This window comes from Novipirellula aureliae, from assembly GCF_007860185.1.
GTDB lineage: Bacteria > Planctomycetota > Planctomycetia > Pirellulales > Pirellulaceae > Novipirellula_A > Novipirellula_A aureliae.
The window spans coordinates 865,146-922,816 of sequence record NZ_SJPY01000002.1; the positions used below are offsets into that span (position 1 = coordinate 865,146).

Genomic DNA, 57,671 nt, shown 5'->3' on the forward strand with positions numbered 1-57,671 from the left:
ACGACGAAACGCTGATTCGAAAGCAAATCAAAACCATTCAGGATGGCAATCTACCGAAGCTCTCTAAGTTGTTGCTTGCCAGTGATGGCTTGATCGCAATCGCAGATTTTGAACTGGCCTTGCCGCTGCTCGAACAGGCTGAAAAGCTCGACCCGTCAGCCCAGACCCAGCTCAAACTGGCCCGGCATTACAAGCGAATGCAGCGCAGCAGCGATGAAATATCGGTACTGAGGCGTGCACAACGTAGTGACCCAAACAACGCGAGGTTGCGAAACCAATTGGCACACGCCCTTGCCACTCGAGATGGAAAGCATCTCGATTGGCAAGAACTGGGGCAACTACTGGAGTTATCCGATAACGTTACCAGTCTCAATCGTTTCTATTACGCAATACTGTTAAGCACGCATGGCGAAGCGGCACAACAAAACCATGCGATAGAGATTCTACAAGAACTCGTTGCCGAACGCAGTTCAAGAAGCAATGATGCTGCTCGTGTCCTAGCCGCTGTATGGCGCCGCCAACTCGAAGCCCTTCCCCTTTCATCACAAAATGAGACGAAGGAAGCAAAGCAGTTGGACAGTGAGATTCGATCCGTTTATGAATCCCTCGTTCGAATCGTTCCCGTGCAGGTAGTCGATCTGTATCGCTATGCCGACTACTTGCTGTCTCGCGGTAAGGTCGATGACTTGCCGAGTGTTCGGAAATTAATTGATCAACAAAGGGGACTGGACCCCGGTTCGACTGCAGCTTTGGATATCGAAATACGCTACATCGACCAACTCGGTGACCCTGAGAAGGTACCGATGATTGTGCAAAACTGGGTCGAAGACGCCGCAGGTGACGAGCAGAATTCCGCTCAGTATTACTCCATTGCAGGGACTTCGCTACTGAAAAGAGGATTTGTCAATCAAGGGCTCGGGTGGTTCGAAAAGGCGTATGAACAAGATCCGTCCTTGCTATCAACCTATGTCTCTGCCCTTTCACAGTCCGACCAAAAGGCAAAAGCTCAGCAACTTTGCATCGACCACTTTAACGAGTATCAGGATACCCGATCGGTGACGTTAATGATTGAAGTGATTCTGGGCAAACGGGTTCCCGAGGTCGGCCCTGCAGCGGAAACGATCATTGAGCAGGCGCTTGTGAAGTACAACCGCGATGCTGGGTTACTTGAAGCGGTAGCCACGCTGCGAATGCAAACCAAGCAGTTCGAAGAGGCGATCGAACTGTATCAACTGGCGCGGCAAATCGATCCGTTTCAAGTTCGCACGCTCAACAATTTGGCCATGGCATTCTCCGAAATCCCCGGGCGTGAAGCAGAAGGAATCAAGGTCGTCGAACAAGCCATTAAACTGGCCGGTGAGATCCCTGAACTACTCGATACCAAAGGCGTCGTCTTAATGAAGGCGGGGCGACTCGAGGATGCCGAGCAAACTTTCCGAGAGGCTTTCCGAGACTCAAACGAACCGCGATACCAATTTCATCTAGTCCTCGCCTTGCTAGCGCAAGGGAACGATGCAGAGGCGCATCAAGAGTGGAAAAAGGTGAACTTGAAGAATTTGGACCCCATGGCGCTGACGGCAATGGAGAAAGTCAAACTGGAGGAGCTGAAGGAAACTCTGGAAACATAAAATCAAGGCGGGTTCGCCGCAACGTGGCCTAGGCTTCCAGCCTGGGACCTGAGCAATCAAGGCTGGCAATCAAGGCCACGGTCAAGTCATCGCATGAAAACTCAAACGCATGAAAACTCAAGCGGAGCGATAACTGATAGAGGGCAGCTTCGTCGTAATCTCCTAGTTCCGTGATTAATCGCTCAACATTTTAGAATAGACCCAGCAAATGAAATCAGCAAAAACAGAATCGAAATCATCGGTCTTCAAAACCTATCGGATGATCCCTTTTGTGGTCGTCATCACCTTTGTCTTGCTGTCCGGCGTTGCCCATGGTGTCCTTGATGGACGTTGGTCGGAACCGAAAGACCTTATTCAACAAGGGGACAGACTCAATCAATTGCCAGACCATTGCGGGGATTGGACATTGCTACACCGCGACGAACTAGACGACGGCGCAAAAAAACTACTACGTTGTTATGGTTCAAGCCTTGCCGTCTACCAGCATGATCGGACGAAATCGACCGTCACCGTTGCGGTGCTGTTCGGGCCGCGAGGTCCGATCGCGGTGCACACGCCAGAGATTTGTTACAGCTCGGTTGGAACAAAACAAGTTGGTGAAACGAAGAAACAGATTATTCAAACACCAAGTGGCCAGCAAGAATTTTTTTCGGTTCAATTTGCGATCGCACCGTCAACGGAACCAAGCTTGGACGTTTGGTACGCATGGAGCGAAGGTGATGCTTGGATTGCCGCCGAATACCCCCGTTTATGGATGGCTCATTCACTTTACAAGATTCAGGTTGCAGGTAGCGTTGAAGTAAGCGAAAACGATTGTAACAATTTTCTCACTTCCTTCTTGCCTGAAATCGACGCCCTGTTAGAGTAGGGATGCCAAACGACCCAATAGGGTTAGCGGGACGATTCGTCTGACAACCTTTCTTATCTGAACTTACTGTTTACTGATTCCAACAAGAGATTTTCACATGACTTCCTTGCCAAGTATTATCCTGGATTCGGAAAGCGTCGGTGGGTCGGATGCGTTTTTGGAATTACCGGCCAGTCGCCAACCGTTCTTCGCGCGGAAGTATGCGCTGGAACGAATTGTCGGTGCGATAGCCCTCGTGCTCTTTTCTCCACTGATCTTGATCTTGTGGGCTGTCGTCAAATTGACCTCTCCTGGGCCTGGTTTTTACAAGCAATCCCGCATGGGGTTAAATGGGCAGACGTTTGAAATGGTCAAGCTTCGCTCGATGGTTTTTGATGCCGAGAAGCCCGGCAAAGCGGTATGGTGCGTTCGCGGCGACAGTCGGATCACGCCACTTGGACGTTGGCTTCGCAAGCTTCATCTCGATGAATTGCCGCAGCTATTCAATGTTGCACGAGGTGAAATGTCGTTGGTTGGGCCGCGTCCTGAGCGGCCGTCGATCTGTGATACATTGGCTGACGAAATTGATAATTACTATCGACGACTCACGGTGAAGCCAGGGGTGACAGGTTTGGCGCAAATCAATTTGCCGCCGGATGAAACGATCGAAGATGTGAAGCGGAAACAGGTTTTGGATCTGCTTTATATTTGTGAAACGAATACTTGGATGGAGTTGCGGATCTTAGCTGCAACCGGGTTGAGGATGGTTGGCATCAAAGGTGAGACGGTGATGAGATGGATGCGGCTATGCCGCCGAGATGTCTTGGTCGATCATGGTTTGATTTCCGCCTCACCGCTACCGCGTTGGCGTCCACGCCCGTTTGCTAAACGGCGGAGGAGGCGTGCGGATTTGGTTGCCGTTTCAACAGTGGGATCCGATGCCAGCGAAAGCGAGTCGTATATTGACGATTCGACTCCGGTTCGGCGTGCCCCCGGTCGACGACCGCGCTGATGCATACGCCCCCCGAAGGTCGTCGATGATCTCTCCATCGATCTATCACCTTGGGTATGAAACAAACTCCAATCGCACAGTCGCTTCTGAGAAAGTGACGTGATAGCCGGCAATGCAATCAGCGATAAGCGTCTGAATGATATTATTTACTAGCTTTACAACTTCTGTTAACGAACCTTCCATACCATGGATCTAATCCCCAACGCGATGACAGTCGATGTCGAAGACTACTTCCACGTTAGCGCGTTTGCCGACCGAGTTACTCGGCACGATTGGGATCGCTATGAAAGTCGCGTGCAGGGAAACACCGATCGATTGTTGTCGTTGTTCGATGAGGTCCAGGTTCGCGGTACGTTCTTCGTATTAGGCTGGGTTGCCGAGCGTTTTCCGCGATTGGTTCAGCGGATCGTTAAAGCCGGGCATGAGATTGCCTCGCATGGCTATTGGCACCAGCTCGTTTATGACCTGACACCCGAGCAGTTTGTGAAGGACATTCAAGCAAGCCGAGATGCGATCGCTAGCGCCTGTGGCGTTGAGGTCAACGCGTACCGTGCCCCGAGCTTTTCGATTACCGACAAATCGTTCTGGGCACTCGATTTACTGCGTGAGCATGGCTTCACGACCGACTCAAGTATTTTTCCGATTAGCGGTCATGATCGCTACGGCGTAAAGGATGCGAACAAAGAGATTCATCAACGGGAGACCGCGCACGGTGAGATTAGCGAATTCCCTCCGTCGGCATGGTCGCGTGGGCGATTTCATGTACCCATAGGAGGTGGCTATTTTCGCCTGTTTCCGTTGCCGGTAACGAGTAAGGCGATCCGTGTGGTCCGTCGTGAGGGGCGTCCCGCGATGTTTTATACGCATCCATGGGAAATCGATTCCGAGCAACCGAGAATGCAAAATTTGACCAAGCGAACGAGATTCCGTCACTACGTCAACCTGAAACACACCGCCGACCGGCTTCGACGACTCTGTCAGTCGCATCGTTTTGATCGAATGTCAACCGTCATGGATGCGGTACGGCAGAGTGCCGTTTGTTAACCGTAGCAGCGTCTCTCTGAGACGATGAGATTTCCGAGTCTCAGAGAGCCTCTCACATAAGCCTCGCACACAAGAAAAATGCCCGCAAGAAAACATCAAACGGGTCGATAACGGGCGTTCGATCGGCATTCCGTATGTCGCTAAACTGACACGCTACAAGCCGATTGCACTTTTCCCGACTGATGCGTAGGGTGACGAAGTATCATCCTCTATTCAATAATTTTATTAGACAGAACCTTCCGCATGCGGATATTTCGATTAGGGTGTCACCCAAGTGGACGAAGTCCGCGCTGACCGAAGCATTGGCTCTCTCGCATGCACCCTATCGGCTCGCAGAGCCGATTAACACTTATCGCCAAAACAACATCAAACGCAGCGACAACGCACGTACCCCTGAATCCCCCACTTCATCCCCTTTGTCACTTCCTCGTCTTCTCTTCCTAACGCATCGCTTCGTTTACCCGCCTAACCGCGGCGACCGAATCCGTTCGTACAACCTGCTGCGGGTCTTGAGCGAAAATCACCGGGTCACGTTAGCTTGTACAAATGATGAAGAGGTCAGTAAAAACGATCACGAGCATGTCCAAGAATTCTGTGAATCCGTCATCATTGCTCCGCTAAATCGCATCATCCGACTTGCGGGTGCAGCAGCCGCGGTCGCCCGTGGGCGCAGCCTAACCGAAGGCATGTTTCATTCCCGGTCATTATCAAAATCGATCGCGCAGCAACAACGATCCAACCCGTTCGACGCGGTATTAGTATTTTGCTCTAGCATGTTTCCCTACGTCGACACGCCGTTATTCAGTGACACGCGGATGATCGTCGATTTGGTCGACGTCGACAGCGCCAAGTGGTCCCAAATGGGACAAGAATCGACTTGGAGCAAACGTCCAATTTATCGCTTCGAAGCAAACCGAGTCCGCAAATTGGAACAAAGAATTGCAGACCGAGCGGACGCCGTCGCATTGGTCAGCGAAAAAGAAGCCGATCTATTCCGCAATTCTATCCGCACCGACACCCCCATCATCGGCATCAGTAACGGAGTCGACACCGACTTTTTTTTCCCGCTCGCGCGGCAAGCGGGAAATAAAAGAAGTCTGAAAGGTGAACAGAGAAGCCTAAAGTATGAAGCACCCCCCAACTCCCAACACCTAGCTCCCCACTCCCAACTCCCAACTCTCTCTCTGATTTTCACCGGCGTCCTCGATTACAAACCAAACGTCGAAGGCATCGATTGGTTCTGCCGCCAAATCCTCCCTACCTTAAACGCATCTCCCCGTCTTTCCCATTCCCCCACTCCCTCACTCCTTCCCCCCCCACTCCCCATCTCTCTCACCATCGTAGGTCGGCGTCCGAACGCAAAAGTGAGAGATTTGGCTAAGTTGCCTGGCGTGAACCTCGTCGGAGAGGTCCCCGACGTTCGTCCCTATTTGCACGGAGCCGACATCGCGATTTCGCCATTGAAACTAGCGAGAGGCATTCAAAACAAAGTCCTTGAAGCGATGGCAAGCGGATTGCCTGTCATCGCGACCACTCAATCAGCCGAGGGCATTGATGCGCAGCCAGGAGAAGAGCTCATCATTGCTGACACTCCTGAGCAATGGGTTCACGCGATTAGAGAACTCGGGCACCTCCGATCTCAGCGAAAAGTGATCGGTCGACAAGCTCGCGATTACGTTGTTAGCCAATTTTCTTGGCAGGCCCGGCTCCGGCACTTTGACACATTGCTCGAGCAACCCATCTGCCGTTCGTTATCGTCCTAAATACCGATTGTTTCCAACATTGTTTGATTCCAATCATCGCATTCGGGTCGGCTTCGTCATGCACAAAATGCAAGTCGCTGGCGCTGAAGTTTTGGTTAAACAGATTATCGAGCGACTTGCCGGACAGATTCACTCGACGATTTTTTGCCTCGATGGCCTTGGTGAACTTGGTCAACAACTTCTCGATGACGGAACCCCCGTTGTCGTTTTGAATCGAGAACCTGGCATGGATCTTAAGATGGCGAAGCGGCTTGACGGTGAAGTACGCTCACGAGGTATCGATGTCCTGCATGCACACCAATACACTCCGTTTTTTTACTCCGCCATTGCCAGATTGCGTTATCGTACTCCGGTGAAAGTATTGTTCACTGAACATGGCCGTCACTATCCAGATATCGTGTCTGCGAAACGACGGTGGGCCAATCGACTTCTGCTTCACCGTTATGCTGATACAGCCACCGCATGCTGTGATTTTAGTACACGAGCGTTGCAGAACATCGAGGGGTTTCCTTTGGCAATGACGCTCCAGAACGGTGTGGATTTGGATCAACTACCACCTCGTGGCGATGCGGCGACTCAAGCACAGCTTCGTGAATCGCTCGGGCTCGTAAACGGTCGAAAGTATGTTGCCTGTGTAGGGCGATTTCATTCGGTAAAGGATCATGCGACGTTAATTCGCGCATGGGAACGTGTTCATAACCATTTACCCGATGCAAAGCTGCTTCTCGTCGGGGATGGTCCAGAACGCGCCAACATCGAAGCACAAATCCAGCAAAGCGATGCATCGTTTCGAGCGGAGACGCCCTCAACGAACTTTGCAAACTCAATCGAACTACTCGGCATCCGCCACGATGTCGCCGCGATCCTCAGAGCCGTCGATCTGTTCACACTAACGAGTATTAGTGAAGCCGCATCACTCACTCTGCTTGAAGCGATGGCCAGTGAATGTGCATCGGTGCTAACGGATGTCGGTGGCAATGCCGAACACATGCGCAGCGGCGTTGACGGATACTTGGCACCTCGCGGTGATGATGCGAAGCTTGCCGAAGCCATTGTCGATTTGCTGTCGGATCCAGCGAAATGTCAACGGTTTGGTAAATCCGCTCGGCAGCGGGTTCAAGAGCATTTTGATCTCGATAAAGTCATCCAACAGTATGGTGAGCATTACCGTCAACTGAGCCGTGCTTAGTCGGTACATCGATCCGAAAGAAACCGTCTTCTGCAGCCGCCAACCAACTAGACTGTCAACCAACGATTCCACAACCTTTTCGATTCCATCACCATTATATCCCTATTGCAAAGCATCGCCCGAACGGTGGCGGTCCTCCTCGTCTCGCCACTGCTACTGACTCACGCGATCCTATCGCGATTAGGGAGTTCTGACCAATCCCTGGAAACGCATTCGCAAATATTGTCCATGCTGCCAGGAACGCTCGGCAGTTACCTTCGGGTCGGTTTTTATCGTCATACACTTGATCATTGTCATCCCACCGCAACGATTTCCTTCGGCGCATTGCTTTCCAAAACGAATACACGGTTGGGCCAACATGTGTATGTCGGTCCGCGATGCATGCTCGGTTGCGTCACGCTCGAAGACGACGTCCTACTCGGCCCAGCGGTCCAAATTCCGAGTGGTCCGCACATGCATGGAACCAGTCGCTTGGACGTCCCGATTCGCAAGCAACCCGGTATTCCAAGGCGAGTCACCGTCGGTCGAGATAGCTGGATTGGTGCCAGTGCAATCATAATGAATAATGTAGGTGAACAAACAATTGTCGGCGCCGGAGCGGTCGTCACCAAACCGTTGCCTCCGCGCGTGGTCGCTGCTGGATCACCTGCAAAACAAATCCGATCCCGAGTTGAATAACTATCAATCCCGTAGTCCCATGCACAATTCACCGAAACTCTCTATGAGTTCCGCTACGCATTTTTCCGTTACTGAATACCATGCCTAACATACTCGACACCACTCCGCCAGTCACTGCCGGCGCAACGCCACTACCAGCCAGCGTTGACGAGATGTTCGCACCCGAACACATCACGATCATCGAAGCTCGCAAAGGGCTACAGTTCTTTGATTGGAAAGAGCTCGTCGCTTACCGAGACCTATTTCGCTTCTTAATCTGGCGGCAGATCAAAGTCCGTTACGCCCAGTCTGCGATCGGCATCGGCTGGGCCGTGATCCAGCCGCTGTTTTCGATGGTCCTGTTCACGATCATCTTTGGCAGGCTTGCGAACATCGACTCCGACGGAGCACCGTACGCCCTGTTCAGTCTAGCGGCCTTATTGCCGTGGACCTACTTTTCTAACGCGATCACCGATGGAGTTTCTAGTCTAGTCAGCGAAGCCAACATGCTACGCAAGATCTATTTCCCACGATTATTGTTGCCATTATCCGCTGTCGTCGCCAAGCTCGTCGACTTCGGAATTGCCGCAGTCATGATGGTGCTGCTGATGAGCTACTATCAACATCTACCCGGGCCTGAAATCCTAGTCACCCCGTTGTTGATTGCGTTAATGGTCGTCACCGCCAGCGGGATCAGCATTTGGTTAACCACATTAGCGGTCCAGTATCGTGACGTTAAGCACGCCATGACGTTTTTGGTCCAATTGGGTATGTACGCATCGCCCGTCGTTTACCCCACCAGCATGATCCCGGAACAGTACCGGCTATACTACGCACTCAACCCGATGGTTGGCGTGATTGAAGGCTTCCGCAGTGCCATACTAGGCAGCCAGCCCATCCCCTGGGACTTATTAGCCGTAGGAACCGTATCCGCGACCGCAGTGCTTTTAACCGGCTTAGTCTTCTTCCGCAGCAAAGAAAAGATCTTCGCCGACGTAGCTTGAGAGAAACTAGTGGCTAGTGGCTAGTGGCTAAAAAAAATGAGCTATGAAGACTTGGATGTTTGGAAACGTTCGGCGAGATTGTCGGTGACGTTGTATCAAGAAACGAAGGAATTGCGAGACTTCGGTTTTCGCGACCAGTTGACACGAAGCGGACTTTCGATTCCATCGAATATCGCTGAAGGTTACGAAAGAGACAGCGATGCCGAGATCGCTCGGTTCTTAACGATTGCCAAAGGCTCTGCAGGCGAGTTACGAACCCAGATATTGATTGGCATCGAAGCCGGTTTCCTCCACCGACCCGATGCAAGACAATGGGCCGATGAAGCGCACCAAATCAGTAAAATGCTAGCCGCCCTAATCCGACATCACCGAAAAAAACTAGCCACTAGCCACTAGCCACTAGCCACTAGCCACTAGCCACTAGCCACTAGCCACTAGCCACTAGCCACTAGCCACTAGCCACTAGCCACTAGCCACTAGCTCCTTGCCACTAGCCCCTAAATACCATGCCCTCTGTCATCTCCGTCGAAAATCTCTCGAAAGCCTACCGAATCGGCCACAAAGAAGAGGTTCCCGACACGATCGTCGGTGCTGCCAAGAACGTGCTTGCAGCCCCATGGCGTAACTTCCGGAACCTCCGCACCCTCAACACAAACACTCGCAACTCGCCGCTAGGCACTAGCGACTCCGACGACACACTGTGGGCGTTAAAAGACGTTTCCTTTGAGATTGAGCAAGGCGATGTGGTCGGCATTATCGGTCGCAACGGAGCGGGCAAAAGCACGCTGTTGAAAGTCCTCAGCCGGATTACTGAACCGACTAGCGGTCGTGCGGTGATTCGTGGCCGAGTTAGTAGTTTGCTAGAAGTCGGCACCGGCTTCCATCCCGAATTAAGCGGGCGCGACAACATCTATATGAATGGCACAATTCTGGGGATGACCAAAAAAGAGATAGACAAAAAGTTCGATGAAATCGTCGATTTTTCGGGAGTTGAGAAGTTTCTCGACACACCGACTAAACGATATTCATCCGGGATGCAGGTTCGCCTTGCCTTCGCTGTAGCTGCCCACTTGGACCCGGAGATTCTCGTAATCGATGAAGTGCTGGCGGTAGGAGATTCGGAATTTCAATCCCGATGCCTCGGGAAAATGCGAGAGGTAGCCGGCAGTGGGAGAACCGTAATCTTTGTGAGTCATAACTTGGGGATAGTGAAAAGCCTCTGTACGAAGGGTGTGATTATGAACACGGGTAAAAATACGCCTTTGCAGTCGGCTGACGACGCGGTAGTTGAATATCTTAGCCTTACTAGCAATCGTGATTTGAAATATCGGGGCTCAGAAATTAAGCGACCGGGGAAAATTATTAGTAAAGTCGCCATGCTTGGCGATGCGCGATCGGAAAATCAGATTGAAACGGATTCGAAACTTTGCTTCAAAATAACCCTTGGTGATGCGGGTGTAGGCCGATTCGATTGCACGATCGTTTTGAATAACTCTTTTGGTCAGAGAGTCGTTTTGTTTCATACCATCTATCACGGCGGGATGACACTTGAAAACAAAGAGGGGCAGACTATCTCTTGTGTGATTCCTCATCTGCCATTAGTGCCAGACAAGTATTCAGTCGATATTAAAATCACCGATGGTGGGGTTACGCTCGATGAAGCATTGGATTGTTTGTGGCTCGACGTGGTGTTCAAGGATCACTTTGGAACCGGACACCTGCCGAACCGTCACCAAGGATCCGTATTGTTGCCTTGTGCCTGGGAAGTCTCACCGTAAACTGTGATGGTATGAAAATTGCGACAATAATCCCTTGTTATAACGCAGCTGCCTATTTAGGAGAGGCGTTGGAGTCTGTTTTTCGTCAGACCCTCCAGCCTGACCAGGTTATTGTTGCTGATGACGGTTCAACTGATGGTTCCCCAACGATCGCACAGGATTTTGGCGTTCAGCTGGTCCGCACTTCCCGGAATCAAGGACATGCGGCAGCACGGAACTTGGCGATGCAAGCTGCTCAGGCAGACATGATCGCGTGGCTCGATGCGGACGTGTCCTGTACTTTTCTGACTTGGATCCGAATTCATACCCTCGCCCTGATCGATGAGATCGTACCCGAGTATCCCGAGTTTAGTGACGTTACTTTTCGTTTCAGTAAAGCCCTCAGCATGGGATGGCATGCTAGTCCACCGGACTGGAAATTGTCTGTCCCCGTGTCACAGTTGTGGAAAGAGCGTTTCGTTGACGCGACATGGTTCTTGCGTCCGACAGTGTCATTCGTCAGGTTCAAGATCGCTCGTGTTGCCCGGAAATTGCGTTCCATGCTCGGCAGTTCGACGAGTTACCAGTGAAGCCTACTATTAGCGTAATCATGGCTGTGCACAACGGCTTTCCGTTCCTTGCCGGCGCCGTTCAGAGTGTCCTCGATCAGGCTCATCGAGATTTCGAGTTCATTATAATAGAAGACGCTTCATCCGACGGTACCGGCGATTGGTTGGAATCTCAGGCATCGGCGGATGACCGGATTAAGCTTATCCGGCATTATCAAAACAAAGGTCTCACTAAATCGCTCAATCGTGGGATTTCTGTCGCGTCGGGTGAATACATTGCCCGAATGGATGGTGATGATGTCGCCATGCCAGAGCGATTTAGCCGTCAGCTTGACTTTCTTCGAGCGAATCCTTCCGTGGTGCTGCTCGGAAGCGAGGTCGAGCTGATCAACGAATTGGGTTTTTCACTTGGCAATCGAGGCCATTCGACAGATCATGATTTGATTCGCCGCGATTTGCTCTCCGGAAACGGCGGTGCTTTGACGCATCCCGCCGTCATGATCAAGGCGTCTGCACTGCATCAAGTCGGTGGCTATGACGAATGTTTCGCGGTTGCTCAGGATCTCGATCTGTTTCTTAAATTATCCGAACTGGGTCGGGTAGCCAATTTGTCAGACGTGCTGCTGAAATGGAGACAACATCCTGCGAGTATCAATCGGACCCGAGCTTGCGAGTGGCAGCAGGTCAAGCAGATAGCGATTCGTAACTGCATCGAGCGGTGTGGAGCTGACCAGATAGCAAGAGAGATGTTCCCTGTCCCGCAGAGCTTCAATTTTCCGGCGACTTTACTGGGCCAGGCAACATTTTGCCAGTCGCGGGGGGAACGTCGGGCCTCGTTGAAGTTGGCGCTCCGAAGTATTCAGTCCGGAGAAAGTTTTGTTAAGGCGAGTCTGTTCATCATTAAGCAGTTGGCAAATGTTTGCGTGGAGCGACTTTTTAAAGTTTGATGTGTCGATTTGTTGTGGAACTTATTGGCGATAGTTTGGTTTTACTCGTGCGGCGTTGCCGCAGTGGTTTTTGAAAATGCATGTAACAGTCGCTATCTGCACGTGGAATCGAGCGAGGCTTCTCGATAAAACGCTGGCCCGAATGTGTCAGCTATCCGTTCCCGCCGATGTTTCTTGGGAATTGCTCGTCGTTGATAATAATTCAACGGATAATACACAGGGGGTCCTGAAAGCGTTCCAGCATCAACTCCCTTTGCGAGTCTTAGTCGAGCGACAGCAGGGGCTCAGCAAGGCGCGAAACTGCGCAATTTCTGCGACAAGGGGCGACCTGCTTGTCTGGACAGATGATGACGTTCTCGTCGATCCTGGATGGCTCGCTGCTTATGTGAAAGCCGCGGTCGCGTTTCCCGAAGCATCAATTTTCGGCGGCGAAATCGAACCGTGGTTTGAAGAAGATCCGCCCGCCTGGCTGAAAAACCACGCGTACCAGGTTGGAGGCGTGTACGCAATCCGTCACGCGTCAGACTACGGCACTCTAATAACCAGCAACAACTACCCCTTTGGCGCAAATATGGCGTTCCGGGCCGGTGCGCAAAAAGAATTTTTGTACAATCCAAATCTCGGCCGCTGCGGACTGGGCATGAAAAGTGGCGATGAAACCGATGTGATCAGACGTATGCTCCGCCGCGGGCATTCCGGCGTTTGGGTCCCGGATGCCTGTGTAAAACATTACATTATACCGGAGCGGATGCGACCGAAATACGTCTATGGTTTTGCGAGGGGCTTGTCTGAGGGAAATGCGGTCGCTATTGAACAGGGTGACGGTACTTACCCGTTCCCCCGATGGGCTGTGAGACGCTGGCTTGAATCGACCGCTATTCGGCTACTCCACAGCCCTGTGAAGAACCAAGCATGGATTCGAGCTTTGCAGAATGCTGCCGCCGCACATGGCGTTTTGTCTGCGTGGCACCTATCTCGCCGGTCGGGTGGTAAAGCTTCGCGATTAACTGAATGATACGTGGAGCAATCTTCCGTCCGAGAGCCTAGGCGTGACCGGGTTAACATAAACGGGCGTATTCAATTCGTGGCGGAAAGTTGACAAATTTGAATTCTGTGCAGAATGTCGGAATGATGCTCCTGGAAGTTCCTGGCTGCCGGTTAGCCGCTGTAGGCGGTGCGTCTAGCCGTTCCGTAAATTGATTCAATCAGTCTCTTGCTTCTTACTCGACTTTGCGTTTGCATGCTCCCTTCAGCAAACTTTGAGTTGTTCGGGTAAAATCGACCGTTCTCGGTATCGCATTTCGAAGGCGTAGCGTTGGATATATCAGTTATCATCTGCACATGGAATCGTTGTGATCTCCTGCGTCAAACATTGCAGGCATTTGGTGGGTTGTGCGTGTCCGCTGATGTCGAGTGGGAGTTGCTTGTGGTCGATAATGCGAGCACAGACAACACTCATGAGGTGGTCACGGAGTTTCAGGACCTGTTGCCAGTTCGCTATGTCTTTGAAACGCGACAAGGAAAGTCAAATGCAGCGAATCGCGCGGTGCGAGAATCCTCCGGTAAGATTTTGGCCTGGACCGATGATGATGCCTTGGTTTCCAGCGATTGGCTGACTCAAGTATTGACGGTTTTCGAGGCAACTCAGGCGGATATCATTTACGGACGCGTCGAACCGTGGTGGGAAACACAATCGCCGGCTTGGTTTACTGAACAGATGTCAGGCCGTTTTGCCTTACTGGACCACGGCGACGAATGTCGCGTCATGTCGCCAGAAGAAGGTTACGGCTATGGTGTCAATTACGCGTTTCGCCGTAGTGTCTTTAAACTGATTGGGCCTTTCGCGCCGGATCTGGGACCCAACGGTGGCCTAGGATTTGGTGGTGAAGACACACTGCTGTTCCGAAAGGCTCATGAGCATCAGCTTCGTGTTGTCTATTCCCCTGACGTTTTGATAAAACACTTTATCCCCCGTGAGCGGTGTAATCGATCCTATTTTCGACGCCGCCAGTGGAGGGGCAGTCGAGACGAACTACGGATGATGCGGTTGCGGCATGGGGCCCCCAAGGGAATGCTCGGCCTGCCGAGGTATCGTTACCGCCAGGCGTTTTCAGACCTGATTAAGTTATCAAAGGAAACCCTCGTCGGAAAATACGACAAGGTTTTTCATCTCGAATTGCGGGTTATTGGTTTCGCCGGCCTGTTTTGGAATGCTGTTAAGTCCTCGTGCCGCGGATTTTTCTTTTTTCGTAAGCCTGTTCAGGATCAATCTAGTCAGGGGCCATCTGGGCTAGACGAACGCGAACATTGAGTGGGCACTCGCCGCCTTTAATCGGCCAGGAAGCCTGTTGGCGATCTATGAGAAATGTCTTAGCATGTCTCTGCTAACGAAATGGCCGACAGGTCTGCGTTAGTCGATGAGTCGGTTGGAAATGCGTTTTGGAGATGGCGATGGCAGTTTTACCAAACGTCTTGATTCTTGGGTCGGCCAAATGTGCGACGACGTTGTTGCATTTTTATATGAGCCAGCACCCTGATGTTTTTATGGCGGCAAAGAAAGAGTGCCATCACGATGTTCCGCCGGAACTCTACGAAGAGAAGTATCGCCCCGTTGACTCACTGGATGATTACAAGGCGATGTTCGCGGGAACCGAGGGCTTCAAGGTCCGTGGCGAATCGTCGCCAATGTACTTGTTTTACGAGTCGACCGCAGAAAGAGTTGCGAGTCTAATTCCCGACGCGAAACTGATCGCCGTGCTACGTAACCCGGCCGACCGCACGTATTCGGCCTATCTGCACGCGGTTCGAGACGGAATTGAGGATTTGGACTTTTAACAGGCGATTTCGATTTCGAGTATATCATTGTCGATGACGCTTCCACGGATTCCACGAAAGAGGTGGTTCTCGATTTCTCCAGGAGATGTTCCTGGCGCGTAAGCTATTATTTCTGAGGGCACGTTGGGCCACTCGAGAGCCTCAACACGGGTTGTAAGAATGCGAACGGGTCGCATATGTTTTTTACTGATGATGACGCTTTTCCTGCTAAAGATTGGTTACGTGAGATCGACGCTTGCTTTCGAAACGATAATGCCGATTGAGTTTTCGGTCCTGTTTCCCCTTTATTTCGTGATTCTTCTCCACTGCCCTGGTTCGGTCCTCAGACTGCCGGGCTGTTTGCTTGTTTCAACTTCGGAGATCAGCCGTTCGTGAGTAGCGATCCGAAGCGATCATTCGCGGGAGTCAATCACGCATGTAAAGCTGACGTCATTCGATCTCTCCGGTTGTATGATGAACAACTCGGCCTCCGCGGGGACGATACCATCGCAGGAAATGATGATGATCTCTATCGAAAGGCATTGACCGCAGGGTTCCGTGTTCATTACCGGCCAGCCGCCTACGTTAACCACTTAATCGCAGAACATCGTTTGGTGAAAGCACCACACCTGAAAATAGCTCGAGTCGTTGGCAAGTATCAAGCACCCCGGTTCCGTGGTTCGGTGCGAGACCCAAAATACTGGTTCGGAAGTCCACGCTATTTATATCGCCAAATGCTTCTTAGTCTCGCGCAATGCATTTGCTATCGAGTGGCGGGTAAGCCTACTGCGTCATTCGCAAGCCACTTGCGTTTTGAGCGATATTTCGCGATAATTAAAGCAAATTTCCCCAGCTTTTTGCATAGGCGGTGATTGGCCTTGAATTCGGTATTTGCTGTGCCGGCGGCTGAAGTCTGAACTATGGCGATCCTTTGGACAATCGTGCTTCCGACATACCGTCGACCGGAGACGTTGCGTTTGGCACTCGAACACATTGCCGAATCGATCGACGATCCGACCAGTTATGAAGTGCTCATTTATGATAACGGAATTCCGGAATCGTCGCAGTTTGTCGCGGCGGCATTCGATGAAAGCCTACCGTTTCGGTACACAATCAATCGATCTGGCCACGGTCTGGGGTATTCACTTTGCCGAGGCGCGTCCGAAGCTCGCGGAGTGTGGGTTCTGGAGGTGAACGACGACGCTTTAGTGCCGCCAAATATTTTTGTACGCCTCGAGAGCATTTTGACGTCCGATGCGAGAATCGGCGTCGTTGGCCTTCGAGCGGTCGAGGATGATTACGTTGATGATGAAAGAGAAATCGGTGTGATCTCGAAGGATGGCACTGTCCACGGCAACTTCATTCGCGATACCGACGGCCCCATCGACGTCGAGCATGTTTACGGGTTTTGTTACGCGTATCGGCGCGAACTTCTGGAGCGTGGCGGTGGGCATGATGCGATTCTGCTCGCCCAGGACTATAGCAGCGGTAACCGGATCGAGACCGATCATTGCCTTACGGCCAAGAAATTGGGCTACCGTGTCGTCTATGATGGTAGCATCGCGGTGAAACATCTGGCTAAGCCGCGTGGCGATATGAATGAACGGTCGCTGAAGTGGAAGTTGAATCACACCCGCAATACACTCTACCTGTTTCTTAAACATTTCGGCTGGTTCGGCCGTGATGGCATCGCTTTTCGGTTCTGCTTCTTGAAAGATCTCGGTTTGCGTTCCGCACTGCTGCATCCCAGTCGTGACAATTGGGCCTATTTTCTGACCGGAATGCGGGCTCGCGGTAGCGCCGTTTTCCATTGGTTGCGATACCTCCTATTCGGTCCACGGCTTCACCCCCTCTCCTCTCACGATACAAAAACCAAGGAGTGATCTTTTGAAAGTCGTTATCCTCGCCGGCGGCTACGGGTCGCGGTTCGGTAAAGTCACCGATTTTTTGCCAAAACCAATGATCCCGGTCGGACCGTTCCCGATCCTCTGGCACATCATGCGTTATTACGCGCACTTCGGACATGAAGAGTTTATTCTCTGCACTGGCTATAAGTCCGACGTCGTCAAAGAGTTTTTCTTGAACCTCGAAGCCTACTCGCATGACTTCACCGTCGACTTTTCCTCCACGGCGAATGGAGAAGTCCGCTTTCATGACGAAGGCGAACGGTTCTGTCCCAAAGTGACGATCGCCTACACCGGTCAAGATTTGATGACCGGCGCGCGAATCAAACGGATTGAGCGTTACTTGGGCGATGACTCCGAGTTTCTGATGACGTACGGCGATGGTGTGACCGATTTGAATGTTAACGAATTGATCGATTTCCACCGCGCCCATGGCAAGCTTGCGACCCTGACCGCGGTGTACCCGCCGGCCAAGTTCGGCGACTTACACTTTGATGGCGATCGGATCACCCGGTTTTCTGAAAAGGTCGGTAACCAAGGGGCGATGGTCAATGGCGGGTTTTACGTTTTCGACCGACGCTTGTTCAATTATCTCAACAACGACGCCGGCTGCGTGCTTGAGAAGGATCCTCTAAAGCGGATCTCCGAAGCGGGCGAATTGATGGCCTATCGTCACCAGGGCTATTGGCAGTGCATGGACACGACCCGGGACTTGGAAAGTTTGCAAGAAACTTGGGCCAGCGGCACCGCCCCCTGGAAAGTTTGGCAAGGCGGGTATCAAGATTAAATCGCCTATTTCCATAAGCCGCTCACATGATGACAACGGGATGACGAATGATTGATATTGAAAAACACCTGTCGCTTTTCGGTGGTTGTTACCGCAGTCGACGGGTCATGGTGACCGGTCACACGGGATTCAAAGGCTCTTGGCTGACACTTTGGCTAAGCCGCCTCGGCGCCCAAGTGATCGGTTACGCCATGCCACCCGAAACCGAGCCGAACCATTGGGATTTGCTGCGACTGAATGATTGCGAATCGATCTTTGCCGATATCCGCGATGTCGATCGGCTGAAACAGGTTTTTACCGAGCATCGGCCGGAAATTGTCTTTCATCTTGCGGCTCAACCGTTGGTTCGCCGCTCGTATCGTGAACCGCAAGAAACATTTTCATCCAATGTGATTGGCACGTTGAATGTCATGGATGCGGCCAAGGCTTCCGAATCGGTGCGCGCAATTGTCTGTGTGACTAGCGACAAGGTTTACGAGAACTGTGAGTCGGAGGCCGGGTACATCGAAAGCGACCGACTCGGCGGCAGCGATCCCTACAGCGCGTCGAAGGCGTGCGCAGAAATCCTCGTGAATTGTTATCGCAAATCTTATTTCAACGCGTCGCAAACCGAACCGCAGCCATTCTTGGCGACGGTGCGTGCTGGCAACGTCATCGGCGGTGGGGATTGGTCAGAGGATCGGCTGATCCCCGATGCGGTGCGAGCGGCCAGTTCCGGCACAACGCTTGGGATTCGCAATCCCGCCTCGATACGGCCTTGGCAACATGTGCTCGAACCACTCGCAGGCTACCTGGCCGTGGGCCAGCGATTATTGTTGGCTGATCCGACGGCGGCAACGGCATGGAACTTTGGCCCCGATGAAGAAGGGAGTGTGCCGGTGAGCGAAGTGGTCCCCCATTTCCAGAAAACATGGCCTGCGTTAGTTGCGGAGTTTGCACCCGAAGCGGGCGCCCCAGCCGAAACCAACGTTTTAAGACTCGATAGCTCGAAGGCGATTGATCGTCTTGGTTGGCGTCCGTTATGGGATTGGCAGACCGCGGTCGCCCGCACCGCATCGTGGTACCAACGGTTCTATGAAAGCGAGGAAATCGCGACGTTGTCAGATCTGCTGGATTACGAGCAGCAGGCGATCAAAGCGAAAGTGAGCTGGGCTGCGTCATGAAGTTTCACAGCACTCATCTTGAGGGTGTGGTTCGACTTGAGTTGAGAGCCATTGAGGACGAACGTGGTTGGTTTACTCGCACCTTTTGCGCCGAGACCTTTGCCGCAGAGGGTCTTGAAACGACGTTCCCTCAGACGAACCATTCGTATTGTAGCAGTCGAGGTATTTTGCGAGGGCTGCATTATCAGCAGGCACCCCGCGCCGAAGCAAAACTGGTACGATGCGTTCGTGGCGTGATTTTTGACGTGGCCGTTGATGTCCGCCGAGATTCCACAACCTTCCTGCAGTGGTTCGGTACCGAATTGTCGGCTGATCGACCGGAGGCTCTCTACGTCGGCCCCGGTTTCGCGCACGGATATCAATCGTTGACGGATAATGCAGCGATTCTGTATCAAGCGAGCGAACCCTATTCGCCAGAACGAGAGGGCTGCCTGCGGTATGATGATCCTGCCATCGGAATCCGTTGGCCGATGGAATCGCCAAACTTATCGGCTAAGGATCAACGTACGCCCTGGATTGATTCGACATTTACAGGAATTGTCCTTTGAAATCGAAAACGTACCTGATCACTGGGGCGACGGGTTTCATCGGTCGTCATTTACTAAAAAGTCTGGTAGAGAGCGGAAACCGCGTGGTTGCGACTCGCCGTCGCGGTTCGGATTTGTCTAGCCTTGGGGCTTTGGCCAACCAAGTGCAATGGGTCAATGTCGATTCCGATCAATCCTTTCCGGAATCGCTTTGTGAACTACCATCTGTATCCGTAATCTTGCATTTAGCGACCGCGTACGGTCGTAACAGTCAAGCCGTGTCGGACGTCGTGCAAACCAATGTGCAATTTCCGTTGCGTCTGCTTGAATGGGGCATCCAAAACCGAGTCGGGTTATTTCTTAATACGGACACCTGTTTTACAACCGATTACCCTTACCTCAGACCTTATACGCTTTCCAAGCAACAATTTATCGAGTGGGGAAAGCAGTTATCGGCGGACAGTGAGACACGTTTTTTGACAATCGAATTGCAACATCCTTATGGCCCAGGGGATAGTGAAGGCAAATTTGTGCCATGGTTGATTGACCAGTGTTTGCATGCCGAGCGGCCAGTCGGACTGACGTCGGGAGAGCAGGAAAAAGACTTTATTTATGTTGATGACGTGGTTGCTGCGTACCGCGTGATCTGTGATTCGGCAGAGGCGATTCCGGTCGATACGAACGTCATTCCATGTGGGACGGGCCAATCGGTTCGTGTTCGTGATTTCGTTGAATTCGTCGGGCGTGCTTGTGGAAATCGCGTGCCACTCGATTTCGGTGCCATCGACCAGCGACCGGGTGAAGTCATGCGATCGGTTGCCGATCCAGCCATTCTTAATGCCTTAGATTGGCTGCCTGGCGTATCGCTGGAACAGGGAATCGAGCGTACCGTCCAGGCTCACCATCATCGGGCAGACTGCGGCGATAGGGGACGCCGATAACGATGGGAGCCATTGCAGTCACACTGTTAGCTGTTGTCTTTTGTGTCGGGGGGCTTTTTCGGCCTTGGATTGGTTTCGTTGGGTATGCAAGCTTTGCTGTCTTGTGCCCCCAATGGAATTGGCGATGGAGCCTGCCGGATCTCGATTTTCAAAAGTTTCTAGCGGTGTCGACGTTGCTCGGTTTTCTGATGAGCGGAATGGCCCGGAACCGATTGGCACGCAACGAGATGATGGCGGTCGCGGCATTAGCGGCGTACTTGGGTATCTGTTTTCTAAGCAGTTTCCAAACCATCAATGCGGATAGCACGGCGTTCTTCATGGACATTACTTGGAAAATCGTGCTGATGATGATTGTGGGAATTTTTGTCTTGCGTGAACCGGTTCATTTGATTTGGTTGTTGGGGACCCTGGTGGTGGCGCAAGGTTGGAATGCTTGGAACATCAACCAGCTTTACTTCAATCGCGGGTTCATCAACGTCAACGATTTCAGTTGGAACTTTCTGGACAATAACACGTACTCCGTTTCGAGCGTGCCGGTACTAGCGATCAGTCTTGCTGCTTTGCTTATTTCTGATAAGGTTTGGGTCCGGGCGTCATGCGGATTGGTTTTTGTATTGCAAATGCACCAAATCATGCTGCTGGAGTCTCGGGGCACGATGATCGGCGCTTTATTGGTATGCGCGTGTGCCATCGTTTGGATGCCGAAGACTCGTTTCAATTGGACGACCGTCACGGTTGCAACCGTGATTGGGGTTATTCTTGCCGGCCCGCCAGTAATCAAAGAGTTTTCCTCCGTCTTCAAACCCAAGGATGAACTCGATAGTTCGGCGGAGTCCCGATTTCAACTTTGGAAAGCCGGAGCGGCGATTACCGCCGATTACCCGCTGTTGGGCGTCGGGCCTTGGGGTGGCCAGTATTTGGTACCACAGTACTACGAAGGGTATTCGGAGAACCGGGGCCGTAAGGCTCTGCACAACCTGTTCTTCGAAATTTCGACCGGGATGGGACTTCCTGGGGTCACCTGTTTCCTAGCTTTTTTCTGGGTACCCTGGTGGCTGCATTTGAAACAGCGTCGTCGTAGGGTCGATCAGCCGTCTTGGTTTTTGTGGATCAACTTGGCGATGTTGTGCGGCATTCCCGGGTTTTGGCTCGCCAGTATGTTCTCTAGCGGTGCATTGATCGAAGCGCCCTATGTGTTAACAGCGGCCGGGATTTGTTCGCTCGCCGTCCTGCGTCAGCAGGAGTCACTGACCGCCACTGAGACCTGGGATACGGATGATAATCAAACTTTTCCGTCTTAGGCAACTTGCTTACCCACACATTTTGGACTAACTGGTCAATGCATTTTTTGTTTATGAAGTCCAATTTGCAGTTTCCCCGCCGTAGCGGACATGACGTGCATTGCTACTCGATGATGCGGGAACTCGCCTCGCTGGGGCATTCGATCAGTTTGATCAGCGATGCGCCGGTATCGGATCAAGCGATTGCTGGGGTCGAATGCATACATCGCCAAACGTTTGACGAATACGGGCCAGTCGATGGCGTCGTTACGCTGTCAAAATTGCAGCAGCGGTTTCGCTCCTACTGGGGGGTCCCCGGACGGAATATCGCGGTTTTGGCCGACGCGTCGCGGCGGTGGGAGGCCGACGTGGTCGTCGTTGTCGGGCTAGACGTATTACCCTATTTGTCTGGCGTCGAGTCGGCAATTCGCGTCTGGTACGCCGCCGATGAGTGGTTCCTGCATCACATGTCGCAGGTCTTCCCCACCAAGCCGGCGACTTGGGGCGAGGGCAAGGCCGCACTGGTGAAGGGACTTTACGAACGTGTCTACGCATCTTGCGTCGATCGTGTTTGGGTCGTCTCCGATCGTGACGCTCGCGCCGTCCGCTGGGTGATGGGGACGGCGGTCGATGTCGCCCCCAACGGCGTTGATTTCGATCATTACCGCCGCGTTGAGAATGTTGCCATCGATCAACAACCAAAGAGCTGTGTGTTTTGGGGGCGGCTCGATTTCGGTCCCAATATCGACGCGATCGAGTGGTTTTGCGAACATGTTTGGCGCGACGTTGCCGCCCAGACCCCTGGCGCCGTGTTCAATGTGTTTGGCTTCGCCCCGTCGGAAAAGGTGCGGGCGCTGGCCGATCAGTATGGCTTTATCTTGACCCCCGATTTACCCGATATCCGGGCGGAGATCACGAAAAACCAAGTCGTCGTATTGCCATTTGTCAGCGGCGCCGGGATTAAGAATAAACTGTTGGAGGCGGCGGCGTTGTCGATGCCGATCGTTGCCTCGCCCCGGGTCGTCGACGGGCTACGACTGGGCGATCACAACCCGTTGATCGTCGCTAAGCGGACGTCACAGTGGGGCGAAACGCTGCGGTCCTTGTGGAGCGAGGATGCGTCCCGACAACAATTGGGCCAGCGTGCCCGCGAGTGGGTCGCCAGCGAGTATTCGTGGCGGCAGGCGGCGGAAAAGGTGTTACGGCCGCTGCAGGGAGAAGTGAAGTCGCGGTAGTGGTTTTGGCGATCTAGTGAGGATCACCGAACGCCGAAATCTTGCCAATGACGCAGTTTCGCTATGATCTCTGAGCGGATGATGAGTGGTCTCAAAGGTCAAACATTTAGCCACCCTATGCCTCCGGTCGGCAGGTTTTTGACAATCCAAACAGAATTACCAAACGGTCTATCATGCAAATAAATTCGGCGAATGTAAGAATCAAGTTGCCCACATTAGGTGATTTAAAGATGTTCTTTCGCCAGAATTACGGTGACCCGGCCTTAGTCGGGTGGGCGCCTTGGCGGCGGTATCGCTTCGATGACGATTGACCTGCGGACACTTACGAGTGCCTGGTTGGGAAGCTGGTGTTGCCCGGCAGTTACTGGCTGGACGTTGGCGGTGGGCACGCGATTTTCCCAAACAACCCAGACTCGGCATCCGAACTGGTCTCTCGCTGCAAGGTTGTTGTTGCTGTTGACCCAAGCGAATATGTCCGGGAAAACCAGTTTGTCCACGAATCCGTTTGTTCGCCACTCGAGGAATACTCTTCGGCCATCCAGTTTGACCTCGCGACGATGCGTATGGTCGTGGAACATGTGGAGGACCCGGTTCAATTCGTTGCCAGCTTGGGAAGGCTCGTGAAACCCGGCGGCTATGTCGTCGTCTTTACCGTGAATCGAAACACTCCAATCGCGACTTTGTCTACAGTCATACCGTTTGGCCTGCACCATCCGATCAAAAGGCTTTTTTGGGGAGGGGATGAGAAAGACACGTTTCCTGTTTGTTATCGAATGAACAGCCGCGATGTGCTGCGAGAGTTGTTTTCTAACGCAGGTTTCGATGAGCGTGCGTTTGAAAAACTAGATGACTTGTCGACTTTTGGACGCTTTAAGGTGTGCAATTATTTGGAATTGCTCGGTTGGTCAGGATTCCGATGGGTTGGCAAGTCCTATCCTGAAAACTGTTTGTTGGGAATTTATCAACGCCGAGAAGAATAAGTCGGCGATGCGTAGCTTTCCGAGAATCTGCTGCGGCCGCTGTGGGATGACGACTCGGCTTGACAGCAACTTGGCCGGCGTGCCCATGAGTGGGTTGCGAGCGAATATTCGTGGCGTCAGGCGGCGAAAAAAGTACTGCGGCCGCTGGCAGCGGCCAGCTGCGAGTAAGCCGCAATTAGGACATTTGTAACGAAAAAAGGGATTGCGTTTGCTGCGTGTTCTGGTACGGTTTCGAGCGATGCTCGGCTCGCGACAATGACGCGGATGATCGCTAGCGACCTTATCAAGACCTTTTCTACGATGCTTCTGGCCAGAGCGAATCGTCCCTGACGCTAAAACACAGTGCGATACCCATGCCAATTAGATCCATCAATCGACCCCGTCGCCGACTCCGCTTCGAATCTTTGGAAAAGCGAGCCTTGTTAGCCGCGACGCTCGAGCCGGTGGTGTCCGAATCGACCGACAATGAGATCGCGGCGATCATCGCCCCGATGATGGATGATGCCGAGATGCATCACGAATCGCTTTCTAGTCGGTACGTGGCGAATCACCACGACCCCTTCTTGCCCGATTTTTCGCAGCTCCCGGCCATCAACGGTCGCCACGTTTGGCATTCGACCGCCGCAGGTGATTGGCAAACCGCCTTTGCCGCTGCGGGGCCCGAGGATGTCGTCGTCATTGAGCATGCGATCGATTTCGATGGTGCCGCGGATGTGCATTCTATCGTCATCCGTGATGGTGGCATGCTAAGGTTCGATATTGCTGGCGACCAGTCGTTGCGGGTGGTCAATTTGCAGGTGTTGTCGGGCGGCGCGTTACAGATCGGAACCGAGGCGGCGCCGCACCAGGGCACGGCTGAGGTCGTGTTCAAGGATGTGCCGTTCGACTTGGCGGTCGACCCCGGTCAGTATGGCCACGGTCTGATCGCCTTGGGCACCGTGACGATGCACGGCAGGACGTTGGCTCAGACCTTCGCCACGCTCGATGGCGAGATCATCGCGGGTGAGGACTCCTTGGCCGTCGACGGCAAGGTGACCGATTGGTCTCCGGGCGATCGATTGCTGATCCCCGACAGTCGGCAGCTTTTTTACACGGCGAATGTCGCGACGGGTTTAGATCGTTACGAGTCACTCACCGTCGCGGCGATCGAAGCGGGCCAAGTGCGGTTACAGCAAGGGGCTCAGTTCGACCATTTAGGGGCTCGTAACGCTTCCGGCGAACTGGTCTTTTCGCCGCATGTCGCCAACCTGTCACGGAACGTCGTCTTGCGGTCGGAAAACCCAACCGGAGTCCGCGGTCACACGATGTTGATCGGCCGGGCAGAGATCGATATCCGCTACGTTGAGTTCCGTGATTTGGGTCGGACGACGAACGATCCGCTGAACAACACGTTGTTTGATGACGACGGTCATGCCTACCAGATCGGTACGAACCAGGAATCGCGATATCCGATCCACATGCACCATCTGGTCGGCCCGATTGCGACGCCGGAGAGCGGGCATCAGTACACGATTCTAGGCAACGCCGTCCATTCGAGCGTTGCAAATTCGAAGTGGGGGATCACGATCCACGGTTCGCACTACGGATTGATCGACCAGAATGTCGTTTACAACTTCGCGGGGGCGGGAATCGTCACCGAGGACGGCAGCGAGAGCTTTAATACGATTTCGAACAACTTCATTAGCCGAATTTCAGGAACCCGAGGGCGAGGCAAGTTTACCGATGGTCGCGAAGGCTCGGGAATTTGGCTGATGCGGCCGAACAATGAGTTGTACGGTAATGTGGTTAGCGGAGCCACGAAAGCAGCCTACGCAATTTACGGTGGTAATAATACTCCCGCGCCATCCGTTCGGGTCCCGGCCTATCAAGGTGCCGATCCGCATCACGATTTTAACCTTGTCGCGCCACAGGCGATGCACCTTTTGAAGTTCGATGAAAACGTCGGGTACGCCAGTCACATGGGCATCGAGTTGTGGTATCTGGGATACGAGAGTTACTATAATCCGACCCAGTTGACAATCGCCGATTCGGTTATCAGTGACTCATCGCTGTGGCATATCAACCATACGGGTATCTTTGGCCAGCAAGCCAATCAGTTAAAGGTCAGGTCGACCGTGATATTGGGTGATCGGTCGATGATGTCTGGTTATAACTACCCGACCGGGTTCCAGGTCGCCCGGGTGAATAAGTCCGAACTGAAAGACATCGTAATCGAAAACTATCGCGTTGGTATCGTTGCCCCGACCCGAACCGGTCCGCTGGGGACGAGCACTCCGATACAGCAGGTAACACCTTTTTTAGTAGACAGAGCTATTCTGGCAAATCGAACCAATGTGTCTGTAAAGACGCCCAGCGAGGATACTTCAGCAAGTCTGCCACCTCGGTACGTACTGTTAAGGGACATCGAGTTTAACTCCACCGATTCGGGTTTAACTGACTCTCAGAATATTGCGATGGCTTATCGAGACGGTCGCTTTACCAATGTGGTTCAGTTGGATGTCATCGAAGTTGAAAATTACGGCGGTGTCCCCGGAAACAATTATCGTGTCTTTTACGAGCAGCAGTCGCCCGACTTCCTTGTTCCGGAAACGGGTGCGAATTCGCATTTGGGTCCTAATTCTCCGATCGGTGCTCCGATCGGTGGATTAACGAATGCTCAAGCATGGGAACAGTTGGGGATCGCCGTGGCGGGGGCCATCGCTCCGGGCGGCGTCAATAGTGAGGCGAGAGTTCCGGTGCCGGGAATTCGTGGCCTTGCGTTCCCGCTCGAGGATCACCTGTTGCCGCCTCTGGTAGCGGGCGTTGATTCTGGAAGGCGAGATGAAAGCGAATGGGTCACGGAGGAACACCGATTGCAGCTTTACGGACGGGCTCGCCCCGGAGCGGAGGTCTCAGTTGCCATCGGTGGTGAGACGCTCGGTATCACCGTTGCCAATAACTTAGGGGAATGGCGATTCGATTACAGCGATGTAGAATTGCCTCGCGGCAGTTACGTATTCACCGCCCAATCACATTCCGGGAACGCATCCTCGGCCGCTTCCGATCCGCTAACGGTCCATGTTTTTAATCGTCCGCCCCTGTTTGCCGATGTTGAATTGGAGATCGTCGAGAATGCGGCGGTCGGCACGGTCGTGGGAAGCGTCGGTGTCAGCGATCCTGACATCGGTGATCGTGTCAGCTTGCGGATTATTGGCGGCGATCCGAATGGGCGATTTGCCTTCGATCAGGTCACGGGTGACATGACCGTTGCCGCTAGTCTTGACGGCGGTACTTATCGCGGCGAGCATCGGCTTCAAATCGTTGCCACGGATCGAGCTGGCTTGACGGCAGCGCGTGAAGTATTGGTTACCGTGACTCCTCGTGTATCCGGCGACTGGATCGAGGTGCTGTCCTATCCGGCGTTCCCTAGCTTGTCAGCAGAAGAGATTCAATACCTGACGCCGGCCCAAATTGCATCGATATCGACTCGGGACGCTTTCTTGAGTATACCTGCTTCCTCACGAGTGGCGTTGACGCCATCGCAGGTTCAGGCATTGAATATGTCTCCGAGCGGGATGGTGGACGGCTTGACATTCGAGCAAAGGAGCATGCTGACAGATTCGCAAGTCGCGTCCCTGGGTGGAGGTAGATATGGGCATCTTGAATTTGCCAAGTTACCAGCCGATCGAATTGTCGCGTTAACGCAGATGCAATTATCGTCAATTCCTGATGCCTACGGGTTTTCAAAGATTCCCGCCATGGTACGGGCGGCGTTGCTGCCAGAGCAGGTTCGCGGCTTAAATATCGCATATCACGGGATGATTCGTGCGTTGACGCCGGATCAGGTTTTACAGCTTACTGATGAGCAGTTGCAGTCGATAGCCACGGGGGGTTACGGACTCATGGACTTGGCGCGCGTGCCCGCCTCGAGGATAACAGCCATTTTGCCTAGCCAGATTTCGGCATTGACGTCCGCCTATGCACTAATCCAGATTCCTGCGGAGACGCGAGCGGCGTTAACCCCTGAGCAGGTCCGTGCGCTGGACATCGCCCCCAGCGGGATGATTCGTGCGTTGACGCCGAATCAGGTTTTGGAACTCACTGATGAGCAGTTGCAGTCGATCGTCACAGGTGGTTACGGATTCATGGATTTGGCGAGCGTGCCCGCCTCGAGGATAACAGCCATTTTGCCTAGCCAGATTTCGGCATTGACGTCCGCCTATGCACTAATCCAGATTCCTGCGGAGGCGCGAGCGGCGTTAACCCCTGAGCAGGTCCGTGCGCTGGACATCGCCCCCAGCGGGATGATTCGTGCGTTGACGCCGAATCAGGTTTTGGAACTCAATGATGAGCAACTGCGGTCGATCAGATCGGGGGGGTATGGATTCATGGATTTGGCGCATGTGCCCGCCTCGAGGATAAGCGTTATTTTACCTAGTCAGATTTCGGCATTGGACTCGACGTATGCGTTTATGCAGTTGCCCTCCGCAGCGCGGCGAGCAATGACAACCGAGCAAGTATCCGCATTGAATACGTCGTATGCTGGAATGCTGCAGGGATTGACGTCTGAGCAGATCGGGATGCTTACCGACGGTCAGATTACGTCGCTTCACTTCCAGGATTTTCGGCGATTGTTGCCGACGCAGATTTTGAATTTGACTGAGGGCCAGTTATTGTCGATCCCGTCGCGTTGGGATTTCGACCGATTGCCGCTGGAGTCGCGACTGACACTCGCGGATGCCGGAATTGTCTGGGTAGATGATATCGGTATTCAATTCGGTGTGTTTTAAACAACCCTCGACCGCTATGCACAGCTGAAGGATCTTTCAGCATAACCAAATTAGCCAAAACCGCAGTCACGTTCGGTTCGTAAAGGTAGGAGCATGATTTTGAAATTCGTATTGTTTTTTTGGGTATTGCTTGCCTGTATCAATCCGACTGACGTTGCGGCGCAAACAACAGTCGCGGAAAAAGAGGCGGAGAAGTTCGCTAGTTCGGATACGAAGAAGGCAACCGAGTCAGCTGAGCGTGAGTCCTTCGTTTTGAAGTTGCGTCTTGCGAGACTGCGTGCGGAAACATTCGGACGCAACCATCCCCAATACGAGCAAGCTCAAAAATATGTTCGTGACCTCGAGAGCCAATTGCAGATCGCTTCGGAGCCTCCGGTCCAATCAGCGGAGCCGATCGATGCCTCGACTAACCGTGTGACTTCGAAATTTGCCGCGACAAAGCCAAAACAAGATGTAAAGATCGCCAAGTCGGTGGTGACTTCGGATTCTTTTCAAATAGTGGGCGGCTGGCAATTGCCGTCTCAAGGAGCGGGCGGAAAAGGGCTGGGGTATTCCCGCGGCGGTTTGTACGTAGAACATGGTGTAGGTAGCGAAAGATCGCTGTTCACTTTCGGGCATCAACAAAGTAGCGAATGTCACGTACTGGAGGTGTCACTGAAGGAGATTGGGACTGACACGAATGACAGGCTGGCTTGGCCGGTGGCGAAACCAATTAAACTGTTAAAGGGGTCGCACACAATCGCAGACAATAATCCCTACAGTCTTTGCAGACCAAATCCAGGGGGCGCGTTTTTGACGACTGGCCGCGTCTATTATGCGACCGATCCTGGAAATTGGATCGGGCCGTGGATGAATTGGTTTGACGAAACAAATAATATGACCACTCCGATGGCTGTTGAATCTCACGTCAATAGGCGTCAAGTCTTTGGCGGGGGATTCTGTGAAATTCCTTCTTGGTACGCAAAGCAATTTCTTGAAGGCCGAAAGTTTGGTGTCGGATTTGGGGGGTATCGATCAGGGCAGGGAAGTTCGCCAGGGCCGACTTTTTTTGCCGCAGATTGGCCGACCGATCAGGCCAAAAAACTCAATAATTGTGTTGAACTACTCAGTTTTCAGTGGGGCGGTGGGAAGGACCGACGTGAAGAGCGACCAGCCGACTACACCAAGCCGCTATGGGGACCGGCTGTTGAGAATGGGATCGGCTGGTGGCAGGGAGATGAAGTCATCGCCGGTCCCGTTTGGGTCGATACCCCAGACGTGACTGGGCTCTGCTACTGGTCCGTTCAGGGACTTGGAGCTCTCAATTATAACCTGCAAACCACAGTAGCCAGTCGCGAACGCCGGGTACGGCTTTACGTGTATGATCCCGCTGATTTAGCGCAGGTGGCTCGTGGAGAGGTTCGCCCATATCAAGTCCGAGGCAGCTATTTTGAGTGGGATTTGCCATTTGATGACGGTCCGAATGCGTCTCGCTGGCCGATCGGTGCCTATTGGGACGCCGACGATCAACTGCTGTATATCTCCTACCAAAACAGTGGCGGTGGTCAATTTGAGATTCCGCCTGCGGTAGTCGTCTATCGGATCGGTTCTCAATAGTAGAATGGTTCAAAGTATTAAGTGTCTGACGACATACTACTTAAACTTCATCGTATTATTCATGCGTCAAAAAACGATGATTTCAAGGGTGGGAGCAATGGCAGGGTGAGCGCATTTAAATTTTTTACATTCGATCGCTTCGGCGAATCTGCCATTAAGACCGTGTTGACATTGAGTATCAAGCTATAACGTCCTGCTGTGGCCATAGGGGGTGGCGTCGCCGATCTGGGACTCATATGGTCGAATACGCGGAGCGAAGCGAATTTTGGCGCGCAGGGATCAGCATTACGGGGGCAACTATTTGGCGATAAGATCCAACGCCGTTTTTTGATGCATGTCGGAAAAATAGGGATGGTGCACCGGCTTCATTTAAATTACTTTATCGGACGTCGGATCGTAGTCTGGGGCGTCTCCATTTTGCGCGCCGAAATTTGGTGCCGATTCATTGGGCTGCAGGGAATGAAGCTCAGAAAACGCCACCGATGCATTCCGGAAAAAAATTGTCAATTGCCTGATGCATGAATCAACAGTAAATCAAAAAAGATTCGAAAAAGACCCTCTTATCCGTGTTGGCGTTTCGACACGTCACGGGATGGCGGATGAGATTGCGGCCTGTCCTCCCGACGGCGTTGAGTACTGCTTTCCCACTCCCACGCGAACACGTCACCGGTTCATTCGCAGTCCGATCAAAAGTTACTTGATGGAGTTTGCTGACACTCGCGAATTTGATGTGCTGGAAGCTGTCCTTAGTCCGGTGATCACATCGGCACCTTGGGTTTGTTCTCTTGATTGTTTCGAGGCCGCACTCGCATTCGGCTTTTTGACCTTTCCGCTACCACGCGTCACGAGAGTTGGGTATGTAAATCGCTTGTTTCGTAGAAACAATTGCAAAAAACTATTGTTTTGGAGTCAGGCGGCACGCGAAACCCTTTATGGCTACGGAGGCGTAACTGACCCCGTGGTGATCGACAAAGCAACAGTCGTCTATCCAGCAATCCGACAAGTTTCGGAAGATTTCATCCGATATACTGACGACCAAGTGAAACTGCTTTTCAGTGGCGACTTCTTTCGCAAAGGTGGGGCGAACGTTGTCGATGTGTTCGAGTCGCTTCAGCAGGAGTATCCAGGCATCACGCTCCGTATTTGCTGCGATGAGAAGATTGATTTTCGATCCAGAAATCGCGAACTGAAGGAAGAGTATCTGACTCGAATTCGCAAGAATCAGTCCATTCAATTTGGACGGGTCTCACGCCAACGGATGCTCGGTGAAGTTTTGCCGGAGACGGATGTCTACCTCTTGCCGACTTATAACGAAGCCTTTGGATTCGCAATCCTCGAAGCGATGGCTTATGGAATCCCCGTCGTCGCCACCAATCATTTTGCCATTCCTGAAATTATCGATTCCGAAAGCGACAGCTTCTTGATCGATATCAGCGATTTCGACACAAAAAATATGTTTCGCGGCTACGCGGTTGATGCAATTCCCCTGCCATTTCGCAACCACGTTAACGATCAGCTGAAGGCTTACTTAAGAAGGCTGATCGAATCCTCGGCGCTGCGGCGGACGGTTGGCGCTGCCGCTCTCGAGAAAGTTCGATCGAAGTTCGGTTTTGGATCCCGGAACGAGACGATGTCCGTTATCTACCGTGAAGCAGTTTGTTGAATAGGAGACTCATTTCATGTTACCGCTATGGCGTCTGACTACCGCGCGAAGGAAGGTTTTTGAAGCACTTGGAAGTGACCGATTTTCGTGTCCCGCATACGGAGGAATACATGAATTGCTCATGCAGCATCTAAAATCGCCTGGTTTTAATGTTGAGGCCGGGGGAGTCGATGGTTTCTTCGAAAGTAGCAGTTATTATCTGGAACGGTTTCAGGGCTAGAAGGGAATTCTTATTGAACCTGTTCCAGAAATGTTCAGGCGTATCCGCACAAACAGAAGGAACGCGATTTCAATCAACTGTGCGTTGGTGTCCGAGGACTACGGTGAGAAGACAGTCGCGATAACACCAGCCCACGCGATGTCACGCATCTGCTCTGCGGAATCGGATCCGGACGAGGTGACAATTGATGTTCCCGCGCGGACTCTCACGTCCATTTTGGATGAAGTCAATCCGCCTCAAGTGGACCTGCTTTCTCTTGACGTCGACGGCTTTGAGTATGAAGTGTTACGAGGTCTTGACCTTGACCGGTGGAAGCCTGGACTCATTATCGTCGAATGCTTGACCGAAGAGTCTCGTGCGGTCATTCATGGAATCTTGAGCTGTGCCTATGACATGATTGCACAACCAACGTTTCGGGATTATGTTTATCGCGCCCGATCCATAGCATGACCGCTGTTCAACGTTGACTTAGACACGGACAATCGACACAAAATTTAATGGCACTCTGAACCCAACACGATAACCCTTGTTTTCTTACCCAATCCATTTGACTCACCATCATGCCGCAAATCAATCGCGTCACGCGTTGGTACGAGTAAGTGTTCCCTTTCCGCTTGCTAGCGTCTGCGATCGGTCGGAAGTCGGGGTCCGTAGCGAAGAAGGGGCGATCCAAAGTTCGAAAGTTCAAGTTCTAAGCTGTTGGCCTGATGATTCCATCCGTTGGTGTCTCGTCGAGTTTGAATGGCATTTCGACGCAAGCTATGCTATCATCGCGGATGATGATGCAACTCAGCAGGAAACTACGTCGAATCCGCCGGTGCATTGCGAAGCGGATTCCATTGGTGATTTGAAGATCGCGGATCAAGTCGCGTTGGCGGGTGTGAATTGTGAATTTCAACTTCGGCACGACGGCGTTGATTATCGTGGCGTTGTCTCCTCGCCTTCCCAGGTCGTCGGCGGGCCGATCCGCTGGACCCAGCAGTGGCAAGTCAATTTTCGAGCCGACAGCGAAGTATCACGTCTGGCGGGGCAGCTTACTGCGAGCGTCTACGCCTCGTTTCCGGTCTTAAAATTCGAGTTCCAAGTTCGAAATCCACAGCCGATGGATCACCCCGGCGGCAACTGGGATCTGGGGGCAAACGGCTCAATCCTGATCGATGATCTTTCCGTCAATTTTGTTCCAGAGTGTGAATCCGCGATCCATCGACTATCGGCAGAATTCGAAGATACGGGCCGGATCGTTGACGCGCAGCAGAAGGTGACGGTCTTCCAAGCATCCAGCGGAGGTGACAACTGGAATAGTGCAAACCATCTCGATCGAGGCGGCCGAGTGCCGCTCGAATTCTGCGGCTATAAGGTGTTTGCCGATGCCGATACTCACTCAGGCTTACGTGCCCAGCCGATTGTTCGCATGAGTGGTGATGCGGTGGAATACTCGATTGCCTATCGTGACTTCTGGCAGAACTTTCCTTCTGCGCTTTCCACCGATAGAAATGAATTGCGTATCGGACTGCTTCCGGCTGAGGCAACAGGTGGCCATGAGCTACAAGGAGGCGAGCAGAAGACGTTCGAGTTTGGCTTTGAGATGAAACCGGTTGATGCAGTGTCATCAATTTCGGCAGTCTTGAATCCGCCCATGGTTCGTCTCGCTCCTGACGTTCACGCCGAGGCCAACGCCGTGCCCTACTTGTTGGCTCGCAGCGAACAGAGCGACTCGCGATATGAGGCCCTGGTCGATTTGGCGATCGAGGGTGACGATTCGTTTTTTGCCAAACGCGAGAAAATCGACCAGTACGGCTGGCGGAATTTTGGTGACATCTACGGTGACCACGAAGCGGTCTACCACAAAGGCGAATCGCTAATGATCTCGCACTACAATAACCAATATGACTGCACGCTTGGCTTTGCGATTCAATTCTTGCGTTCTGGCGACTCTCGCTGGTTCGATCTGATGACGGCGATGGCCGACCACGCCTGGGACATTGACACCTATCATACGGAGCAGGATAAATTGCTCTACAATGGTGGCCTGTTCTGGCACACCTATCATTACGCCGATGCTCATACTGCAACGCATCGAAGTTATCCGAAGCGACTTCGGGTTAGCCAATCGTTTGACGATGGTCAGGACTTAGAGGAGCTGGGAGAGACTGGCGAGCAACTCAGTAAGAACTACGCGATCGGTGGCGGGCCTGCGGCGTCGCATAACTACAACACCGGCTGGATGCTGGCCTACTGGTTGACTGGCAAGCAGCGTTACAGGGAAGCCGCGATCAATGCCGCTGATTACGTGCTGCGGATCGAAGATGGTAATCAGACACCGTTTAAGTGGCTTTGCCGGAGTGACACAGGCTATTCGACTTGTAGCAGTGATGGTTACTACGGCCCAGGCCGAGCTTCCGGGAATTCAACTCATGCACTGTTGACAGGACACGAATTGACGGCTGACCGAAAGTATCTTGATCGCGCCGCTCTGCTAATGCGGCGCACTGTGCATCCAAAACAAGACCTCAAATCACTCGATTTGCTCAACGCCGAGCTGCGCTGGTTCTATACGATGTACCTGCAAGCACTCGGCCGCTACGTTGATTACAAAATGACGCTTGGTGAATTGGATGCTGATTTTCGATACGGCGTCGCGACGCTGCGTCACTATGCACGATGGATGGCCAGAAACGAACGACCGATATTGTCCGATTCAGAGAAACTGCAGTACCCGACGGAAACATGGGCTGCGCAAGATATGCGAAAATGGCACGTTCTGGAACATGCCGCTCGCTATGAATCCGATGATGATGAACGCAAACGCATGTGGGAAAAAGCCGACTATTTTTTCAATTATGTGGTCGACTATTTGACTGATTCGCCGACTAAGTCGCTATGTCGACCCGTTGTGTTGTTGCTAAATTTTGGTTGGCAACGAGAGTGGTTGTTGGAACATCGTGACGAACCGGCGTTCATCGAAAAAATTGATGACGAGTTTGGCGAACCACAATCCTTTGTGCCGCAGCGGACAATCGCTTTGCATCGATTCAAGCGACTGGTTGTACTGGGAGCCGCAGCGGTGGTCAGTATGGTTGTACTGTTGATCATGTTTTTCATTCTTTAATCCGCCCTCCGTAGCGGAACTCGCAGAGAGTTTCGACGGAATTTGTAGCGGAAGTCGCTGGGACTTTCGTGTCAAGCAGAACCACGTAGCGGAAGTCGCAGAGACTTTCGAACCGAGCAATCGAAGCTCAACCGATAATGAAGACCATTCAGTGAGCCATCCATTCTAATCGTCGATGACGAAACTCTCTGCGACTTCCGCTACTTATGAATAATCGTTTACTTGTTTTCTCGGACGATTGGGGTCGGCACCCATCGAGTTGCCAGCACCTGATTGGGCAGCTGTTGCCAAATGCTCAGACGACTTGGGTCAATACGATCGGAATGCGGCCTCCACGCTTTGATACCGTCACCCTTCGACGTGGATTTGAAAAGTTATCCGGTTGGGTCAAGCCAGCAAGCAAAAGGTCCGAAGCGATTCCACGACCGCTGCCAGATGGCCTGACAGTGATCGATGCCAAGATGTGGCCTTGGATGTCGCATCGTTGGGACCGCTGGCTTAACGCTCGTCTACTGATTTCACAATTGCACGACATAGCGGAGGGTGCGATTGCGGTCACAACGATTCCCATTGTTGCCGACTTGGTGGGCAAGCTACCGGTCGATCGCTGGATTTATTATTGTGTCGACGATTTTTCTGTTTGGCCGGGACTGGACGGACAAGCCATGGGTAAAATGGAATCCGAAATGCTGCCGCAGATCGACCGGATTATTGCAGCGAGTGATACATTAGCCGCCGGGATCGCCGATCGTGGGCATCACGCCGAGGTATTGACTCACGGCGTGGATCTCGATTTTTGGCAATCCGATTCTGGTTGTAAGCTAGAAATCCTTGATGGTTTGCCGCGACCGATCGCTCTGTTTTGGGGGGTGATCGATCGACGGATGAATGCGGACTGGCTGCTAGCTTTGGCCAACCGGATCGATCATGGGAAAATCGTGCTAGTGGGCCCTCTGCAGGATCCTGATCCTCGACTCGCCAACCACCCGAACATTTTGATGACTGGCCCCATGCCATTCGAAAGCTTGCCAAGCGTCGCTCGACAAGCGGCGGCGTTGATCATGCCCTATGCTGATTTGCCAGTCACTCGTGCGATGCAGCCACTCAAATTCAAAGAATACTTGGCCACGATGCGGCCGGTCGTGGCGTCGTCTCTACCCGCTGTCCATAACTACAGTGACTGCATCGAGATGGTCAGCACGAACGACGAGTTCGTTGCCAAGACGATGGCGTTCATGCAAGGCGACGTGGATGCCAAGTCGCCATTCGCAGATAGAATTCAAAAACGTCTGGCGACGGAGAGTTGGAAAGCGAAGGCAGCGACGTTTCAAGAAATGTTGTCATCATCACGGTTCATAAAATGACATCCCATCGATTGGACATCCCATTCCACCCTCCGGCCTCGAAAGACGTGGTGCTACACACGCGCGTCGTTTCGGATACCGGCGGCGGTCCCGAGAAGACAATCTTGCTATCGAGTCCGTTTCTGGCGGATTCAAATTACGCGTTGGCTGCAGCTTACATGCATCCGCCGGACGATCCCGGCTTTGAAGTCATTCGCCAGCGAGCTGTGAATTGGAATAGCCCACTCATCAGCATTCCCGATCGCGGTGCCACCGATGTCCGAGTCCTTCGTGACCTACTTCGGCTATGTAAGCAATTCAATGTCAAGATTTGGCATGCCCACGACTACAAGTCAAACCTCTTCGGATTACTACTCCGTCCGTTTCACCGGATGAAGTTGGTCACAACCGTTCATGGTTGGGTGGTGCAAACCTCGAAAACTCCCTTGTATTACAAAGTAGATAAACTCTGTCTTCCGCGGTATCAGCATGTTATTTGTGTTTCAGATGATTTGTTGGACGAAGTGGCGAAGTTAAAGATTCGTTCCGATCGGTTGACGTACATTCCCAATGCGATTGATGAGCTGTCGTTTAGTCGGCAAGGACCATCGTCAGCCGCAGCGATGCGTCGGCAGCGGGCGGTTCCCAACGACCGTGTCTTGGTCGGAGCGAGTGGTCGATTGATGCCAGAGAAATCGTTTGATCTGCTGATTCGTGCGACCAAAACCCTGCTAAACGAGGGGCATCCAGTCGAACTATGGATCGCAGGCGAAGGATCGGCAAGGCAAGACTTAGAACGATTGATCGTTGAGTTGGATTTAGCCGACCATGTTAAACTGCTTGGATTCTGGTCGGACACCAAAGCGTTCTATGAATCGCTTGACCTATTCGTGCTATCGAGCCAACGCGAAGGGCTGCCGAATGTGATTTTAGAAGCCGCTGCGATGGGCGTCCCGATTGTCTCGACTCGGGTTGCAGGGGTGCCCAAAATGCTGACCGACGATCACGACGGCCTGCTTTGTGACATTGGGAATCAAAAGGGGCTCACCGATGCAATGCGTCGACTGGTCTGCGATCCAGTGAAGCGATCACAGATGGCCATCGCTGCACGAAAACTCGTAGAAGAACAATACAGTTTTCGCAAACGGATGGATCGAATTCAAACCATCTATGAGCGACTGCTCGGTAGGTGACCGTGAGCGTTCGTCGTCGGTATTGGTTGTTCCTCGCCTTCGCTTGGGCCGCGCTGATGGTGTTGGGGTCTTGGTATCCGTTTGATTTAAAAACGGGATCGCTCGCTGAGGCTTGGGCCGATTGGTCACACGTCACAGACTGGAGTCAGCAATCAAGAAGTGACCTGGCAATCAACATGATGCTCGGTATCCCACTGGGGTTCTTATTGGTTTTAGTCGGTGGAGCGTCACCGCTGGCCCCCAGTCAATCGCCGCGTTATCACCGAAATTCAATCTCGGTAATTATCGCGGTTTGCCTGGTCGCGGCGGTTTCTCTGTTCGTCGAACTGGGGCAGCATTGGTATGGCCGGCGTGTGCCGTCGCGCAACGATACGATTTCACAGTTGCTCGGCGGCTTGGTTGGCGGCTTGCTCGCGTACGGTGGCGGATCATGGTTCAGCAGCCGAGTCGCTCGGTTCTGGTCAGGCCGATCCCATCAGTCACCCTTCAAAGCGTTGTTGGATCTGTACGTGGCGGGGTACCTGCTTTGGGCATGGATGCCGTTCATTCCCGCGGTCTCGCCGTCCGAACTGAAGGCGAAATGGCGATCGGGGATGATCCAGCTTTCACCGTTTGAGAATTGGCATACCGATACTTGGCAATCGCTCTATACCGCAGCCGTCACGATTGCCACGGCATTGCCGATTGGCGTCTGGTTCGCCTATTGGTCGGGGACAGATGGACGGAATCCTCCACAACGCACGCGTGTCCATTGGATACAGTCCGCGATGTTTGCTGTTGGTGGTGTGGTGTGCTTAGAAGCTTGTCAAGCGTTCATCGAGACACGGACGGCAGCGGTCGACGATGCGATCGGGTCGGCCGTGGGCGCAGGTGTTGGAGCATGCTGGGCCGGTCGAATGTGGAGTTCGGACAGTCCATTTCCATTGCGAAGTTGGGCTACCGCACCGGTCTTGTTGATTGTGGCGATTCTTTATTCGCTCGGTTATTTGTTGGTTTCCTGGGCCCCTTTTGATTTTGCAGATTCGGGGCTGGAAATGAAACAGCGATTCGATCAATTCCGATCGATCGCGATGACAAATTGGTTTTCCGGGAATGACATGGCAATGGCCTCCAATCTGCTACGCTCCCTATGGTTTTCGATGCTCCTAGGATCACTCGCTGGAATGTCCGCGGCGTTTGCCGCCCCGTCTCGCCTTAAAAGGATAACCGTATTGCGTTGGCTTGCTGCGGTTGTCTTTTGTGTATCGGTGTGTCTGTTGGCCGAGGGCGGCCAAATCTTCGAACGATCCCGATCACCAAGTCTCATCGAGCTTGCCGTTCGCATCGTCGGAGTCGCGATCGGAATGGCTATCGCAATCGCGATCGCCCGTAGCGAAACTCGCGGAGACCTTCAAATTTAGCTTGGGATGTAAGCCTGGACTGTTCAAATTCGGGGGATGTATCAGTTTTAGTCCGCGCAGGTTTTGTTCCTACCGATTGCCACGGACACTCTCTGCTGCCCCTCAATCAAATGGCGTGGACTGTAAGTGAATTCGCGGCGTGAAACCTCCTTCCGTCGAGCTTGTCTCGGCGGAGGAAACAAGTGGCGGCTACAAACCGCACGCCCGAAAGAAATTCGCCCCACCCCCACGAATCGCCGGAGGCGATTCGTGGGGGTGGGGCGAGCATGGAATTTTGCGTTCATGGTAGCTGCCACCTGTTGCTCCGCCCGGACAAGCCGGACGGAAACAGGAAAAACACCCATGTGAAACTCACTCCGTTTTTCTTAAGAACACGCCATTCGAGCTTGTCGCGGGGGGGAAACCGTTGGTAGCGACCAACTGTTTCCCCCCGAAAATTTTGCCTCTCCTAACTCTTCAGCTTCGGCTGCCTTCTGACTAGCCAATTAATCTTTGCACCAATCGACACCGGCAGGATGCCGATTTAAAGTAAAACGGAATCGATTACGTTATCGAATGCGCCCCCTTTTTTGAAAATTACGGAATAAGTTCCGGTCTACATTCGCATCGCGAAGTCTAAATCGACAACCTATGAACACTCAAACTTCGGCGACTCTCATTGAAACGATAAAGTGGAGTTCGTCACCGACGCGGCCTCGGCTGGATGTCGTTGACGATGACAGCGTCGTCCCCCGACTCAACGCTCATCGCGACGCCTGGGTCGCCAGCGTCGCCGCGGGGCTCGGGCATCAAGCCTATCTGATTCGTGCGTGCAATGGACAGGAAACGACGGGTGTCCTACCGTTGATCCTCGTGTCAGGCCCGCTTTTCGGACGCTTTCTCGTCAGTTTACCCTACCTCAATACAGGTGGCGTTTGGGCACGCGATCAGGAAACCGCGATCGGATTGATCAATCATGCTTGTGTATTGGCAGACCAACTCGATGTGAAGCATTTGGAACTGCGACATGAGATTCCAGTCGATCATCCACGGCTGAACTTCTCACGCACCGATAAAGTTCATATGCGATTGCAATTACCGGATACAGCCGATGACTTAATGAAATCGTTCAAGAGCAAGGTGCGTAGTCAAGTTAAGAAGTCCACGACCGCTAAGTTGAGCGTCCACTTCGGCGGGGCCGAATGCTTAGACGACTTTTATCAGGTCTTTGCTCGAAATATGCGAGACCTGGGCACTCCAGTTTTCTCGCGGGCTTTATTTGATGCCAGCTTAAAATATTTTCACGGTAAAGACGGTCATGATTTTGCTGAATTGTGTATCGTTCGCAACGAAACACAGCCGGTCGCAGCAGCAATCCTCGTTCACGCGGGCGGCGTGACGGAAGTTCCTAGCGCGAGTAGTTTGCGTGAATTCAATCATACCAATGCGAACATGCTGATGTACTGGAGACTATTGGAACGGGCAATCGCGAATGGTAGCCATACGTTTGACTTTGGACGCAGCAGTCGAGACAGCGGCACCTACAAATTCAAGGCCCAATGGGGGGCCCACCCACACGACGCCGTCTGGCAATACTACGTTCGCAAAGGCGATCCCAACGCGATGCGAGCCGACGATGCTGGTAACCAGCGACTCGTCCGCATCTGGCAGCACTTACCCGTTTGGTTGACCAAACTTGTGGGGCCAACGATCGTCCGAGGGATTCCATAATACGGCTTCGCCGCAATGGTAGTGGATCTTGTTAACGGGCTGTCGATTTAATCGGTTTGACTCGACTTATTGTTTAACGCCAAGCCATAGGCGACCGCTTATGGAAAAGCTGACGCCTTCGGCTAAGCGTTAAACGATTAAATCGACAGCCCGTTAAAGATCCTACCACGCGGGATCTTTAACAAGATCCACTACAAAAAACCATCGCAAAGCCACATCAAACGGGGCGATAACTGATGTAGTGCGGCTTCGCCGCAAACCGTAGCAGCGTCCCCCCGAGACGTTCGATTGTATGACTGAGGTAGCGAAACTCGCCAAGAGTTTCGTCCACCCTGAAAAACGAAAGTCTTGGCGACTTCCGCTACGAGCAAATCCGTCAGTAATTGAATCGACGTCCCCGAGACGCTGAATTTACGAGTCTCGGAGAGACTCGCCTACGTGAAGAATGCCCGCAGGCTTTTGCCTTACCCTCCCCAAACGCGTTTGGGAAAGGTAAATTCATTGGACGTTCTTAATCGGATGCGTGCGTATCGCCTGGGACGACATCCATCCCAGGCTGGAAGCCTAGGCTACGTTAGATATGAATCATGAAAATATCCGTCCGAACTACTCGGCGGTGCGAAGATCGAATCCTTGGCGTCGACGATGTTTCCTCGTTCTGTTGTGTTGGATCGCTACAACCGTTCTGATGTCGCTACCGGTGGTTCGCAGTATTGTCGCCTATCCTTTGCAAGTTCACAATGGTGACGCCTCAGGAGACGCGGCGTACGTGATGGCCGACAGGCATGCCTATTGGGAACGATTGCATGCTGCCTCCGACTTGTACCATCTGAAACGGATCCCCGAGATCATCCTGCTCAATGAAACCGAGACTTCCTCGTACAATTTTGTCGAGAATCAATCGGAAACCCGAGTCGAACGGGCGATCGGTTACTTAGGTTGGCTGGGGGTTCCTCCCGAAAAAATCTCCTTGATCGAGCCACAAGAAAACGCCTGGTTCGGTTCGCTCAGCGAAGCGAGAGCGGTCGCGGAAAAGTATCCCGACTTAGAACGAATCGTTGTCGTTACATCGGCCGCACACACACGACGTAGCCAGCTATGCTTTCGCCGTGCCACAGGGAAAACGGATGTCCAGATCTACGCCGCTAGCCCCTTGAAAATGAGTGCTGAGATCGATGCACCGATTTGGATCGAGTACATTAAATTGATCGTCTATGCCGTGGTGGCGTAAATCGTTCAGCCATGGTCGGGACAGAAAAAGCGACCACCGATTTACACGGATCCGAAGATACCAGTGAAGATCCATGTTTGATCCGCGTCACTTGTCACTCTGCTCTCCGAGCGAACGGCGTCTTGTCGCGTAACCGTTCAAGGAATCTTTTCGGAGCGGCTATTGAACCGTCGGTTCGAACACCCTCGGACGTGAAGCCGCTTGGTTCGAGCCCTACACTTCTCCCGTACCGATGCGGAGCAAGTCACAGTAGCAGCGTCTCTCCGAGACGCTAAACATCACAGTAGCAGCGTCTCTCCGAGACGCTGAACATCACAGTAGCAGCGTCTCTCCGAGACGCCGAACAGCACAGTAGTAGCGTCTCTCCGAGACGCTGAACATCACAGTAGCAGCGTCTCTCCGAGACGCTGAACAGCACAGTAGTAGCGTCTCTCCGAGACGCCGAACAGCACAGTAGTAGCGTCTCTCCGAGACGCTGAACATCACAGTAGCAGCGTCTCTCCGAGACGCTGAACAGCACAGTAGCAGCGTCTCTCCGAGACGCTAAACAGCACAGTAGCAGCGTCTCTCCGAGACGCTGAACATCACAGTAGCAGCGTCTCTCCGAGACGCTGACTCCACGAATCTCGCAGGGCATCACCTCCGCGAACAACCAACACAAATAGCAACAAGCGGATGGACAACGGATGTAACCGCATCACCAGGGTAGCGTACCCAAATCTGTATTGAAATTCGGTCACCGTCGAACGGACGATGCGGAGGTGAGCCGACGGAGCCAAACCATGGGGGCTCGAGATTGGCAAAGCGGTTCCACAGATGTGGTTGGAACCGCGACTTCTCTCGGCCTGCTTAGTTACTAAACAGTTCACGAATGCCGTAGGTGAAGAATGTGGCGATGCCGAAGTTCAACAACTCTTCATGCGGCTTGTTCCGTAGAATCAAGGTATCGCCTGGTTGGACCAGGATGTTCTCGCTAGAGTTATTGACCGCCAATTGCAGGTCGACCGCGATATTGTACGTTCGCCCGCTTGGCAGCTTGCGGACGATAAATAGCTGTGTCGGCTTGGCCCCACCGAGGCCGCCAATAATCCCACCGCCAGCTCCACCGCCACTGCCACCACGGCTCTGGTCGACCCCTGACCCGGCGATCGCCATCGCCCCGAGGACGTCAAGATCGTAGTCGCGAGGTACCGCATGCTGGCCACCCGGCAACAATCCGCCCGTGTAAAAGAGTTCGCTTTCACGCGATTCGACCAACACAATGTCGCCATTGATGAGTTCGATATCTTCGGGCCGGATCGACATCGTTTGGCCTGGCGGCATCCGCAACGGCACTTTGATCATGTAGGGTTCACTGGTCAACCCGTGAAACGTCAACCCCGCAGAGGCTTGGCAATCACTGATCATCGTCTCGAGGCAGGGGTATTCGCCGCTACCTGCCATTAGCTGCGACATGACTTCATCACGCATGTGGGCAGGAATACGAGAAGTTTTGAAGATCGTCACTTCGTTCTTTTCATTCACCCCCGGCATACCACCACTTTGCGTGAGTGCATGCAACAGATCGTTTTGGTAGGCCGGTAATTTCAGCGACACTCCACGGGCCGCCTGGTCGACCTCTTTTCCGGCGGGAACCGCGTTCTCACGTAACACGGTGACATTATAGGTTCGTTCACGAATCAAAGTCACGATCGGATTCGCCTTCCCCTCCTGTACGAATTCTTGGGCTTCATAGATCCTCTTGATCTTGACGCGAACTTCCTCCATCGTCAGCCCCTTGACGCTGATTGGGTCGAGTAGCGGCAATGAAATCAGCCCGTTGGCCTGGACCGGGATGGGATAGCCAATCGAAGGCGGTAGTGCGCTGGCCGAATCTGGAAAGTTGACCGGTGGTGGCTCAGGCACGGATGTCGGCGAACTGAACGGCAAGACACCTTGAATGTAGACACCCAAAATGTCGCCTTCATCGAGCCGATATTCTTGGCCTGCCGGAATGGACAACATGACCACGGGTACCGGCACGTAGTCGCTACGGCGGATGCCCAGCAGCTCGGGCGGCAATCGAGAAACCGGAATCCCCTCGATTGGGGTTAGTAGTGATGTGCAGCCCGTCGATCCAAGCAAGACCAACATCGCGGTCAAGGCCGGCCAGTTCAGCCACCGAGTCGTGCGTTGGCGACGAGGCGCTGTGCTAGACGAATTGATAGCGGAAAAAAATGTTAATAGCTGTATTATAGATTGCATCGCGCGGCTTCCCTGCCAAAAATTGTGAACGGCAACAAATAATTCGTTCGGAAACAAGAAGGTCCGACTCGAAGTCAAGACCGAAGAAAAAGGTTTGTCAGCTCAGGTACCATGTTGGTCTCCGTCGCTGGCTGACTCGGCAGCGAATCGGGTTCGCTACGAATCGCATCCGCGTCACCACCGTCATGCGGTTCGAGTAAGCTCTCTTCGATCGTGGTCTCATTTTCGATTGGAATCCCTTCATAAATGACCTGACCATCCACCACGCTTGAATTATCGTAGGGATTGGCAAATGTCTGATCGGGGCAGCACTCGGTAGGACAGATCAAACCTGGGTCGAGCGGGGCGAGTCGCCAGCGGTCGACACCTCGCGACAGTGCCGCAGCGCGGCCATGATGGTAGCCATCGTACCAAGCGTTGGCGTCGGGATAGGTGTGGGTAAGCGAGTGACGGCTGATGCAGGGACGCACTGGCACCGGCGGCGGCGCGTCAGGAGTTCCTAGTGCCGTCTCGACGTAGGCGGTTCGAAAACCATGCTCGGCGTCTGCTTCGCAATGCTTATCTTGATATTGATCCGCATAGCAATCTTCCCAGATCGCCTTCGCCTGTTTCGAAGCGGTGGCCTTGACGACGGCTCGCCGTTTCAGTTCCTCGTAGGGAGCACATGTTGCTCTCAAACCGGCCGCACAACCACTTACCATGACGGTTGCCAGTGCGAGCAAGCAAAACCATTTGTGCGTTCTTTGCGTTACCATAGCGTCTCGTCTCATGCCGATGGGATAGAACATTTGTGGATCCGCTTCGATTCGTTCTGGAATATTTCTTATCATGCCGCTTTCGCTCCTCTAGAGAGGTCTTTACATACGGCTAAAATCGTCCCCCCCGAAGAACAAAACCAATGTTTAAGGTATTGGCCAAAAAACCAGAATGATCGTTAAGACCGTAGCGGAAGTCGCCAAGACTTTCGGCCTCTTATTGCTTGCCCAAAACTCTAGGCGAGTTCCATGACTACAAAACGGACCAATACCGAGATACAAGCGGCTCACTTCTACCGCACCCGTCCACGGAGGGAGGCAAAAATTCCCAAATGAACACAAATGTACTCCGATCCCCCCCCCCAAGCATCCTCCTGTGTTAATCACTGTCCATCTGTGGTTCTCACGTTCATTTTCGAAATATTGTGAACGTCTGCGATTTTTTAAGCTATTGAATTTGGTTTGGCGCGGGGCATTCGACGGTCTTGGATGGCCATGCTACACCCACATTCAGCTGAACACGATCAAACCACTCCTCTACTAGGGGGCAACTACTAGGGGGGCAACGATTTTGCAAATAAAAACAGAAAGCTTGAAAAAAACACTTGCTTTTCTGAAACGAGCCACCGACAATGGAGGGGTAATGAAAAACATCATCCTCCTAATCGTCACAATCGCACTCACCGCTGGGGTTTCCCCCGTGGAAGCAGGGGTGATGGTTGGTGAGGAGGTAACGCTTAATACGGAACATTTATATGCCGTAGCGAGCATGGAGCAGCCCACCAATTCGACCTACCATCAATGGACGGGTGAGGTTTCGGAGATGGCTGGAATCGCCGTCCAAAGTCAAAACGTCTTGTCGTCGCTCGCCATTTCGGCTTGTGGCATCTGCCTTGAACCGCTGGCATTAACCGAAATGTTGCGTAATCGCAACTCGATGTTACCCAGTGATCCGTCTCTCTTGGAACTGTTGAAACCTGCCTAGCTTGGCAGACCTGTTTCGTTTTCGTGCGCCTTGACGGATCGTTTCTGACAAGGTTTTACAACAAATGTTTCAACTATTTTTTCAATATCAATGATCGCCAATCATGGCGATGGAGAGACAACTATGAAGTTTACACAAATTTTGAACACCTATCGTAAGCCAGCTTTCGCTGGTCTTCTAGCTTTGTTTGCCGTTATGGTAACGGCGCAGAATGCTTCGGCTGGACTGATGTTTTATGCAACCGGCCTTGGACCTCTGAGCGACGAAACAGCCTTTGGTTCGGATGCTTCGACCAACGCGATTGACTTGTCGTCTGAAGATTTTTCGGGCTTTGCTGTAGGCCAGGATTTGCCCATAACAGCTCAAAATGTCAGCATCACGTCGAACAACGGGTCTAACACTGCCGAAATTGTCACAGATAGTAATGGAGGTCCTGGGAAGAGTATATTCTTTACCAGTCCTGGAAAGATCACCTTCGACTTCACCTCTTTGTTTGCTGGTGGTACCAGTGCGTTTGGGATTGACATTTTCGATGTTGGAACCATTCCTATGGATAGCACAACATTGACGTTCGAAACATCAGATGGGTCAGTAACTTATGGTATGATTGGTCCAGTGGGCCCGTTGCCTACCAAAGGGCTGAAAACGTTCGTTGGTGTTATTTCTGATAGTGGGCCGACGATCACGTCAGTAACGATCGAAGCAACGTCGGGAACATTTGGTGAAGATTGGATTTTCGTTGACAATTTGCAGTTTGAAACCCAGGTTCCAGAGCCAGGGTCGATTGCGATCTTTGGTTTGGCCGCTCTTGGTCTTGGTGCCGGTTCATTCCGCCGTCGCCGCAACGAAAAGAAAGCTTAGTCACTGTTTCGAAAGAACAGTGATCCATTACTAGGTTAGTCACTAGAGAGGAATACCCGTAGCGCAACTCGACAAGGGTTTCGGTCAGCATGACAACCTGCTACCGCAGGCCTCATTACTACGGCCAATCGACTAAGTCGAAGCGGACGCTCTTCAACAGAGCGTCCGCTTTTTTATTGAAAATTCAAGATTCCGTATTGTGATCGGGTCATCGGAATATAATGGTGCTTACAACGTAACTCGATGCCTTCCCATTCTACTCCATTGCTAATCAACATGAATAATCTATCTAGCTCTCACTTTTCAACTCGCTCGCCGTCCTGTATTGGACTTCCGCCTGATTACTGGAGGGATTCGAATCGAGTAACGCGTATAGCCCGGAAGTGGCTCGCTCCTCAGAATATACGTTTCGCTATTACTGGGGTCATTTCTGCGGTTCTGCTGTCGCTCATGAATCCTGCATCCGCTGCGACCGCCTTGTATACGAACGAAGCCAGTTTTATCAGCGCAGCGGAAACCATCTTGGACGATGCGAATATCCCTCTGCGGCTCGAAAACTTTGGCTCCTTCAGTATTGGCACCGATCTACCAATTACCGCCAGCGGAATCGTAATCTCGTCAACCCAAACGACACCCGGCCCAGCACAAATCCGCTCGACGGCCGAGTCGGGCGACTCGAAAAGTATCTACTCAAATAGTGCCAACAGTTTAATCACCTTCGATTTGAGCGGATTAGTTGGTGGCGGCGTCAATGCGTTTGGATTCGATCTTCGCGACTTCGGAACCGACTCGCCAACGGCGTTTTCGATGGTCGCTGGAAGCGGCCAGGTAATTCTCCATACGCGCATCCCGAATGCCTTACCAGCGGGTAATCTACTTTTTGCCGGAGCCATCGATCGCACCAATTTGATCACCACGGTAACGGTTACGAATACGGCTAGTGACGACGTGATCTACATCGATAATCTTCGATTCGGATCCGTCACGGCCATCCCCGAGCCGAGTTCCGCTTCCACCTTTTTCATCGCGGGCCTAGCGTGGTGTGCGTGCTCCCGTCGCTGCCGCAAAAAGGGTAGCCCCGCACACGCTTGAGGCAGCTCACATGCGAAGCAGCCGGTATTGTTTCCGCCGCGCCGCGGTTTGGACCAAGAAGTATTGGCGAGCCAATCGGTAGACGCCATTCGCGCGGAGTGCAGAGCGATATTAAATATCCCACTGATTTGAAGGTAAACAATTTGCAGTCTTTGACAGGCCAGTTTATCTCAAGGCCAGTCTATCTCACCGCGGACGCCTGCTCGAGAATCTCGATACGGTTTTCCAGCTCATTGATCTTGATCGCCATCCGCAGAATCAATTGGCGCAGCTGCGGATCATTGAGCTCAAGAATCGTTGCTGCGGTTGGCCTTTCGAGCCCCGCCGCGTCGACTTGCCGATTCTTTGCTAGATCGCTCAATTGTTGTTCAATCAACGAGATCCGTGCCTGGACACTTTTCATGGAAGGATGTTTCGTTCCAATCCGAGACGCCATATTTTGCAGACGTTGCAATTCTACAGCGAGTTTCTGCTCTTGGTCCGTCGGCTCCGACACAATCGGCTGAAAATCTGGCTGGTCCCGACCCATTTCCGAATCCGCAATCTTTTGCGGTTCTGAAAATGGATTATCATTGGACTGTGCTGACCCGATCGCGCCTAACAAGAGCACACCGAGCATGCTGCTGCGTAGGAATGTAGATCGGCGACGTGGATGATTCGCAACACGCATCGTTTTTGACCCGTAACTCGAAGGATGAGAAATTTTCCGTATCTGCCTCATCATTGTAGCATACCTACGCCCCCACGATCATCAAACCAATCGACCTGGCATACCACGACCAGATCTTCGCGCCCCCATCCCTTTGATTTCGCTCGTCCCCTTTGACTTCGCTCGCTATCAAATGTTCGTCCTCGTGAGTCTCGCGAACGCGTTTCACACCCATGACGAACAACGATTTCCGCTTAGCCAAGAGACCGGACACTGATTGAGTCCTTGCGGCTCAATTGGACAATGACTTTGTCGTGCAAGCTCAATGGGGGGGAGTGCTTGCTGGCAAGCCGGGCGACTACCCCGTCAAATCCGCGGACGGCACAGACACCGAGTACCCCAGAGACATCGAGAGCGGCGTCAAGTCAATCCCCTCCCACCTTTCCCCTTTGGTCAGCCAATGTTCAATCGCTCGCATCCCTTTTGGTTTATCACATTTGTCGCCCTGGTTTGCATTTCTGCCCACTCCCAAGACCACGCCCGGGTCGAAATCCATGTGTCGTCCGATGCGGATCCCGGCGGCGACGGTAGCGTCCGTGCACCGTTTCGTTCGCTCGTGGAAGCTCGTGACTGGATCCGCCAGAGCCGCGTATCCGGCGATTTGCCAACCGGACAAGCTGTGACGGTGTTGGTTGGCAGTGGCGAATATGTGTTTGATTCCACTTTCGAATTGTCGTCCGAGGACAGCGGCAGTAGCGGAGCAGCCGTGATTTACCGCGCCGAAAAACGACTCGACGCGCGATTGCTTGGAGGCATCACCCTTTCGCCCAAATCGTTCGAACCAGTTTCTGACCCCGAGATACTCAACCGACTCGATCCGCAAATACGCCAAGAAATTCGAGTGATCTCGTTGCCTGGTCCGCGGGGCGAGTTCCAGCAGTTGGGTGACGCTTATCGAAGCGTGCCCACCGCGCCATGGTTGTACATCGATGGAATGCCAATGCAACTTGCACGTTGGCCCAATGCGAACGCGGACAACGAAGGTTGGGCGTCGTTTTCAAAAGTAATCGATACCGGCATGGCCAATCCTTTGGCAAAGAACAAAGAGCAACAGGAAAAGCACCCCGGTTCGTTTGTCTTCGACGACCCGCGACTGGAACGTTGGCAAGTGGACCAAGGCGTGTGGCTGCGCGGCTACTGGACTCATGACTGGGCGGACGAGGTGATCCGCGTGGCCAGCTACAACAGCGATGAAAAAATCATCACGCTTGCCGCGCCCCATGCCTATGGAATCATGAGCGGTACGTGGGGCCAAGCGTCACGCCGTTTCTATGCTCTGAATGTTCTGGAAGAATTGGATCAGCCGGGCGAATGGTACCTTGATCGCAAACGGAATAAGCTCTATCTGTACCCAACCGACCAATTCAAATCCGCATCGATCGTTTTGGCGACGTTGTCCGAACCGCTGATCCGAGTCAAGAATGCGAAGCATCTCCGGTTCGAAGGCTTGTCGATTGGCTACGGTCACGGCGATGGAATGGTGTTGCAAGCCACCGAGCATGTTGAAGTCGCTGGGTGCGAGATCGCCAACCTGGCGCGAACCGGTATCCGAGTTTCCGGCGGCGAAAACACGGTTCGCTCTTGTCATCTGTTCAACCTGGGCACGTCCGGCATCTCGATCTCGGGTGGCGATCGTCACACGCTGACACCAGCCAACAACTTGGCTGTGAACAATCATATTCACCACTATGGACGGTTTCAGCGAACCTATGCTCCCGGCATTGGCGTCTCCGGATGTGGTCAAGTGGTTCGTAACAATTCGATCCACGACGCGCCTCATAACGCGGTTCTGTATGGCGGCAACGAGCACCTGTTTGAACGGAATGAGATTTATCGCGTCGTGATGGAGACCGGTGACGCAGGCGCGTTCTATAGCGGGCGAGATTGGACCAGCCAAGGAAACACGTTACGGCATAATTACATTCACCACCTTGGCGCAGGCGACGCGAAGCATGTCAATACGATGGGCGTCTACTTGGATGACTGTGACTGCGGTGACACGATCGAAGGCAATGTATTCTATCGAGCGGGCCGCGCTATCATGATTGGCGGCGGCAGAAGCAATCCGGTGATCAACAATTTGGTAGTGGATTGCCCGATTGGATTGCACATTGATTCGCGAGGCATGACTTGGGAGCACTGGAATAGTGCGAAGCACTCCGGTTGGAACTTGGAAGAAAAAGCACAAGCACTCAACTACCAGAAACCGCCTTGGAGTGATCGCTATCCACAACTGGCAATGATCATGAGCGATTCGCCACGAGAGCCTTTGTACAATCCGATTCATCGTAACGTCTTTGTCAACATCACATCGCAAGTTTGGAGCCGTGACAAGAATGTTGATGCGTTGATGGACAAATTCGAGATTGAGAACAATTTAGTCGTCAACACACGCGGCGATGAAGCGGCTATCGCGATGGCAAAGGACCAGTGGGAGGGTTTCCGGAATCTCGCCGGCAGCCCGGCGGCTCCGATCGAGCTTGGCTTTGTCGATGCGGACAATCAAGACTTCTCTCTTCGCGACGACGCCCGACTAAGAAAAGAACTGCCTGCGTTCGAGCCTATCCCAATGCATCAGATCGGCTTATACATTGATCCAGCGTTTCAGTAAATCGAGCGAAATCAAGGGGGGGACGTTAAATCTGCACTTCAGAAGATTCGATTGCGGATCAGAACGTTGATGCTTCATAGGAGGTTAAATCAATCTTCGAAGGGAAGTAGGATAGGATGTAAGAATTGCTTGTGTGTGGGAAGTCCGCATGCCAGCCAACGGACAGCGATCCTGATGTCGTTGGTGGGCAGTTGCATAGAGAACCACGTGGAACAGTGGGTCCGCCTTCGTTCGGTGATCGAGTCTTTAGCACATGTCTCGAAGCTCGAACCGTTGATCCCAGACCACTGGTTACGATCATCAATCAAAGCGAACGGCTCATTCCGGCCAGATCTACACGCCCCGCATGACGCAAATCAACTGGATGGACAATCGCTTTGGTTGCTACGAAAGTTGTCTCACTATCGTTGACACATTCCGGAGCGTCGGAGGAGTCATCAAGGCATCGGAAGAAACGCTCGAAAAACTTGGCCCAGATGCTTGACATTCGTCTCGATTTCATTCATACCATCTTCCCGAGATGGCCAATTCCGACCCCCGGCCCGCACTGGAATTCCTACTCGTTTTAACAACAGCTTAAGAAATGGAAACAGGACATGAGGCAAACGATGACCAAGACGATTATTTCCTGCGTAGTATTGACGGCATTGGTGTTAACCATGAACGCCAACGCTGACAAGGGCACTGTCAACAAAGACGCTGACGTTAGCATGAGTAGAAAGGATGAACTATTCAAAGTTGCATTTTCCGCCATGCAGGCCAAGGCAGATGAACTCGGAATCAAAGGTTTTGCGATGGTAGCTTTCCTTGAAGATAGCTCAACCCTTGATTGGAAAATGGCGGCTCAAACCATGGGAAAACTAGAAATCCCTCACGGGAAGAGGCCCGGTTGGAACATCATTGGCATGGTTGGGTCAAAAATCGGCGAAACGATGCTGACTCATGCTCCATCAGGGCATTGTCCACGTCCGCTGATGCATGGAGAGGTCGGCTTTGCCGATGCGGAAGATCCACTCAATGGTGAGGGAGCGGAGTTCCTCGATTTAGGCGGCGCCTATTGCGTATGCGCTTTCGGAGGAGGCCCGCATGAGAAGGACTACATCATAGCCTGCGCAGGCGCACAGGCCATGAAGAAGGCTTATGATCAATAGCGAACGTTAGGGGCAACTGCAATACATGACACGACAAAAGCGGAATGCTTTTTTAGAAGACTTAGTAAGTCTTCCCGGCATAAAAGAGAAGACCAATAGAATCGTTAAAAACACCGACAGGAAACGACCACGATGAAACACGCATTCGTTATTACCGTTCCTCTGCTATGCCTTGCCATCGCCTGTAGCTGCAGTGCCCAATCGACAACCACCTTGGATTTTAGCGCCTATTATGAACTGGGGCCCAAAGGTGGAGATGTCATGTACCCCACCGCTGAGCAACTGGAGATGCTCAAGGCCGTCATGCCTAAGGATGCCTATCAGCCAGCACCCCCGCTAACTGACCGGATGTTTTGGGATGGAATTGCGTCCACGCCCTTGGGTAAAGAGTACTTAAAGAAGGCCAACTCTGAACTGGATAAGGCTCCCGAGGTCCCCATTACCGACGAGATCTATCGGCGAGCTAACAAGGAAGGCAATCGCGGCATCTACAAACCCAGGTACTACCGGACCATTGAGCGTTTGGAAAACTTCATCCTAGCCGAATGCATGGAGAACCAAGGACGTTTCCTAGAACAGATCGAGGTCTACATCGATGCCATGATGGACATGAAATCTTGGCTGCATCCTAACCATGATGGAGGCAACCGGGTGCTTGATGGCAAGAGTATGGGCATTGACCTTGGTTCACGCCGATTTGGTACAGATCTGGCCCTAGCCGAAGTCCTGCTGGGTGACAAACTTCCCACGCGGATGCGTCAGGAAATGTCGGAGAAACTTCGCCACCGTATCATCGATTGCTATTTACAGGGATGCAGCGGCGAGCAGCGACCTAGCCTGGGCTGGTTCAAAAGCACCAGCAACTGGAACTCCGTCTGCACCAGTGGTTCACTGTTTGTCGCCATTACTTCCGACAATGCCACCGAACGCATGGCTGCCATCGGCTGTGCCCTGAATAGCATGAAAGCCTATCTCAGTGGCTTTGCTGCCGATGGCTACTGCTCTGAGGGAACCGGCTACTGGGATTATGGCTTTGGGCATTATCTCTACCTCGCCCAAATGGTCTACGACTATACTGAAGGACGCATCAACCTTTTTAAAGCCCACAATCCCACCCAGCTACAAAACGTCGGCACCTTCCCGCAGCGTTATGAAATTCAATACGGCACTGCCGCTCCCTTTGCCGATGGCAGCTCGCGTGCCGGCAATCACGGTGGTTTCGCCAATTTCATGGCAGCCAAGTATTATGGTGCCAGGAAACCAACGAGCAAGGAAGAGGGCAAACTCTTCGTGTCGGACGAGGCGACCTATCAATTGATCGCTTGGTCCGATCCCGAGGCCTTTACACCTTCGAAGGATACGGGCGTAACGCCAGAGTTGCCCAACACCACTTATTTCGATAGCGCCGGCATGGTCATTTCGCGTGGCAAGCAGAAAGTCCCCTTCTCTATTGCTATTAAGGCAGGTCACAATTCAGAAAACCATAACCACAGCGACGTGGGCACCTATTCGATTGTCCTGGACCGAGACTTCATGACTGGTGACATCGGAGCCCCTTCCTACATTGCCGGTGCTTTCGCGAGCGATAACCCGGCTCGCAGCTCTTGGGGCCATCCCGTTCCTCGCATTGACAATATCCTTCAATCCAATGGCAGAGACTACGCTGGTAAGATTACGGATACAGATTTCACCAAGACCCGTGACCGAGTCGTCATGAATATCAAAGATGCTTACAAAATCCCCCATCTGACCAGCTTGGTGCGTACCATGGAGAATGATCGTTCTGGGACAGGCACCATCACCGTTTCCGATGAGTTTAGCTCTAGTAGGCCCGTAACCTTCGGCACCGCCATTATGACCTTGGGCAGGGCCAAGTATGAGATCGTTGATGACAAAACCGTGATCATCACCAGCAAAAATCAGAAGATTAAAGCTGTCGTCTCAAGCACCGATGGCGAACTCAAGATTATCGGTGAGCTTGTTCCGGTCGAGCGTCTAAGAGAAGGTGCTCCCGCCCATAGGATCGGGGTTGATTTTACCGAACCTGTTAGTGAAGGCGTGATTACAGTGCGATACACACCCGTATTCTAAGAATCTCTTGGGGGCGAAATAGCCGAACGAGTATTGCAGGTCGGTGAAATCGGAGGTGAGTTTGTCCTAGAAGGTCGAACCTTGGGTCGAGCTCGAACGCAAATGGAGCGCTGCCTTCAAAAAAACCGGTTCAAAATGGCGGTACCGCGCAGCAGATATCAAGCCGATTGTTTTGAGACCGGAGTGGTGCGGAGCGAGTGAAGGCGCCGGAAGAGTCAAGCCACGCGTCGATACGATCGAAGCAAGCCAGCAAGGCGTTCGGTCGTTTCGATCTCAGTATCCACGCTTGGTTGTCGATTCATCGGCACGATCATTTCGTTGCTTAGCCCCTGATGATTCCATTCTGCGTGATCGTGATCAAGGAAGCACCGGGCGGCTTTTCGCGTCGCGTTCGCGGACGGGATCAAACCCACTCCGCGACATCCGCAAGCGGCTTTCGCTGCACATCTGGGACGAGACAGTTGCTGGCTGGGTAGCCTATCGGAATTAGCACATAAGGCTTTTCATTCTCTGGGCGTCCCAGGATATCGGACAAGAATCCCATCGGGCTGGGGGTATGCGTGAGTGCCGCGAGTCCCATGTTGTGGAGGGCGGCTATGAAGAACCCGCAAGCCATGCCGACACTTTCTTTAACGTAGTAGTTCTTGCGTCGACTGCCGTCGGTATCGATGCCGTACGATTCCTCAAAGATAACAACAAGCCAAGGGGCGACTTCCAAGAATGGCTTCTGCCAATCCGTACCAAGTGGAGCCAATGCGTCAATCCACTCGGGTGACATACGACCACCCAGGTAAGACTCTCGCTCTTCGGCTTCGGCGGCTACTCGGATTTGCCGCTTGGTGGTTGGGTTGCTGATTGCGACGAAATGCCATGGTTGACGATTGGCGCCCGATGGCGACGTTGAAGCCGCAGCAATCGCCAATTCGATCAATTCTTGTGGCACGTTGTCATCCGAAAAGTCTCGAACGCTACGCCTCTGCGACATGTGTTCATAGAACGCTCTGGCGCGTTGCCGCATTTCTGACCCCGAAAAAGACGGCGGCGTGTATTCAATCGGTTTATATTCAGGCATGCTGATAGGACCTCCCGTTCATTGCCTCTGCTCGTTTACGGATATGCTCTTCATGACGGAGTTGAGATTTGTGCCGGAAACGGTAACGGACAAATTGCCCGCTGACGTGGGTTCGATGGAGCACTTGGCTTTGCCGTCCGCATCGGTCGTGGTGACGATGTATACCTCATTGCCCTTCCACAAACAGACGGTACTCCCAGGAGCATCGGTGATGACCTCAACCGATTGCTTGCCCGTGGCAATCGAAGACGGGCATTCAAGTTTCGGCGAACGAGGGATATTCGCACGCATATCGAGAGTGGGGTCTCCGAGAAGATTCAGCTCGCAAATGCATAGATGGTAACCCGCCGTTTTTTGGGCATCCACCACCATGTCAGCTTTGGCCTTCATCAATGCTTCGCCGGTCGTAAGCCCGCTGCCCAGACCGTTGGACCAGTATCGAGTCATCGTCTGGGTCGTGCCATCGAGCTTGCCCTCGCTAACCATCCGACGAAAATCGGAAGGTTGGTGGACGTGCGGTTTTCCTGTGCGGATCGGAGCGACGATCGCAACCGATCCGCCCTTGGGCTGACGAATCATGGACTCAACAATCGAAGGATCCTCTTTGCCATCATACTGGCCCGTGAAGCACGAGACAGTGGTGATCAATGGGTAAGCGGTCTCGTTGCTGAGTTGGTTGACATGCTGGGCGGTAAACTTCGAGTCTTCGAGCGCCCAAAGCGGGAGAAGACCATGACCATGGATGTGTAGCTTTCCAGTGGTCTTGGCATTGATCAAGGCAACCAGATTATCGGCGCTCAGCTGATGGCTTCCCGGACTCCCCTGCTCGTCCCAGGGCGTTTCAGCCGAAAAGAAGCGTCCTGCTTGGCCACCTTCCCATACTTTCGAGACGTAGCCATCCCAGCTATTGCGGACTTTCGGATAGGCTGGACTATCCGTGCAGGTATAGATCATCTGCTTGGCAAAATCAGACGTTGGATAGTGGGACTCGTAGGCGATCACCTTGTCGGTGAAGGCTGCCACGTCCGCGGCTGAGCGTACTGGCACGCGACCAAGTCCAACCGTGCCGTCGGGGTAGGAGATCGCTTCGCGGTCCTCTTCCCACTCTCCATAGATTCCGTCCTCGTCCGCATCCCAATCGGTCTCGCTCAGGTAGACAATGTCGGTGGGGATGCCGGATCTCTCCTGAGCGTGGACCGTCGTGTGACCACCTGGAACCAAACCTTTTCCGTCAGGTTCGCAGTCACCGCCGAGAACCACCCACCGAGTTTTGTGGTTATCGATGTGATGGCGAACGCACAGCCGAATCTTTTCCTGGATACCATCGGCCTCGTACTGCTGCTGAATTTGGCCAATGGTGACGATCTTCGTTGCTTTGCCATTACGTGTCTTCCATATGGCAAACGGCTCCCAGGCAGCTGCCAGTTCGTCGCTTGTTATCAACAAGACAGTGGATGGCGACATTCCGGTTGCGGTCTCGGAAGTGGATTTGATTGGCTCGGGCTGGCTACTGCTTTGACTGAGTTTCTGCAAAGTGGCTAGTCGATCGTCGAATTCGACGTCAGAGATGACTCCGTCTCCGTCCTTGTCAACCATTCTGACAAATCTGTCGAGCGGAGTATCGCCAAGCTGAGGGAGTCGCTCCGCGGCATACGCCTTGAAATCGGAAAGCGTACGCTCAGCGGCGATCAAATCGCTGGAATCGACGGAGGCAAGAAGCAGCGCAGCCAAACTGACCGCGACTGACGACATTGTCGATTTTGAATGCCAGTTCATCATTTTGTTCAAATCCCTCTAAAGAAACGGTTTCACGATCTC

Annotated in this window: 47 protein-coding genes and 1 pseudogene (1 of these 48 only partly in view); 41 read left to right on the top strand and 7 right to left on the bottom strand. The window is 52.8% G+C overall.

Going from position 1 to position 57,671, the window contains the following annotated elements; all coding sequences use genetic code 11:
* From Q31b_RS08860 to Q31b_RS09030, 35 genes and pseudogenes are all read left to right on the top strand, one after another.
* Positions 1–1,628, top strand: the 3' end of a protein-coding gene (locus Q31b_RS08860; RefSeq protein ID WP_146599291.1) for a hypothetical protein. 3,289 nt of this gene lie to the left of the window's left edge; 1,628 of the gene's 4,917 nt are visible here — the last part of the coding sequence; its start codon lies beyond the left edge, outside the window; its stop codon occupies positions 1,626–1,628.
* 208 nt (positions 1,629–1,836) lie between these two features.
* Positions 1,837–2,496, top strand: a complete 660-nt coding sequence (locus Q31b_RS08865; RefSeq protein WP_146599292.1) for an exosortase-associated EpsI family protein — start codon at positions 1,837–1,839, stop codon at positions 2,494–2,496.
* A 97-nt stretch (positions 2,497–2,593) separates the two neighbouring features.
* Positions 2,594–3,487 (top strand): sugar transferase, encoded by an 894-nt coding sequence (locus Q31b_RS08870; RefSeq protein WP_146599293.1) that lies wholly within the window; start codon positions 2,594–2,596, stop codon positions 3,485–3,487.
* A 186-nt stretch (positions 3,488–3,673) separates the two neighbouring features.
* Positions 3,674–4,531, top strand: a complete 858-nt coding sequence (locus tag Q31b_RS08875; RefSeq protein ID WP_146599294.1) for an XrtA system polysaccharide deacetylase — start codon at positions 3,674–3,676, stop codon at positions 4,529–4,531.
* Between the two features lie 263 nt (positions 4,532–4,794).
* On the top strand, positions 4,795–6,294 hold the full coding sequence (locus Q31b_RS08880) for a glycosyltransferase (RefSeq protein ID WP_197171205.1): 1,500 nt from the start codon (positions 4,795–4,797) through the stop codon (positions 6,292–6,294).
* A gap of 58 nt (positions 6,295–6,352) precedes the next feature.
* A complete protein-coding gene (locus Q31b_RS08885) occupies positions 6,353–7,483 on the top strand; it encodes a glycosyltransferase (RefSeq protein ID WP_146599296.1) in 1,131 nt (376 codons plus the stop codon).
* A 105-nt stretch (positions 7,484–7,588) separates the two neighbouring features.
* Positions 7,589–8,161: an acyltransferase gene (locus Q31b_RS08890; RefSeq protein WP_146599297.1), complete on the top strand. Its 573-nt coding sequence runs from the start codon at positions 7,589–7,591 to the stop codon at positions 8,159–8,161.
* 80 nt (positions 8,162–8,241) lie between these two features.
* On the top strand, positions 8,242–9,144 hold the full coding sequence (locus Q31b_RS08895; protein ID WP_197171207.1) for an ABC transporter permease: 903 nt from the start codon (positions 8,242–8,244) through the stop codon (positions 9,142–9,144).
* Between the two features lie 36 nt (positions 9,145–9,180).
* Positions 9,181–9,540 carry a four helix bundle protein gene (locus tag Q31b_RS08900; RefSeq protein WP_146599298.1) on the top strand — a complete coding sequence of 120 codons (360 nt, stop codon included), beginning with the start codon at positions 9,181–9,183 and terminating at the stop codon, positions 9,538–9,540.
* 206 nt (positions 9,541–9,746) lie between these two features.
* On the top strand, positions 9,747–10,922 hold the full coding sequence (locus Q31b_RS08905) for an ABC transporter ATP-binding protein (RefSeq protein WP_231617411.1): 1,176 nt from the start codon (positions 9,747–9,749) through the stop codon (positions 10,920–10,922).
* An 11-nt stretch (positions 10,923–10,933) separates the two neighbouring features.
* Positions 10,934–11,491 carry a glycosyltransferase family 2 protein gene (locus tag Q31b_RS08910; protein ID WP_146599300.1) on the top strand — a complete coding sequence of 186 codons (558 nt, stop codon included), beginning with the start codon at positions 10,934–10,936 and terminating at the stop codon, positions 11,489–11,491.
* Between the two features lie 20 nt (positions 11,492–11,511).
* Entirely contained in the window at positions 11,512–12,417 is a 906-nt protein-coding gene (locus tag Q31b_RS08915; RefSeq protein WP_197171209.1) for a glycosyltransferase family 2 protein, read from the top strand.
* 76 nt (positions 12,418–12,493) lie between these two features.
* Positions 12,494–13,432, top strand: coding sequence for a glycosyltransferase (locus Q31b_RS08920; RefSeq protein WP_146599302.1), 939 nt, complete (start codon positions 12,494–12,496; stop codon positions 13,430–13,432).
* A gap of 300 nt (positions 13,433–13,732) precedes the next feature.
* Positions 13,733–14,728: a glycosyltransferase family 2 protein gene (locus tag Q31b_RS08925; protein ID WP_146599303.1), complete on the top strand. Its 996-nt coding sequence runs from the start codon at positions 13,733–13,735 to the stop codon at positions 14,726–14,728.
* Positions 14,729–14,868: 140 nt separating this feature from the next.
* The gene (locus Q31b_RS08930) at positions 14,869–15,252 is read left to right on the top strand and encodes a sulfotransferase domain-containing protein (protein ID WP_197171211.1); all 384 of its coding nucleotides are present in this window, start codon (positions 14,869–14,871) and stop codon (positions 15,250–15,252) included.
* A gap of 23 nt (positions 15,253–15,275) precedes the next feature.
* Positions 15,276–15,515 (top strand): annotated as a pseudogene (locus Q31b_RS29620) (glycosyltransferase family A protein).
* 636 nt (positions 15,516–16,151) lie between these two features.
* Positions 16,152–17,114: a glycosyltransferase family 2 protein gene (locus tag Q31b_RS08945; protein ID WP_146599305.1), complete on the top strand. Its 963-nt coding sequence runs from the start codon at positions 16,152–16,154 to the stop codon at positions 17,112–17,114.
* A gap of 4 nt (positions 17,115–17,118) precedes the next feature.
* Positions 17,119–17,922, top strand: coding sequence for a glucose-1-phosphate cytidylyltransferase (gene rfbF, locus Q31b_RS08950; protein WP_146599306.1), 804 nt, complete (start codon positions 17,119–17,121; stop codon positions 17,920–17,922).
* A gap of 47 nt (positions 17,923–17,969) precedes the next feature.
* Entirely contained in the window at positions 17,970–19,085 is a 1,116-nt protein-coding gene (gene rfbG, locus Q31b_RS08955; RefSeq protein ID WP_146599307.1) for a CDP-glucose 4,6-dehydratase, read from the top strand.
* On the top strand, positions 19,082–19,633 hold the full coding sequence (rfbC, locus tag Q31b_RS08960; protein WP_146599308.1) for a dTDP-4-dehydrorhamnose 3,5-epimerase: 552 nt from the start codon (positions 19,082–19,084) through the stop codon (positions 19,631–19,633). Before rfbG ends, rfbC begins: the two co-directional genes overlap by 4 nt.
* A complete protein-coding gene (locus Q31b_RS08965; RefSeq protein WP_197171214.1) occupies positions 19,630–20,553 on the top strand; it encodes an NAD-dependent epimerase/dehydratase family protein in 924 nt (307 codons plus the stop codon). Before rfbC ends, Q31b_RS08965 begins: the two co-directional genes overlap by 4 nt.
* Positions 20,554–20,555: 2 nt before the next feature.
* A complete protein-coding gene (locus Q31b_RS08970; protein WP_146599310.1) occupies positions 20,556–21,854 on the top strand; it encodes an O-antigen ligase family protein in 1,299 nt (432 codons plus the stop codon).
* Positions 21,855–21,907: 53 nt separating this feature from the next.
* Positions 21,908–23,068 carry a glycosyltransferase family 4 protein gene (locus tag Q31b_RS08975; RefSeq protein WP_231617412.1) on the top strand — a complete coding sequence of 387 codons (1,161 nt, stop codon included), beginning with the start codon at positions 21,908–21,910 and terminating at the stop codon, positions 23,066–23,068.
* Between the two features lie 350 nt (positions 23,069–23,418).
* Positions 23,419–24,048 (top strand): class I SAM-dependent methyltransferase, encoded by a 630-nt coding sequence (locus Q31b_RS08980; RefSeq protein WP_197171216.1) that lies wholly within the window; start codon positions 23,419–23,421, stop codon positions 24,046–24,048.
* A 353-nt stretch (positions 24,049–24,401) separates the two neighbouring features.
* Positions 24,402–28,817, top strand: a complete 4,416-nt coding sequence (locus Q31b_RS08985; protein WP_146599313.1) for a cadherin domain-containing protein — start codon at positions 24,402–24,404, stop codon at positions 28,815–28,817.
* Positions 28,818–28,910: 93 nt separating this feature from the next.
* A complete protein-coding gene (locus Q31b_RS08990) occupies positions 28,911–30,413 on the top strand; it encodes a hypothetical protein (RefSeq protein WP_146599314.1) in 1,503 nt (500 codons plus the stop codon).
* A 514-nt stretch (positions 30,414–30,927) separates the two neighbouring features.
* Positions 30,928–32,076, top strand: a complete 1,149-nt coding sequence (locus tag Q31b_RS08995; protein WP_146599315.1) for a glycosyltransferase family 4 protein — start codon at positions 30,928–30,930, stop codon at positions 32,074–32,076.
* Between the two features lie 232 nt (positions 32,077–32,308).
* Entirely contained in the window at positions 32,309–32,746 is a 438-nt protein-coding gene (locus Q31b_RS09000) for an FkbM family methyltransferase (protein ID WP_261343847.1), read from the top strand.
* A gap of 76 nt (positions 32,747–32,822) precedes the next feature.
* Positions 32,823–35,405, top strand: a complete 2,583-nt coding sequence (locus Q31b_RS09005; RefSeq protein ID WP_146599317.1) for a hypothetical protein — start codon at positions 32,823–32,825, stop codon at positions 35,403–35,405.
* A gap of 206 nt (positions 35,406–35,611) precedes the next feature.
* The gene (locus Q31b_RS09010; RefSeq protein WP_146599318.1) at positions 35,612–36,769 is read left to right on the top strand and encodes a glycosyltransferase; all 1,158 of its coding nucleotides are present in this window, start codon (positions 35,612–35,614) and stop codon (positions 36,767–36,769) included.
* Entirely contained in the window at positions 36,766–37,941 is a 1,176-nt protein-coding gene (locus Q31b_RS09015) for a glycosyltransferase family 4 protein (protein ID WP_146599319.1), read from the top strand. The genes Q31b_RS09010 and Q31b_RS09015 overlap by 4 nt, the downstream gene beginning before the upstream one ends.
* Before the next feature lie 2 nt (positions 37,942–37,943).
* Positions 37,944–39,341: a VanZ family protein gene (locus Q31b_RS09020; RefSeq protein ID WP_146599320.1), complete on the top strand. Its 1,398-nt coding sequence runs from the start codon at positions 37,944–37,946 to the stop codon at positions 39,339–39,341.
* Positions 39,342–39,480: 139 nt separating this feature from the next.
* Entirely contained in the window at positions 39,481–39,630 is a 150-nt protein-coding gene (locus Q31b_RS28075) for a hypothetical protein (protein WP_197171221.1), read from the top strand.
* Between the two features lie 341 nt (positions 39,631–39,971).
* On the top strand, positions 39,972–41,051 hold the full coding sequence (locus Q31b_RS09025) for a FemAB family XrtA/PEP-CTERM system-associated protein (protein WP_146599321.1): 1,080 nt from the start codon (positions 39,972–39,974) through the stop codon (positions 41,049–41,051).
* Between the two features lie 580 nt (positions 41,052–41,631).
* Positions 41,632–42,282, top strand: coding sequence for a YdcF family protein (locus tag Q31b_RS09030; protein ID WP_231617413.1), 651 nt, complete (start codon positions 41,632–41,634; stop codon positions 42,280–42,282).
* A 584-nt stretch (positions 42,283–42,866) separates the two neighbouring features.
* Here Q31b_RS09030 and Q31b_RS09035 read toward each other — a convergent pair.
* The 3 genes from Q31b_RS09035 to Q31b_RS09045 all read right to left on the bottom strand — a co-directional run bounded on the left by Q31b_RS09035 (position 42,867) and on the right by Q31b_RS09045 (position 45,356).
* Positions 42,867–43,085 carry a hypothetical protein gene (locus Q31b_RS09035; protein ID WP_146599322.1) on the bottom strand — a complete coding sequence of 73 codons (219 nt, stop codon included), beginning with the start codon at positions 43,083–43,085 and terminating at the stop codon, positions 42,867–42,869.
* A 46-nt stretch (positions 43,086–43,131) separates the two neighbouring features.
* Positions 43,132–44,526: a polysaccharide biosynthesis/export family protein gene (locus Q31b_RS09040; protein ID WP_231617414.1), complete on the bottom strand. Its 1,395-nt coding sequence runs from the start codon at positions 44,524–44,526 to the stop codon at positions 43,132–43,134.
* A gap of 74 nt (positions 44,527–44,600) precedes the next feature.
* Entirely contained in the window at positions 44,601–45,356 is a 756-nt protein-coding gene (locus Q31b_RS09045; RefSeq protein WP_146599323.1) for a hypothetical protein, read from the bottom strand.
* A gap of 568 nt (positions 45,357–45,924) precedes the next feature.
* Between Q31b_RS09045 and Q31b_RS09050 the strand changes: the two genes are divergently transcribed.
* The 3 genes from Q31b_RS09050 (at position 45,925) to Q31b_RS09060 (ending at position 48,219) form a co-directional block, all read left to right on the top strand.
* The gene (locus Q31b_RS09050; RefSeq protein WP_146599324.1) at positions 45,925–46,266 is read left to right on the top strand and encodes a hypothetical protein; all 342 of its coding nucleotides are present in this window, start codon (positions 45,925–45,927) and stop codon (positions 46,264–46,266) included.
* Positions 46,267–46,389: 123 nt separating this feature from the next.
* Positions 46,390–47,127, top strand: coding sequence for a PEP-CTERM sorting domain-containing protein (locus Q31b_RS09055; RefSeq protein WP_197171223.1), 738 nt, complete (start codon positions 46,390–46,392; stop codon positions 47,125–47,127).
* A gap of 450 nt (positions 47,128–47,577) precedes the next feature.
* Positions 47,578–48,219 (top strand): hypothetical protein, encoded by a 642-nt coding sequence (locus Q31b_RS09060; RefSeq protein ID WP_146599326.1) that lies wholly within the window; start codon positions 47,578–47,580, stop codon positions 48,217–48,219.
* A 181-nt stretch (positions 48,220–48,400) separates the two neighbouring features.
* On the opposite strand, the gene Q31b_RS09065 is transcribed toward Q31b_RS09060, so the two are convergent.
* The gene (locus tag Q31b_RS09065) at positions 48,401–48,889 is read right to left on the bottom strand and encodes a hypothetical protein (RefSeq protein WP_146599327.1); all 489 of its coding nucleotides are present in this window, start codon (positions 48,887–48,889) and stop codon (positions 48,401–48,403) included.
* 64 nt (positions 48,890–48,953) lie between these two features.
* Positions 48,954–49,142 (bottom strand): hypothetical protein, encoded by a 189-nt coding sequence (locus Q31b_RS09070; RefSeq protein ID WP_146599328.1) that lies wholly within the window; start codon positions 49,140–49,142, stop codon positions 48,954–48,956.
* A gap of 186 nt (positions 49,143–49,328) precedes the next feature.
* Between Q31b_RS09070 and Q31b_RS09075 the strand changes: the two genes are divergently transcribed.
* The 3 genes from Q31b_RS09075 (at position 49,329) to Q31b_RS09085 (ending at position 54,781) form a co-directional block, all read left to right on the top strand.
* Positions 49,329–51,539 carry a right-handed parallel beta-helix repeat-containing protein gene (locus Q31b_RS09075; protein ID WP_197171225.1) on the top strand — a complete coding sequence of 737 codons (2,211 nt, stop codon included), beginning with the start codon at positions 49,329–49,331 and terminating at the stop codon, positions 51,537–51,539.
* A 608-nt stretch (positions 51,540–52,147) separates the two neighbouring features.
* Positions 52,148–52,690 carry a hypothetical protein gene (locus tag Q31b_RS09080; RefSeq protein WP_146599330.1) on the top strand — a complete coding sequence of 181 codons (543 nt, stop codon included), beginning with the start codon at positions 52,148–52,150 and terminating at the stop codon, positions 52,688–52,690.
* Positions 52,691–52,822: 132 nt separating this feature from the next.
* On the top strand, positions 52,823–54,781 hold the full coding sequence (locus tag Q31b_RS09085) for a hypothetical protein (protein WP_146599331.1): 1,959 nt from the start codon (positions 52,823–52,825) through the stop codon (positions 54,779–54,781).
* Positions 54,782–55,184: 403 nt separating this feature from the next.
* Here the strand turns inward: Q31b_RS09085 and Q31b_RS09090 are convergent, their stop codons facing one another.
* Together Q31b_RS09090 and Q31b_RS09095 are read right to left on the bottom strand one after the other, a co-directional pair.
* On the bottom strand, positions 55,185–55,853 hold the full coding sequence (locus tag Q31b_RS09090) for a nitroreductase family protein (protein WP_146599332.1): 669 nt from the start codon (positions 55,851–55,853) through the stop codon (positions 55,185–55,187).
* Between the two features lie 18 nt (positions 55,854–55,871).
* Positions 55,872–57,632 (bottom strand): C25 family cysteine peptidase, encoded by a 1,761-nt coding sequence (locus tag Q31b_RS09095; protein WP_146599333.1) that lies wholly within the window; start codon positions 57,630–57,632, stop codon positions 55,872–55,874.
* Between the last annotated feature and the right edge of the window lie 39 nt (positions 57,633–57,671).

Excerpts from the sequence above, each read along its gene's own strand:
- Q31b_RS09095 (WP_146599333.1), bottom strand. The coding sequence starts at position 57,632 with ATGATGAACTGGCATTCAAAATCGACAATGTCGTCAGTCGCGGTCAGT.
- Q31b_RS08975 (WP_231617412.1), top strand. The coding sequence starts at position 21,908 with ATGAAGTCCAATTTGCAGTTTCCCCGCCGTAGCGGACATGACGTGCAT.
- Q31b_RS09065 (WP_146599327.1), bottom strand. The coding sequence starts at position 48,889 with ATGCGTGTTGCGAATCATCCACGTCGCCGATCTACATTCCTACGCAGC.
- Q31b_RS08900 (WP_146599298.1), top strand. The coding sequence starts at position 9,181 with ATGAGCTATGAAGACTTGGATGTTTGGAAACGTTCGGCGAGATTGTCG.
- Q31b_RS09090 (WP_146599332.1), bottom strand. The coding sequence starts at position 55,853 with ATGCCTGAATATAAACCGATTGAATACACGCCGCCGTCTTTTTCGGGG.
- Q31b_RS08920 (WP_146599302.1), top strand. The coding sequence starts at position 12,494 with ATGCATGTAACAGTCGCTATCTGCACGTGGAATCGAGCGAGGCTTCTC.
- Q31b_RS08875 (WP_146599294.1), top strand. The coding sequence starts at position 3,674 with ATGGATCTAATCCCCAACGCGATGACAGTCGATGTCGAAGACTACTTC.
- Q31b_RS09040 (WP_231617414.1), bottom strand. The coding sequence starts at position 44,526 with ATGCAATCTATAATACAGCTATTAACATTTTTTTCCGCTATCAATTCG.
- Q31b_RS08865 (WP_146599292.1), top strand. The coding sequence starts at position 1,837 with ATGAAATCAGCAAAAACAGAATCGAAATCATCGGTCTTCAAAACCTAT.
- Q31b_RS09045 (WP_146599323.1), bottom strand. The coding sequence starts at position 45,356 with ATGATAAGAAATATTCCAGAACGAATCGAAGCGGATCCACAAATGTTC.
- Q31b_RS09015 (WP_146599319.1), top strand. The coding sequence starts at position 36,766 with ATGACATCCCATCGATTGGACATCCCATTCCACCCTCCGGCCTCGAAA.
- Q31b_RS08895 (WP_197171207.1), top strand. The coding sequence starts at position 8,242 with ATGCCTAACATACTCGACACCACTCCGCCAGTCACTGCCGGCGCAACG.
- rfbG (WP_146599307.1), top strand. The coding sequence starts at position 17,970 with ATGATTGATATTGAAAAACACCTGTCGCTTTTCGGTGGTTGTTACCGC.
- Q31b_RS08945 (WP_146599305.1), top strand. The coding sequence starts at position 16,152 with ATGGCGATCCTTTGGACAATCGTGCTTCCGACATACCGTCGACCGGAG.
- Q31b_RS09075 (WP_197171225.1), top strand. The coding sequence starts at position 49,329 with ATGTTCAATCGCTCGCATCCCTTTTGGTTTATCACATTTGTCGCCCTG.
- Q31b_RS08885 (WP_146599296.1), top strand. The coding sequence starts at position 6,353 with ATGCACAAAATGCAAGTCGCTGGCGCTGAAGTTTTGGTTAAACAGATT.
- rfbC (WP_146599308.1), top strand. The coding sequence starts at position 19,082 with ATGAAGTTTCACAGCACTCATCTTGAGGGTGTGGTTCGACTTGAGTTG.
- Q31b_RS09080 (WP_146599330.1), top strand. The coding sequence starts at position 52,148 with ATGACCAAGACGATTATTTCCTGCGTAGTATTGACGGCATTGGTGTTA.
- Q31b_RS08970 (WP_146599310.1), top strand. The coding sequence starts at position 20,556 with ATGGGAGCCATTGCAGTCACACTGTTAGCTGTTGTCTTTTGTGTCGGG.
- Q31b_RS08930 (WP_197171211.1), top strand. The coding sequence starts at position 14,869 with ATGGCAGTTTTACCAAACGTCTTGATTCTTGGGTCGGCCAAATGTGCG.
- Q31b_RS08870 (WP_146599293.1), top strand. The coding sequence starts at position 2,594 with ATGACTTCCTTGCCAAGTATTATCCTGGATTCGGAAAGCGTCGGTGGG.
- Q31b_RS09025 (WP_146599321.1), top strand. The coding sequence starts at position 39,972 with ATGAACACTCAAACTTCGGCGACTCTCATTGAAACGATAAAGTGGAGT.
- Q31b_RS08915 (WP_197171209.1), top strand. The coding sequence starts at position 11,512 with ATGGCTGTGCACAACGGCTTTCCGTTCCTTGCCGGCGCCGTTCAGAGT.
- Q31b_RS08985 (WP_146599313.1), top strand. The coding sequence starts at position 24,402 with ATGCCAATTAGATCCATCAATCGACCCCGTCGCCGACTCCGCTTCGAA.
- Q31b_RS08910 (WP_146599300.1), top strand. The coding sequence starts at position 10,934 with ATGAAAATTGCGACAATAATCCCTTGTTATAACGCAGCTGCCTATTTA.
- Q31b_RS09050 (WP_146599324.1), top strand. The coding sequence starts at position 45,925 with ATGAAAAACATCATCCTCCTAATCGTCACAATCGCACTCACCGCTGGG.
- Q31b_RS09085 (WP_146599331.1), top strand. The coding sequence starts at position 52,823 with ATGAAACACGCATTCGTTATTACCGTTCCTCTGCTATGCCTTGCCATC.
- Q31b_RS08990 (WP_146599314.1), top strand. The coding sequence starts at position 28,911 with ATGATTTTGAAATTCGTATTGTTTTTTTGGGTATTGCTTGCCTGTATC.
- Q31b_RS09060 (WP_146599326.1), top strand. The coding sequence starts at position 47,578 with ATGAATCCTGCATCCGCTGCGACCGCCTTGTATACGAACGAAGCCAGT.
- Q31b_RS08995 (WP_146599315.1), top strand. The coding sequence starts at position 30,928 with ATGCATGAATCAACAGTAAATCAAAAAAGATTCGAAAAAGACCCTCTT.
- Q31b_RS09030 (WP_231617413.1), top strand. The coding sequence starts at position 41,632 with ATGAATCATGAAAATATCCGTCCGAACTACTCGGCGGTGCGAAGATCG.
- Q31b_RS09055 (WP_197171223.1), top strand. The coding sequence starts at position 46,390 with ATGAAGTTTACACAAATTTTGAACACCTATCGTAAGCCAGCTTTCGCT.
- Q31b_RS09010 (WP_146599318.1), top strand. The coding sequence starts at position 35,612 with ATGAATAATCGTTTACTTGTTTTCTCGGACGATTGGGGTCGGCACCCA.